Genomic DNA, 57,671 nt, shown 5'->3' on the forward strand with positions numbered 1-57,671 from the left:
ATCATCCGCCTTAAAGATTCGATAGAGACATGAAATTCATTAATTTCCTCTTTAGAAACGGAGCGAGATAGGATAGATATTTAGATTGCTTGATAATTTTTTTTATGCGACCATTACCTTTAAAAATAGTTTACCTTATACTAGTTTTAGTTTGTACAACATTTATCTCATGCAGTAAACTTTGGCTTAAATATTCTGGAATCTTAGAGTCAAAACCTGAATTAAAGACAATTACGAATGGTGAAAAAACTGTTGTTTTTTTGCCATTGCATCATATAGGAAGAAAAATGTAGTACGAAGACATCGAAAAGAAAATCGATTCTTTACAGGCAATTGACTTTGTTGTGTTCTATGAGCTGGTATCGGCCAAAGATACAAATCAAGAAAATATGATCAATACCGCTCGTAAGTTCAGAAAGATTCAAGGTGACTTTCAAGCGAAAAATGGATACTTGGATACTATAAACAATAAAATCTACGGCTCAATATCCTATGATGCGAAATATAATTTGGTGAATCAACCAGAATTTACTGTTATGGGTATAGATACATTAACAGCCGTTAATGCGGATTTGAGTTTAGAAGAGTTGGTAATGGAGTTTGAAAAAAAGCATGGCGAGGTACACCTAGATTCTTGTGACAATAACACCGGTTTTTCGGAGTCTTATGAATGTGAACCTTTAACTAAAAAATTAAAAAAAGATTTTAAAAAGAACTATATCTTAGGCCTTCGGAATAAAAATTTAGCGGATATGATTAACGCTACATCCTCAAAAAATATATTTGTTATTTATGGTGCTAGACATTACAAAGGTATGTTTGAAGAACTTAGAGAGATAGATCACAATTGGAAATTACTTAAAAAATAACCAAACTTTATGTACAGAAACAGTGTATTTATTGCTACAAGTCTAGATGGTTTTATCGCAGATGAAAGAGGGGGAATTGATTGGCTCCATATGGTGCCCAACCCCAATAACGATGATATGGGCTATAATCGATTTATAAGTACGATTGATGCTATAGTTATGGGTAGGAATACCTTTGAAACAGTGCTTGGATTTGATATTGAATGGCCCTACAAGCAACCTGTTTTTGTAGTCACTAATACTTTAAAATCGGTTCCTCAAGAATTAAAAGATAAAGTGTTTCTCGTGTCAGGTAAAGTAGAGGAAATTGTTGATTATATTCAAAAGCAAGGTTATACGCAACTTTATATTGATGGTGGTTCCTTGATTACAAGTTTTCTTCAAGCAGATTTAATAGATGATTTAATTTTGTCAACTATTCCAGTGGTTTTAGGTAAAGGTATCCCTCTTTTTTCGAACCTTCCAAAAAAACGTGAATTCGATTTAATACGAGCTACCACCTATTTGAATCAGATTACCCAACGGCATTATCGACGAAAAGTAGAATGAAATCAACTAAATTAAAGTGGATATTTAGCGTATGTACTTTGTTCTTTTATTGAAGGTTTTATACTAAAATAGATCCCAAAACAGAGTGAAGCAATAATTAGCCAAAGTAAATCGATCGTAACGATTTCTTTTTGGTCTTGAAATATTGTGATCCAAATCCAGTTTCCTGTAACAACTCCGTTTACTATTGGAACAAATAGGCCAAAAATTCCTCCTAATAATAAACTCATTTTATTGGTGAAATAATTGTCTTTTTTTAATCTGAATATTAAAATAAAAGCCATCCATGTCAAAAAATAAAAAGCATAAATTGCCGATTGTTTAATTTGAAAATGCCCATGAGAGAATTTTACGAAAATAAATGCTAATGCTGTAACTGGCAACATGGATAGACAAATGGATAAATAAGTTCGACCAACACCAGCAGTGTAAAGTCTTTGTCTTATAGTCATGTTTCTTCTATTTCTAGCTTCAATCCAAATTAAAACGCCAGAAATAATTACAAAACAGGTCAGTAGTGCTAAAAGGAAATAGATGATTTTTAATGAAATACCACCAAAATCACCATAGTGTAATCGGTGCGTAATTTCCTGAACGCTTTCAATATAATTACTGTTTGTAGGGTGTTTTTCTTCAATTATTTCTCCTGAATAAGCATTTTTGGTGATGCGTCCAGTTCCCGTTATTTGATGATGGTCGGGAAGTTTACCCTTAATTATATAGTGCATATTGACACCACCATAATTTTTTATCATTGCGCCATTGAGTTCAAAATTCTTCCATTTTGGACTTTGTTTGATAAAATCATTATAGCTAGGCATCTTTTCTTGAGAAGCTTTTATCCAATCCTCTTCTTCTGGACCAGGACGTAGGTCGGCCATCAGTTTTTTACGATCATTCTTATAAATAATATTTGCCGGTGCAAGAACGAAAATACTCAAACAAAAATATGCACCTGTAACGGCAAAAAGTAATTGAAAAGGTAAACCTATTGTTCCGAGTGCGGTGTGCGCATCAGTCCAGACTCTTTTTAAAGTTGATTTGGGGTTGAAATTGAATAAATTACTGATTATTTTTTTCCAATGAACGATTACTCCAGTTACAATTGCGAATAGAAATAAGAGAGAAACAATACCGGCGATATAAATACCATAACCAGGTAACTGTTGAAAGAAATGTAGTCGGTATAAGAATTCCCCTAAACTGTAGTTTTCAGCGTATGTTTCAGTTTCGTAGGTATGAATATTAGTAATAAAATAATGCGATTCTTTAGCTTTTTCACTCGCGAGAGAGTCCTTGGATCCGCTCATAAATAAACTAACATGGTCCTCAGCAAGGCCAAATCTAAACTGCAAATCTCGTCCCAACAAATTGTATTCATTATCGAGCTTCGTCAGCATTCCATCAAAGTCTATGTCACTTTTAGCCGTCCGGTTGATACGCTCACCTTCTTCCCAGACTGTTATTTCGTCTTTAAAAAGGGCAAATGCACCAGCAAAGAATATAACATACAATAAAAATGAAATGATTATACCACTGACCGTGTGGGCATTAAAAAAAACGTTGTAATTCCTTTTACTCATTTAGAAAATAGGTTTATATGCATCACCAAGATAGAAACAAACAAATAGTATAATAATTCCTACAAAATAGTATCCCCATGCTCTCCATCCATTTTTAAAAAGAAAAGGTAAAATAGCAAAGAGGCACCATAATAAAAAAAGTGTAATTGTAGATGTGACAAGAATTTCTTTAGAAAAAGGTAACCAAACCACCAACGACATGTGCAAAAGCGCTGCTAATAGATACCCTCCAATAACTCCTGCCGAAATTTTCGCGAATTGTTGGGAAAAACTTTTGGTTAAGTGTTTAGGATTAGCAGGCATTTATTGAAATTTCTATGATTAGTAAAACAAGGAAGAAGGGAACTAGATATTTGAAATTGAACCCATATAATGGAAGAATAAGTATAATTAGGCTAAATATCAGTAGGAGTCCTGTCAACCAAAATAAAATTCCAGCAGTCATCCCAAATAGCAGAATTATTGGAGCTAACGTAGCGAAATTTAATACCCAACCTAAAAATTTTGTGTAATTAGCTTTTTTCTTCAACCATAAGTATGCCTTATACTCAGAATTATTTTTAGTTTTTTCGGAACTAATGAATAATAGACTAGTACCAACAAAAAACAATACTAAAACTAGGGTAATCATCTCAGTGGGTTTTTTAATTCAAATACATATAGGTTGCACAATGCCATATAAATTGATAATCTTCGCCATTGTATTCTCCAGGAACTTCTTCTTTTTTGGTCACTTCTAGAAAGTAGTTGAAATTTTTCCAAGGTAAACGAAGTGTAGCAACGCCATTTTCGTCGGTCGTAATTGATTTTGTCCAATTCTCAGCAATAGCAACTTCGATTTCAGCATCCTTGAGCTCCTTTCCTTTGTAATAAACACGAAAGCTTAGAGTTTCTCCTTCTGAACTAGTTATATCTTGAATTTGTAAACCATTATATTCAAGTTTTTTAGAAGTTGATAATTCTTCTCCTACAGTAAATTTAGTCATTGAATGATAATGTGTTTTAAATATGCCAAAATCGTATTTTGTATAATCAATGACATCAATTTCGTTGTTTATTAACTCTACAGTGTATACTCCATTTTCTTGTGGAATGTAAGTGGCCGAATAGTAATTCTTAAATTCTTTAGTTTCTAGAATTGTTTTTTCGCCCGAAGGGTTGACGAGAGAAAGTTGAAATTTTTTAACGTTTTTAAACGCCTTTCCATTCACCTCTTCAATGACATTATAACTATATTCTCCGAAAAACACCTTGATTTCTTGTTCTTTATTTAACTCTCCTTTTGTGTTAGTTTCTAACCATAAAGCATGCGAGTGGCCAACATTTATACCAATAAAAATAAAGCTTAAAATAGCGTAAAAAAGTTTCATATTTTTTATTAAAATACCTGCCTCTAATCATAGCAAATTAGAAGCAGGTTGAATTATTAATTGATTTTGGGTATTAAGCGTTTCCTTTAAAAAGACCTTGGAATTGGTTACCAATCAGTTTTGCACCACGTGTTGCGGTACCACTTTGTGCATTTACTTTATACACATAAGCATCAGTTCCATCGTTTACAGAAATATATACGTCATTTCCTTCAACTAAAAATGGAGTGGCATATTGCCCGCCATGCAAAGGAACGTCATTTACAATTGTAACCGTTTGCGAATATAAATCGATTATGGCAGTATTAAGTAGAGGAGTAACCTCACTAAATAAAGCCCATTGGTTAACTGCAGCAGCCGCTTCATCAGTTGCTATATCAATCACATTCGCTACAGCTAAGCCATCCCCAACGTATGTTGCAGATGTTACTCGGTATCCTGAAGCTTCAATGTCGAAATAATAATCTGCATCAAATTCTTCAGCACCAGCGTTAATTTTAAGAATAGCAGAAGGTTTGGTTGCTTGTGTAAATCCGGCAGACATCGAACCAGACGAAAGCGTATAATGATCACCAGTCTCCGTTTCTAAAATACAAGGTTGACCACCGTAATAACCAATAGGTCCTGTACGCGAATCTTTAATCGTCTTTATGTACTCTAAATCTGGATAGCTGTAAATACTTACGAAAGCAGTATCTGTATTCGGTGTTTCCCATGTTGCTCCATTTAGAGGATAGAATGATACATAAAGTCTATTGCCTTGAACGTAAGAACTCGTAGGCCATGCATTTAATTGCTCTCCTTCGTGAAAGGATTCGTAGATAGGGTGTTTTTTATTTCTATGAATAGCAACGTCCTCAATGTTCACTTGTTGCAATTGACAATCGTAAGAACCTCCACCCCAAGGAGCTCCAATAGCCATAAAATACTCATCATCAATAGCATTCATGACATCAAATCTTTCAAATACAAACTTTCCAGTTTGATGCAGTTGCCCTTGTTGAATTTTATAACCCACACATTCGTTTAAGTCATAACCGAATGCAAAATACGTATCACCGAAATGTCCGTTATAGTTCCATCCGACCAGCTCTTCTCCTTGACCTACAGCTGAAATTTCACCAGACATTAAGTCGTTTACAGTAAGATAATAGTCGGCACTTTCTTCACTAGCATCTAAAGAACGTAAAGACATGACATAGTTAACTTTTGTTTCTCCAACTGGAGTTGGTTCTTCATCTTTTTTACAAGAAGATGTAACCGTTAATACTCCTGTTGCTAAAATGGCTAAGTTTAAGTGTATTCTTTTCATTTTGTTGATTTTTGATTATTTTTTTTTGCTTCTAAAAAGCATCTCAGTTTAACGTTAAAAGCTCTCCCTGGTTTTTGTAACATAAAATTATCAAAGAGGGCTTTATCAAAGAGGTTTGTGCATGATGCAGATAGGTTATATTTTCCATTTTTTAAACTATATGCTACTCCAATATTATGAGAAATCTGACGAGGGATGTCGTACTTGCTGTTGATATTACCTTGACTTGGCCATTTAAGATAGAAGGCTTCTACAAAAGCCGTGGTCCAATTAAATGATAATGCACTTTCTTTCAGACCGACATTTTTAAAACTAATACCTGTAGTTAAGGTTCCGAACAAAAATGGTTGATTTGGAATCCGATCACCATACAAATAATTTTCACCACCACTTTCAGTCGTTTTTGCATTGTTTACAATGTCCTGATAAGTTGCGTTGACTTCTATATGGAACAGCCTATTGTACCTATATTTTAATCCTCCCTCAAATACATTCGCTTTTGCAGAGCTTAGATTTTCATAGTTGCTGGTAACACCAACTGCTCTTAAACGAATGAGGTTTTCAGGTAATCTATAGAGATAAGTTCCTTCTATTAATACTTCATGTTTCTTTTTTCTAAAGTTTCCTAAAAACCCTACGTTAAAGTTTTTACTACGTTCAGGGGTTAAAGTTAGGTTCGGTAAAAGTAGAAGGCCATTTCCAAACATTTCGTAGGCATCTGGCAATCGATAAGCATTTTCGAAAGAGCCTTTCAATTGAAATTCCTCGGTGATATGATAAGTTGATGCAATTCCGTACCCCCAATTTTGATCGGTTAAATAAACATCTTCAAGTTCACCAGAAAGGTCGTTTTCTTGTCGCGTTTTGGTATCAATCATATAGGATTTTCCAAAAATTAGAGTTTTCCATCTTCTTAGAAGATTGATGTGATAAGATAGTCCGGTAATATTTTTACTAAGAACATTGGGCTGTTCAAAGGGAGTTTCACCAATTGTTATTGGATCTTCACCAACGCGGGTATAATGACTGTAAGTGTTATTTAAAGAAATTGAATGCACCTCGTTTATAGCATAGGATAAGTTGGCTGTATTTAAAAAGGATCTGTCATTAAATCTAAATTGTGTTTTATACCAAGTTAATTCACCAGAAGTACTTAAAACTTCTCTTTCTTTAAATTCCCCTCTCCAATTGTAAATTTTGCTACTCGTGTCAACAGTTAAGGCTTCGCGTAAATTGTAATTCGCATAAACATTTAAGTCGAGACCTTTAATGAATAAATCTTTTTTTAAGTATTTGAATGTTGGCATAAAGACTTTGTCTTCTGTGAAAATTTCACCAGCAACCTGATTCATATTAGAACCGTTCTGTATCTCTTTGAAATTTCCAGAAGCGATCAATCCTATTAAAATACGATCAGCAAATTTCTTATTCATAAATCCAAGTTCAATTTGACCCATTTGAGATTGGTAGGCATCGTGAAATCTTTTTACTTTCTCCGGATCTCCATACTTACCTGTTTCTAAGTCTGCAATTTGAACTTCAATTTCATAATCATTATCCGAGTAATTATAAAAAGCATTTGCATTGACTACAAACCCCGTTGCATCATCAACAAATCGACCTAAAATCGACCCGCGATGAGTATTGAAAGAACCAACAGAATAAGAAACATCAAGGAAACTTTTAGCGTTTTTATTTGTAATTATATTAATCGCTCCACCTAATGCGTCCGACCCTAAATGAACTGGAACAACACCTTTATAAACTTCTATTCTTGAAATAAGGTTTACCGGTATATTGTTCAAGCCTAATGAAGAACCGAAATTATCCATAGGTACACCATCCGTAAAAAATCGAACTTGGCGACCGGAAAACCCATTTAAAGAAAAATTGAAATTAGAACCGAGTCCTCCAGATTCTCTAATTCTTACACCTGAAGTACTATTTAAAACCTGGTTAACATCGAGGTTTTGGTTTTTGAGTGGTTCTACATCGACCACCGTGGTTGTAAATGGCTCTTCTTTAATTTCCTGACTAACCGATTTTTCGTTAATGACTACCTGATTAAGAAGTTCGTTGTTTGGAACCAATTGAATTTTTCCAAGAGAAGTTGTTTTCCCACTGACTACTGATACAGAAAAACTTTGTTCTTTATATCCGACAAATGAGGTTTTTAAAGTGTAGGTGTTTGGTTTTAAAGAACTTATATTAAAGTCACCTTCCAAACTCGTTTGAGTTCCAATTTTTGTGTTTTCAAGAAAGATTTTAACAAATGGTATTGGTAGGTTGTTTTCATCAACAACCTTGCCCGAGATAGAACCCATTTGAGCGAATGAATATACCGAAAGAAACAGCAGTAGGACTGTAAATTTAAAATTCATTTTTATTTAGACTAATTTTAAATAAGGTACAAAAGTAGGGGATAGGCTATTCTCAATCAATCACCTAAAAAAGGTATTTTCAATAATTGATGGTAAAACATTTTTGCCTAACTCGTTAACGTGTTATTTGTGAGGGGTTTATGTGTTGGGTTGTTAAGGGGATGATTAACAATTTCTTAATAAAAGGTTAAGGATGGCTAATAGTGAAATATGAAGCAAAAAAAAGCACAAAATTTAGATTTGTGCTTTTGAGCGGGAGACGAGACTCGAACTCGCGACCCTCAGCTTGGAAGGCTGACGCTCTACCAACTGAGCTACTCCCGCTTATAAATTAAAACGAATGATTGATTCTGTTTTAATAATTTCATCCAATCTAAAAATTTTATTTTCGATTGGCGTTGGTATTCCAATATTAATTCAATTGCACAACGTTTAGTGCATCGCAAAGATAGTTTAAAAATTTACTTAAACGCTATGAAATCATTAATTTTGTGATCTATTTTAAGGACTTAAACCGAAATTGTTGATTATGAAAGACTTCAGAAAAGAGCTAATTAGGCGCTATCAAGAATCGAATGAATTTGGCAAGTATGCAGGTCTTGATTTGCAGAAATTTGAGGCTTCAGGAATTCGATATCGTTTAGTCATAAAAAAAGAGCATTTGGCCACCCCAACTACAGCGCATGGAGGTGTAATAGCAGGTTTTATGGATGGAGTTTTAGGATTAGCAGCTTTATATGTGTCTTCTGAAAAGGCTCAGTTGGTATCAACAGTTGAATTTAAGATCAACTATTTATCACCTGCGCGTGTAGGTGATGTACTAATAGGTGAAGGAAAGGTTGTTTCTGCTGGTAAAAGGATTATAATTTCGCAAGGTGAAATTTTTAATGAAGATACAGGTGAAAAAGTAGCGATTGCAACGGGTACTTTTAACGCATATCCCTATGAAAAAAGCGGAATGACCTTTTAATTCAAGTTTCCAGAAAACTAGGCAGTCATCCGGTAAAATATTTTAAATTTGCACTTTATTTAAACTGGTTTAAAAATGATAAAAATTTCGGATAGAGTAAATGGAATGGCAGAATCTGCTACACTGGCAATGGCTTCTAAAAGCAGAGAGCTGAAACTAGCAGGAAAAGATATTATTTCACTTAGTCTTGGTGAACCGGATTTTAATACACCTGAATTTATTAAGGACGCTGCAAAACAAGCCATAGACGACAACTATTCGACTTATATGCCGGTTCCTGGATACATTGACTTAAGAGAGTCAATTTCGGCAAAGTTTAAACGCGATAATGGTTTAGATTATTCGATCGATCAAATTGTTGTTTCCACTGGAGCAAAACAAAGTTTAATCAATGTTATTCTTAGTTTGGTAAATCCTGGTGATGAGGTAATAATTCCTGCTCCATATTGGGTGACTTATATTGAGCAAGTGAGAATGGCTGGAGGTATTCCAGTCGTTATAAAAACATCAATTGAGAATGATTTTAAAATAACCGCATCACAGTTGAAAGAGGCTTTATCGGATAAATCAAAATTAATGCTGTTCAGTAATCCATGTAACCCAACAGGGTCTGCATATACGAAAGTTGAACTCGAAGCACTGGCAGAGGTTGTAGCACAAACAAGTGGATTCTATGTGATTTCAGATGAGATTTATGAGCATATCATGTTTGATCGTAAAAATATAAGTTTTGCTTCCTTACCTGGAGTTTATGATAAAACTATAACTGTAAATGGCGTGTCCAAAGCCTTTGCTATGACAGGGTGGAGAGTTGGTTATATTGGCGCACCTAAAGAAATTGCAGCGGCCTGTACTAAAATTCAAGGACAGTACACGTCCGGAACAGGTTCAATTAGTCAACGAGCAACAAAAGCTGCGGTTGAAGCTGATCCTTCTGAAATTTCCTTTATGGTCGAAGCGTTTAGAAAAAGGAGAGATTTAGTTCTCGAAAAACTCAGCGAAATTGATGGTGTAAAGACCAATACCCCGGAAGGCGCTTTTTATGTATTTCCAGATATTTCAGATTTTTTTGGTAAGTCAAATGGTTCGGTAACCATTAAAAATGCGACAGATTTATCCATGTATTTATTGGATGATGCACTTGTTGCAACGGTGACTGGAGAGGCATTTGGAGACCCTAATTGCATACGACTTTCTTATGCAACTTCAGAAGAAGTGCTAATCGAAGCGATTGGTCGCATTCAAAAATCGCTTGAAAAATTAAATTAATGATTAATCTTAAAAAAACATTCGAAGATTTTTCGAATAAAAAAATTATAGTTGTTGGGGATGTGATGATTGATACCTATTTAAAAGGTAGTGTCAATAGAATTTCGCCTGAAGCACCTGTACCTATCGTACAATTCAAGTCGCGTGAACACCGGTTGGGCGGTGCTGCGAATGTTGCTTTGAATATTCAGGCATTAGGGGCACAGCCGTTTATATGCACTATTATTGGAAAGGATGAAGACGGTGATTTGTTTCAACGACTGATTAATGAGAATAAACTATCTTCACGCGGTATCTTATCGTATGATGATAGAGTAACAACCGTTAAAACTCGTGTTTTAGGTAATAATCAACAATTATTAAGAGTAGATAGAGAAGATAAAACTGCAATTAATTCTTTAACCGAATTTGCTTTAATTGAACGAATTAAGGAAATCGTAACAAAAGAAGGTATTGATGCCATTATTTTTCAAGATTACAATAAAGGGGTTTTAACAGAGAATTTGATTAAATCTGTTGTTGATTTTGCAAATGAAAACAATGTTATTACAACAGTTGACCCTAAGAAGGAAAACTTTTTTACCTATTCAAATGTTACTTTGTTTAAACCGAATTTGAAAGAGTTGCAAGAAGGGGTTGATCAATTTTTTGACATGCCGAATAAGCCTTTATTCCTTGAAGCGGTTTCGGAATTGAAAGATAGATTGGCTCCAAAATATACGTTTATCACACTATCCGAGCATGGCGTATATATGAATTTCAATGAAGAAGATCATTTTATTCCAGCTCACTTGAGGGTTATTGCGGATGTTTCGGGTGCTGGAGATACTGTTATTAGTGTCGCAACATTGTGCTTGACATGCGGATTACCCGCTAAGCAAATAGCGGAAATTGCGAATCTTGCAGGAGGTTTGGTTTGTGAGAAAATTGGTGTCAGCACCATAGATAAAGAACAATTGATGAGCGAAGTAATTGCGCTGTAATATTTAAAACTACGAGTTTGGGGACAAAAGTAAAACCTTATAACAAGGCAAAATCTAGCAAAAAAGAGGAAGTGGAAGAAATGTTCGATAACATTTCAAGTAAATATGATTTTCTGAATCATTTTTTATCACTTGGTATTGATAAAATATGGCGTAAGAAAGCGGTTAATCTTTTAAAACAATTTCAGCCAAAAATAATTTTGGACATGGCTACAGGTACAGGAGACTTTGCTATTGAGGCCTTGCGTTTAAACCCTGAGAAAATCGTCGGTGTTGATTTGTCTAATGGTATGTTAGAAGTTGGACGAAAAAAAATGGTAACTAAAAAAGTTAACCATATTATTGATATGGTCCAAGGTGATTCGGAAAACTTGTCATTCGAATCAAATACATTTGATGCATACACGGTAGGTTTTGGGGTCAGGAACTTTCAGAATTTAGATGCTGGTTTAACCGAATTATTGCGGGTTTTAAAACCGGGTGGAGTAGGGATGATACTAGAATTTTCCAAACCAAAAAAATTCCCAGTAAAACAATACTATAAATTTCATTCGAAATATATCATTCCTACTATCGGCAAGGCTATTTCAAAAGATAAGGCGGCTTACACTTATCTGCCGGAGTCTGTGGCAGCCTTTCCCGAGGGGAAAGATTTTGAAGATATTATGACGAAGATTGGGTATAAAGATGTCAAATCTAAGATAGTCGGTGGAGGAATTGCGACCATTTATTATGGACAAAAGTAATTTGAATTCATGTAACTTTTTTAGATGGTCAGAATTATTAATCAAAAGAAAATAATTAACAAAATTCAGCGTTAAAGCTCCTCGTGAATTCTAGTAAAATCATATTGACCTTAGTTTTGATTTTTGGATTGAGTCCCATCATTTTTGCCCAGAAATACGGTAAAAATTATCCAAACTTTGAATATAAGAAGTTCCATTTTGGTGCAATGCTTGGTGTTACAAGCACAAGTTATCGATACGATTTGAAGCCAAATTACAATGGGAGTGATTCAGTTTTTCAAATTGGAGTGAATTCTGGACCTGGATTCGCTATTCATATTCCTGTGGTCTCATGGAATATTACTTCTGTAGTTCATTTAAGAACTGTCCCATCGATTACATTTCACGATACTGAATTTTCATACAGTTATTGGAAAGATGGTGAACAAGAAATTCGCACGACAAGAACACAACCGACGCTATTAAATTTTCCGCTTTTATTAAAGGTGAATACAAAACGGATTAATAATTTTGGAGCTTATGCCTTAGGAGGATTTGGTTTTAGTTTGGATTTAGCGAGTCAAGAAGACGTTGACCAATCATTAAGCGATCCTATAGTTAAATTAAAAAGGACCGATTTTGCGTACCATGTTGGTGGTGGATTTGATTTCTTTTTACCTTATTTCAAGTTTGGATTAGAGATAAAATTGACCAACGGAATAAAGAACCTTTTAATACAAGATGAAACTTTTTACACAAGGCCATTAGAAAGTTTAAAGTCTCAAATCTGGTGGTTTTCCATTACCTTTGAGGGATAATGATTAAGACGGTTGATTTAAGAATAGCAGCGAATTTCATCAATAATGATGATTATATACATGCACGAATTATCGATGAGGTCGGTGGAAGAATCGATGACATTCAGCATATTGAATTAGTTAAACGTTCAATTGATGCACGTAAGAAACCCGTTAAATATAACCTTCGTTTTGAACTGTATTACGATGAAGTTTTTCAACCAAAAACAGCGTTTTTTAATGCTCAATCTGTACATAATTCGGAGGAAATTACGATTGTGGGAGCTGGTCCAGCTGGTATATATGCGGCTTTAAATGCAATTGAAAACGGATTTAAACCTGTTGTGTACGAACGAGGAAAAGACGTTCGTGCTAGAAGACGTGATTTAGCTAAAATTCACAAAAATCACTTAGTTGACAATGATTCTAATTATTGCTTTGGTGAAGGTGGGGCAGGAACATATTCGGATGGAAAGCTCTACACGCGCTCAAAAAAGAGAGGGAATTTAAAGAAAGTACTCGAGTGGTTTGTTCATTTTGGAGCTGACCGAACGATTCTAGTTGATGCGCATCCTCACATTGGAACCAATAAATTACCTAAGATTATTCAGTCGATGCGCGAGGAAGTTATTCGTTGCGGTGGAGAATTTCATTTTGAAACGAAGTTAACCGATTTAAAAATCGATTCTGGTAAAATAGTGGCATTAGAACTCAATAATGAAAAATGGGTAGATACTAAAGAACTTATTCTTGCTACTGGGCATTCGGCGCGAGATATTTTTTATTTGTTAAACGACAGAGGTGTTAAAGTTGAAGCAAAGCCATTTGCGATTGGAGTAAGAATTGAGCATCCACAAGATTTAATTGATGAAATTCAGTACCATGGAGAGTTAAGTGGTGAGGATTTACCGCCAGCATCATACAGTTTAGTGACTCAGGTTAAAGGTATGGGCGTTTATTCATTTTGTATGTGCCCCGGAGGAATTGTAGCGCCATGTGCAACTAATCAGGAAGAGGTTGTAACTAATGGCTGGTCGCCGTCAAAACGAAATAACCCGTTTGCAAATTCAGGTATTGTTGTTCAGGTCGAACCTAAAGATTTACCCAATTATCAACCCGATGATCCTTTTTCTGCGTTGAATTTTCAAAAAATGGTTGAAAAACAGTGTTGGGAAGCAGGGGGGCGTACCCAAGCTGTTCCAGCTCAAAGATTGGAAGATTTTGTAAAAGGAAAAATCTCAGAAAATTTACCTATGACCTCCTATCAGCCTGGTCTGGTTTCTGTAGATTTAAACAAAGTACTCCCAGAAATTATTAGTGCTAGATTAAAGCAAGCATTTATCGATTTTGGAAAAAAAATGAAAGGATTTATGACGAATGCAGCTGTTTTACACGCTCCTGAGTCTAGAACATCCTCCCCAGTCAAAATTCCTAGAGACGCTAATACATTGGAACATGTTGAAATAAATGGTTTATACCCTTGTGGAGAAGGTGCAGGTTATGCAGGAGGAATTATCTCAGCAGCAATAGACGGAATGCGCTGCGTGGATAAAATCAAGGAAAAAAAATATGCTGAGAATTACTCTAAATAGGCTGCTTCATTACTGCCAAGTTCTACCACTATTTTATTTGCAATCGTAGTAGAAATATTCATACCCACAAAATCTGCTTGAACAGGATAACGACGATGCGTGCGATTGACGAGTGTTGCAACTTTTAACACACTTATTTTGTTTTCTAAGATTCTTCGAACAGCATGAATCATCGTTCTACCCGAATTGATCACATCGTCGATTAAAATGACAGTGCTATTTGATAAATCATTATCGTCGATTGAAAGTTTAATTTTTTCATCCAATGGATCATCTTTTTTTACCGTTATTTCAAATAATCGAATGTCTTGATTAACCGAAATCTCAATCAGTTTTTGAACAATCCTCTCAGCCAATAAAAATCCATTACCAGAAATACCCCCCACAAAAACAGTTGCCTCTTCAAAGGTGTTTTCTTGGATTTGATATGCAATTCGTTCAATTTTTTGATGGATTTGACGCTGATTTAGGACAATTGACTTATTCATATTCTTCAATTTTAAAAAACTTTCTTCAAAGATAAAATTATACCTTAATACGGCGGTCTTAAAACTTAAACTATGACATAAATGTTTGTCTCAACGTTCATCTACAGGGCAATCTACGAGCTTGTGAATAAGAATCAAGATTTGTTTATTAAATTCTAAGATATTCTCCGTAATTTTGACGGCAATTTAACTGGAAAATTCTAATTATGCCAAAAGACAATAGCATTAAATCCATACTTATTATAGGAAGTGGTCCAATTGTAATCGGTCAAGCATGTGAGTTTGATTATTCAGGTTCGCAAGCGGCAAGATCATTAAGAGAAGAAGGTATTGAAGTTACCTTAATCAATAGTAATCCTGCAACCATTATGACTGATCCTGTAATGGCAGATAATGTTTATTTAAAACCGCTAGAAGTAGAGTCAATTGAGGAAATTCTAAAGAAACATGAAATTGACGCCGTGCTGCCTACAATGGGAGGTCAAACAGCCTTAAACTTAGCAATTAAATGTCAAGAACAAGGCGTTTGGGAAAAATACGGAGTCCGAATCATAGGAGTTGATATTGATGCTATTGAAATTACTGAAAACCGTGAAGCTTTCAGGAATTTGATGACAGAAATCGGAATTCCAATGGCTCCTCAGTCAACTGCAAAGTCATTTTTAGAAGGAAAAGGAATTGCACAAGAGTTCGGATTCCCGCTGTGTATTCGAGCATCTTATACCTTAGGTGGAACTGGAGCAGCTATTGTATATGAAGAAGAGGAGTTTGATAAAATGTTAACGAGAGGGTTACATTTATCACCTATTCATGAGGTAATGATTGACAAAGCCTTGATGGGCTGGAAAGAGTACGAGCTTGAGCTTTTAAGAGATGCCAATGATAATGTTGTAATTGTTTGTTCAATTGAAAACTTTGACCCTATGGGGGTTCACACTGGCGATTCAATTACGGTTGCACCTGCTATGACTTTATCAGATAGGACATTCCAAAAGATGAGGGATATGGCCATTAAGATGATGCGTGAGATTGGGAACTTTGCAGGAGGTTGTAACGTTCAGTTTGCTGTGAGTCCAGATGAAAAGGAAGATATCATTGCAATTGAAATTAATCCTCGTGTTTCTCGTTCATCTGCTCTAGCTTCAAAGGCAACTGGTTATCCAATTGCAAAAATCGCTGCGAAACTGGCAATTGGATATCATTTAGATGAGTTAAAAAATCAAATTACTAAAACAACTTCAGCGCTTTTTGAACCAACTTTGGATTACGTTATTGTAAAGATTCCAAGATGGAACTTCTCTAAGTTTGCTGGGGCTGACGATAAATTGGGACTTCAAATGAAGTCTGTAGGAGAAGTAATGGCTATTGGTAGAAGTTTCCAAGAAGCATTACAGAAAGCTTGTCAATCGTTAGAAATTGGAAGAAATGGATTAGGAGCAGATGGAAGAGAGTTGACTGACCAAAAGAAAATTTTAGAAAGTCTTGAGCACCCAAGTTGGGATCGATTGTTCCATATTTATGACGCTATAAAACTAGGAATTCCATTTAAAACGATTCAACAGAAAACAAAAATTGATATTTGGTTCCTTCGACAAATAGAAGACCTTATCCTTTTGGAAAAACAAATTCAAAAATTCACGGTTGACTCAATTCCAAAAGAACTCTTATTTGAAGCGAAGCAAAAAGGATATGCGGACCGTCAAGTGGCTCACTTATTGCGTTGCCTAGAGTCTGAGGTGTATTCTAAGAGAGAAGAATTAGGTATTAGTAGAGTATATAAGTTAGTAGACACTTGTGCTGCTGAATTTGCTGCAGAAACACCTTATTATTATTCGACTTTCGAGTATGAAAACGAATCAGTTGTTTCGGATAAGCCAAAAATTGTAGTATTAGGATCAGGACCAAATCGAATTGGTCAAGGAATTGAGTTCGATTATTCTTGTGTGCATGGTGTACTTGCAGCGCAAGAAGCCGGTTATGAAACAGTGATGATCAATTGTAACCCAGAAACTGTTTCTACAGATTTTGATACTGCAGATAAGCTGTATTTTGAACCAGTTTTCTGGGAGCATATCTACGATATCATTCGTCATGAAAAACCGGTGGGTGTAATCGTACAGCTCGGTGGTCAAACCGCTTTGAAATTAGCGGAAAAAATTGAGCGTTACGGAATCAAAGTAATGGGGACATCTTATGATGCTCTCGATTTAGCTGAAGATAGAGGTCGATTCTCAAATTTATTAAAAGAACATAATATTCCTTACCCTAAATTTGGTGTTGTAGAAAGTGCAGAACAAGCATTAGATCTCTCAGATGATTTAGGATTTCCTTTATTGGTTAGACCATCCTATGTTTTGGGTGGGCAGAAAATGAAAATAGTCATCAATCGGGAAGATTTAGAACATCATGTAGTGGATATTTTAAATGAAATGCCTGAGAATCAGATTTTGTTGGACCACTTTTTAGGTGGCGCTATTGAAGCCGAGGCCGACGCAATTTCTGATGGCGAAAATGTTCATATTATCGGAATCATGCAACATATTGAGCCTGCAGGTATTCATTCAGGTGACTCTTATGCAGTTCTTCCACCTTATAATTTAGGTGATTTAGTTATGCAACAAATAGAAGAGATTACACATAAAATTGCTATCGCTCTTCAAACAGTTGGTTTAATAAATATCCAGTTCGCGATTAAAGATGACAAAGTGTATGTGATTGAGGCCAATCCAAGAGCGTCTCGAACAGTACCATTTATTGCTAAAGCATACCAAGAACCGTATGTCAATTATGCAACTAAGGTAATGTTGGGTGATAAAAAAGTGACTGATTTTGATTTTAAACCGGTAAAAGAAGGGTATGCAATAAAAGTTCCTGTGTTCTCTTTTGATAAATTTCCGAATGTAAATAAAGAATTAGGACCAGAGATGAAGTCAACTGGGGAAGCAATCCGATTTATCGATGACTTAAAAGACCCATACTTCCAAAAGATTTACAGTGAAAGAAACCTTTATTTAAGTAAATAATAATGGTATTGCTCAGTATCACAGGGTTATTTAAAATGCTTCTAATTATTATTGGAATCACTGTGTTATTGCGCTTTATTGGTAGAATTATGATTGCGAAAAGAAGCCTTGATGAACAAAATAAACATCAGGCTTCTGAACGCGATCGTGAAGAGGCTTTTCGACGCTCAAAAGAAAATTTGGGTAAAACTACCATTTCTAAAATCGGAAAGTCAAGAATGAATGATGGTAATTTTGTAGACTTCGAAGAAGTTGAGTAATTATCAATCTGTTAATTCTCTTTAATTATTCGGAATTGGAGCTTCTAGCTTCAAGAAAAAATCCTATTTTTAGCCTCAATAATTTTAGGGTTACCATTCTTAATTTTGGTAATCAATTAACAAGTTGAAACCAATCATTCATGAATTTAAAAGACCGAATTTTAAAGAAGTCAAACTTGTGGCACCTTGGGGCCATAATCTTATTTGTAATCATTTCGTGTGTATATTTCGCGCCTGCACTTAAAGGATATTCACTCAATCAAGCAGATATTGTTAACTTTAAAGGGATGTCACGTGAGGTGGCTGATTTTAGAGAGCACGATGATGTTCAAATTCAATGGACAAATGCAATGTTTAGCGGAATGCCAGCTACTCAAATTTCCATGGTTTATGAAGGTGCTTGGCTGGCTTCAACGGTGACGAAGTTTTTAAAACTAGGCTTGCCTTCCCCAATTTATTACATGTTTGTTTATTTGCTCGGTTTTTACGTGCTCGCCCTTAGTTTAAGAATTAAACCATTAATTGGAATGATTGGCTCCGTTGCTTTTGGTTTATCTTCCTACTTTATTGTAATTCTTGAGGCCGGCCATAATTCCAAAGCGGCAGCAATCGGGTTTGCTACTTTTATGTTGGCAGGATTTATAATGGCGTATCGATTTAAAAATTGGATTTTAGGTGTTGCCTTAGCCGCTGTTTTTATGGCAGTCGAACTAGCAGCGAATCACGTTCAAATCACCTATTACATGGCTTTTGTTATGGTGTTGTTTGGTATAGTGGAGTTAGTTAGACATATTAGAAAAGGTGAAACTGGTCGTTTTTTTAAGATTACTGGAGCATTAGTTGCGGGTTATGTTTTAGCCGCACTTGTAAATTATGGAAACCTTTTTGGAACAATCGATTATGCAAAACAAACGATTCGTGGTGGTACGGAGTTAACAATTACCCCAAATGGTGAATCTAATGAAAACGACGCTACTACAGGTTTGGATAGAAGCTATGTTACGAATTGGAGTTATGGGCATGGTGAAACTTTTACCTTACTTATTCCTAATTTTAAAGGAGGAGAAACTCAGCAAATAGCGAGTAATGAAGCCAATAAAGAGATATTAAAAGACATGCGTCGAGATATGGGGCAGATGGCTGGACAAGTTGCTCAGCAGAATCAATATTGGGGGAATCAACCTTTTACATCGGGTCCAGTTTATGTTGGAATCATTGTTATTTTCCTTGCTTTTTTAGGTCTAATTTATTCGAAAGAAAAGTACAAATGGGCAATATTATCTGTGGCCTTGCTGGCAATAGGATTGAGCTGGGGTAAAAATTATGTTTCGGCAATTATTCTGCTTCCAATATTATTGTATAACCTAAACTTGTTTTTAGATGAGAAAAAGCAGTTGATTTTCACGGGAATTAATACGTTATTCTTTTTTGCCGTGATGGGAATGGGAGAAGCCGGTCCGAGTTTAACAGATTTCTTTCTTGATACGGTGCCAGGGTATAATAAATTAAGAGCCGTTACTATTATTTTAGTTGTTGTGGAGTTATGTATTCCCTTGTTGGCAATTCTCTTTTTACAACGTTTGTTTAAAGCGAGAGAAGAAATTAAGAATAATCCAATAGGTGTTTATGTTATTAGTGGAGTTTTTCTATTGTTTTTACTGATTAATTTTATGGCTCCAGAATCGTTTAATACGTTCTTAAGCGATCAAGAAAATACTATGTTAGCAGGAATTGCCGATCCGAATCAACAAGGGATGTATCTCGAATTTTTTGGCTATTTAGAGGATGTTAGAATGGCAATCTTTAAGCAAGATGTTGGACGTTCTCTTGGATTTTTGGTAGTCGGAATAGCGGTTGTTATTGGTTTCATGCAGTTTGGGTTCAATAAGCTAATTGCAGGTGGAGCCTTACTTGTTTTTATTTTAATTGATTTAGTAAATGTTGACCATCGTTATTTGAATAATGAAAAAAGTGGTAAAAACTATAATCAATGGGTTGAAAATTATGAGAAAGCATACCCATTTTTGGCGACAGAAGGGGAGCAAACAATTCTTGCAATGGAAGTTCAAAGCAATCCAAAAATTCAAGTCGCTATAGACTCTGCTTTACAAACGTTAAACCAATCTTTTAAAGACAATAAGGAGATGTCGGCAAAAGAAAAAGCGGTGAAGCGAGATTATTTAACGTATCGAATGTTAAATAGAATGACAAACTTTAGGGTTTATGAACAAGGTAACCCATTTAATTCATCCTATGCCTCGTATTTCTTTAAATCTATCGGTGGTTATCATGGAGCAAAACTAGGACGTTATCAAGACTTAATTGATTTCCACATTTCTCAAGGTAATCAAGCGGTTTTAAATATGTTAAATACAAAATATATTTTACAACCCATTGCAGGACCAAATAACGGACGAGGTACGAAGTTAAGTCAGGTCAATAGCGGAGCGATGGGGAATGCATGGTTTACCAAAGAGACAAAAATTGTAGACAATGCCGACGAAGAAATTCTGGCAATGAATGCATTTGCTTCAACGAGATTAAGAAAGCTTGGAGAAGTTAAAATTTTTGTGGATGGAAATGAGGTTTCAAATACCGTATTAAAAGGTAGTGAATCTATATCAATTCAACTTCCAGGAGCAGTGGAGCCATACATATTGCAAAATGTGCCTTTTGAAGCGGTAAATCAACAAGCACTTGCTTTAATGTCTGATTCTACAGGACTGAATTGGATTTATGATTCTGCACCAGATTCTTTATTTAATAAATTATTGGTTCTTGAAGCTGATGGTGTAGCGGGTTGGAATCCTGCAAAAACTACCCTTGTTGATAAGAGATATGCTGATGGCCTTAAAAATAATTATTCAGCTAAAGGATCTATTGTTATGACATCATATCATCCTGATAGAATGGAGTATCAAGCTTCATCACCCGATGAACAACTCGCCGTATTTTCTGAAATTTTCTACGAAGATGGTTGGACAGCGTATATAAATGACCAAGAAGTTGATATTATCAGAGTTAATTATGCCTTACGTGGCTTAAAAATTCCTGCCGGAACTAATAATATTAGATTTGAATTTAAAATGAAGGCCTTTGAAGTGTCAAAAACTTATGCTATGATTGGTTCTTCACTATTGTTATTGCTGCTCATAATCGGCTTGTTCATAGAATCAAAACGTGAGGTTGAACTTGATGGCGAAGCTAGCGATGAAAGTAAATAATTCGAAGAAGAAAATTTTAATAATAACGTATTATTGGCCCCCAAGCGGTGGATCTGGAGTACAACGATGGGTTAAATTTGTTAAATATCTTGCTAAAAAAGGGTGGGAACCCATTGTTTATACGCCTGAAAATCCGGAATATCCTTCTATTGATGAGTCCATGCTTAAAGATGTTCCCACCAATTTAGAAGTCTTAAAGACTAAAATATGGGAGCCTTTTGATTTTTATAGAAAGTTTACCGGCAAAAAGAAAAATGAAAAAATCAATGCTGGGTTTTTAAATGAAGGAAAGAAAAAAAATGGACTTACTCAAATCTTATCTGTTTGGATTCGAGGGAATTTTTTTATTCCCGATGCACGTAAGTTCTGGATTAAACCATCCATTAAGTTCTTGAACGCATACTTAGAAAACAATGAAATAGACTATGTGGTGTCAACGGGACCACCACATAGCACACATCTAATTGCGCGTGGTATCAAAAAGAAAAACAATATTCCTTGGATAGCTGATTTTCGAGACCCTTGGACGAATATTGATTTTTATAAAGATTTGAAATTGACAAAATTGGCGGATAAAAAACATCACCGATTAGAATGCGCTGTTTTAAAAGAAGCTGACCTCACCATTACTATTGGTGAAACGATGAAAACAGAATTCGAAGCCCTTGGCGCCAAAAAAGTGATTTGTATTCCTAATGGTTTCGATAAGGAAGATTTGTCGGCAAAATCTATCGAGAAAGATGAGAAATTCAGTATAGCGCATATCGGTACGTTGAATCCTTCCAGAAATCCACAATTATTATGGGAATCGCTTTCTGAATTGGTTGCTGAAAATCAGTTGTTTGCAAGTAAGCTTTCGATTAAGTTGGTAGGGAAAGTCGATTTTATGGTGAAAGAAGCAATTAAAAAGGCTGGACTATTTCAATACTTAGAATTAATACCTTATTTGCCACATGATGAAGCCATTGATGAGCAGCAACGATCTCATGTTTTATTGTTACTTGTCAATAATACCCCAAACGCAAAAGGAATTTTAACCGGGAAAATTTTTGAGTATATGAGTTCAAGAACGCCAATAATTGGTATCGGTCCTGTTGATGGAGATGCAGCTAATATTCTGAATCAAACTAAATCTGGAATAATGGTTGATTACGAAGACAAAGAAGGCTTAAAAGATGGATTGAAGCTCATGTTTAATAATGGTTTTTCAACGGAGACGGCGGATATAAATTCATATTCTCGTGAATCATTGACTGAAAGACTAGTATCGGCGCTTGGAGAACTCTAGTTTTTATTTTGGATTCATTTAGAGTATCAGATAGTCTTATTCTTATATTTGTGGACTTACTTTTCCCATAATAAGCTTTTAGTATGATGAAATACATTAAACAACAATTTGCATTTAATTCTTCTAGAACGAGATTATACCAAGAAAATGAAGCTTTCGCCAAATTGATTCCAGCTGGTTCTTTGGTTTTAGATGCAGGAGCAGGTATTCAACCATATAGACATTTACTTGAACATACTAACTACGAAGCTGCTGATTTTGAAAAGGTTGATAAAGAATATGCTAAGTCAACTTATGTTTGTGATCTGAGAGATATTCCAACAGAAGATAGTCGATTTGATTTTATATTATTTAATCAAGTTATGGAACACCTACCCGAACCTGAGAAAGTTTTAAATGAATTGAATAGAGTGTTGAAACCAAATGGGAAAATGATTTATACTGGACCACTTTTCTATGAAGAGCATGAGATTCCTTACGATTTTTTTAGATATACCCAATACGGTTTAAATGAATTGTTTAAACGCACGAACTTTAATATTGAACGCCTTGATTGGATGGAAGGTTATTTTGGAACGGTGGGTTATCAATTGAATCGTATGGCTATGTATCTACCAACTAAACCAAAAGACATTGGTTCTGGTTTTTCTGGTTATTTATTAGCTCCATTGATGTTTATTACTAAAGTATGGTTCGGTCTACTTTCCATTGGGTTCCATAAAAGAGAAGTCAAGAAAAAATTTACAAAAAAAGGATATCCTAAGAACTATGTTGCAATTTTAGTAAAAAACTAATGCTTCAAGATTTCTAATTTTCCAGCCATGGATAGAGGAGTATCTAAATCAAATTCAACTTCAAATTCATAATATCCTGTGAATTTTGGCGTGAATTCAGTACTAAGAAAGTTTTTACTGGCCATTTTGATTTTTTGATCTTATCTATCTCTTTAGCATGTCGATATAAATTACCGCTCTTTTAGTATTTATTTCTGATAAATATACCGCTTATGGCCGATCGGCATGTCCAAGCACTGTGTCGGCTATGAAATAAATCATAAAAGGTAAAGGTACATCAGACAAATTATATTTAGATAAATTTTTACGAAACAAGCATATCGCGTCAAGTCATTTCGGTAAAGTAGGAATTAAACGATTATTAAAAATATGAATAGTAGTTTTTTCATCTTACCTGAATCCTATACTGTTGAACTCAAGAATGGGGTGCTTTTAATTAGGAGCTTATTTTGCCCAAAAAGTATGCGAAATCCATTTTTACTTCTGAATGGATTTTTGGGATGGTAGTTTTAAGTTGTGTTCGAATCGATTCTTGATTATCAAGGAAGGTGTTAAAACACTTTAAAGCAGACTGATTTGGTTCGTTATAATCAATTGAATATTCTGCTAAATCTAAATAATTATAACATTCTTTACCTTTTATTTCATAACTAATATTTAGCGCTGGGATACCTTTGGTTAGGGCTGTAATACACATGTGTAAACGCGTTCCAACAACCATTTGATATTCTTCTAACTTCTCATAAAACGCATGAAAATTATAATAATCACTCAGTACATTCGATTTTTTCTGATAGGAATGAGGTAATTCATTATAAATTTCTGTAGCAATAATTGCGTCATTTTTGTACGATTCGATACCTTGACATGTGGATAAAAAATCGACTGAATAACCGTTGTCTATTGCAGAAATCACCATTTCTTTAATCATACTTTTAAAAGCAGTAACGTCCCGATTGTCGTCTCGCCATTCACGAACTGAAAAAGCAATTTTCTTTTTATTTGGAATTGGTGTAGCCTCAAAACCTAATAAAAATGCGGCATCTTTCGTTAATTTATATTTCGACTTATTTATTTCTAAGCGCTCCATCGTATCCTTAGAAAATTGATCCCGAACTAAAATGAAGTCAATAGCATTCTTCATGAGGCTGGTAAATAGCAATGAATCCTGCTCATTCAAAGGCCCAACTGATTGTGAGTAAATGGCTGTTTTCTTGTTATTACGCTTGGCGATTTTAAAAATATTTAAACTACTTTTTATTGAATAATATGAATTGATATAACCACCTGGAGCACCTATTATTAAGTCAGCATTTCGATAAGCCTTATTGAATCGAAACGAAAAAGGGAGAATGTATTTTTTTAAAAACGGCAATTTACGGAATAAAAAACCTTGGCACAATTCCGGAAACAAAGGTAAATTTGGATAAGCTTGTTTGGCTTCTCGAATGTGGTATGCAGCAATTTTAACAGTGTATCCTTTTTCAATTAAGGCATAATACAATGATAAAAATAAAGCTACATCTCCATTATTAAGTGGTACAACGTTGTTTATAACAACATTTTTTATTTTTTTAATCTCTCCCATTATTGGTCTAGTTCCTCTCTTAGTATCACTCCAAATATAGAAATAAAAGGGAATCGTTTAAAGCATCGAATATCTTCCCTAAAAATTGATTAGTTTCGCATAGCCAGATTGAAATATTCATAGAAAAGGAATGGGTGCCAAAGAAAAAAAGAGGGAGAAAGTATTAATGACGTTTGTGCGTTACGCAACCTTTGCGAAAAGGGATGTTCAAATTTTGGAAAAGGAATTTGATGTGTCACTTTATCACTTTAATACAGAGAACAAATACCTCTTGCCATGGGCTTTTGTTAAACAGTTTTTTTATCTAATCTTCAATATTACTAAGTTTAAATCAATTGTAACTCAATCGTCGGGTTATTTATCATTTATTCCGGTAGTTCTTGGAAAATTGTTTAAAGTTCCAGTTATTATTATTGCAATAGGTACAGATTGTGCACGGCTTCCTGAAATTAACTATGGTTCGCATGACAAAAAAATAATTGCCTGGTTTACACGTTTTAGCTTTAAGCATGCAAGTCTAATATTACCGGTGCATCGTTCCTTAACCGAACGGCGATACTCATATATTAATGTAAGATACCCTGACCAAGGAATTCGAGCATTTTGTCCAAAAATCACGACTCCAATAGTTGAGATGGTGAATGGATATGATACCGAAAAATGGAAAATTACCAGAGATGTGAGAAAAGAAAATACATTTTTGACAGTTACTTTTGCGATTGATCGAGTTGGTTATTTTCGAAAGGGAATTGATACGATAATAACTGCGGCAAAGGCATTCCCGAATTATAGTTTTACCATAGTTGGTAAAGTAAGGTTGATTGAGGATTGCCCTAAAAACGTAACTTTAATCGACAATGTTCCTCAGGAAGAATTGTTGAAAATATATAATTCTCATACTTATTATCTTCAACTTTCAATGTTTGAAGGATTTCCAAATGCTTTGTGTGAGGCGATGCTTTGTGGATGTATACCAATAGGTAGTGATGTGGCAGCAATTCCCGACATAATTGAAGATAAAGGCTATATCCTTTCACGCAAGAATGATAATAATATCGTCGAACTTTTTGGGAATTTAAATAAGTCAATAAGTCCAGAGGAAGTTCGCGCAAGAATCAATGATAATTTTCCTTTATCAAGACGAACCAATGAGTTTTTAAACCATGTTAAAGAAATTTAATCAATGGGAATTATACAAAAGCAAGCTATTCGAACGACCGCGATAACAATTATTGGGATTGGGGTAGGGGTATTATCTAATATTTTAAAACCGCTATTATTGACCAAAGAGCAGGTTGGGGCAATTGGTCTTTTAGATACCACATCACAACTATTTGCATCAATATTCTGTCTTGGATTCCCTCAAATTTCTTTTCGAATGTTTCCATTATTCCGCAATGAAAAGAATGGACATTCTGGATATCTACTCTTCGGAATTTTTCTTTCGCTTGTAGGAATTGTATTTGCAGAATTAAGCTTTATAATGACCGAGTCATGGGTGTTAGGAGATGATGCCTCCACAGAAGCCGTTCAAATGATATCTCATTTCATAATACCAATTATCTTTTTTAGAATTCTCTTTAAGAATCTAGACATTTATATGAGTATGCTGATGAATTCGGTGATTGGATCATTACTTCAAGATTTTCTATTAAAATTCATCATATTAGTAGGCTTCTTAATTCTTTGGTTAGATTGGATTAATTATGATTACTTCGTTTACATCTATGTTACGGCATTTTCTTTGCCAGGTCTAATAATCGTAATATTTTCATTCGTTAAGACAGAACGAATCTCTCTTCCGAGCAAGTCTATGTTTCGAGAGAAGAGAAAGAAAGAAATGTTACGCTATGGCTCATATGGTATTTTTGCTTCTTTAGCGAGTATTTTGGTGATTTCGATTGATCAGTTAATGATAAATAAAATGATTGGAACTGAGGCGAGTGGGGAATACATCATTATGTATTTTGCGGGGTCCCTAGTAGGAATTCCATCAAGAGGTGTAAAAAGAATTTCTTATCCTATACTGGCAGAATCGTGGAAAAAAAACGATTTCAACAATATTTTAAGTGTATATCGAAAGAGTGTCCAAACCCACACCGTTGTTGGGGTATATTTATTTATAATGGGATGGGCCTTAATTTTACCAGCTTTATCTCTTCACCCAAAATACATGGCCTACGCTAGCGGTATTTATGTGTACTTTTTTATTGGTTTAGCCCAACTTATTGATATGATGTCAGGAGTAAATGCAGAGATTTTAGCAACGTCTGAAAAGTATAAACTTAACGTTTATTTTAACTTAGGGTTAGCTGGTCTTTTAGTTGTTTTTAATTTGATTTTCATAGGTCAATGGGGGATCGAGGGAGCCGCAGGAGCTTCTGCATTAGCTATGTTTATAATTAATGCTGTAAGGTGGTTCTACCTTTATAAACAATTTAATCTACAACCGTTTACAACTGATTTTGTAAAAGTGCTGGTTATTGGAGCAACGCTTCTCATACTCCTTGAGGTAATCCCCCTTAGTTTGTCACCAATTTTAACAATATTAATTTACTTGCTTGTTTTAACAGGAGTGTATTGGGGATTAATTCTCGCATTCAATTTGTCCGAAGATATTAAAACCTGGCTCCTTAAAATGGTAAGGAAATTGAAGTGATTTTTATTTTTTCTTCTTCTTTTTCTTCTTTGAATTTTCTTCTTCAAGTTCCTCTTCTTTAGGGATTTCAGCTCCTTTTTCCGCGTTCGCTGCTGCTTCAGCTTCTTTCGCCTTTTTTATTTCGGCAATTCTTTCTGGAGACATTACTTCACCACCAAATTCATCATAGTACATTTCATATGTACGCTCTGATTTATCATAAGTAGCTTTATATTTAATGGTGTTTTTTTCATTGTCGTAGAACTCTTCGAATTGACCATGCCTTCTGTCTTTCTTGTAATTTTCTATGGTCCACATTCTGCCTGTTGCATAAAAACGCTTAAATGTTCCTTCACGCGACCCCATGTCATGGTTTTCAGTATAAAATAATTCACCATTTTGGTAATAATAAGCAGACGGCCCATCTTTGAGTCCTTTCACATATTGTTGTTCTGATTCAACTCGACCATCTTTAAAATAAGTGATGTATTTTCCATCCCATTGCCCATTTTTATAGTCAATCTCTTTTTTTAATGTTTGATTTTGGTAGTATTCCTGTTTTTTACCATGAAGTTGATTGTTTTTATACACCTCAATTTTCCAAATGGTCGAATCCGGAAAATAATAACGATGCTCACCTTGCGCCAAGCCCATTTCATACTTTTTTTCCCATTTTAAACTCCCATCTTCCCGATAGTATTTCCATGTTCCATCCTCTTTCCCCATTCCCTCTGTGTCATGGCTTGTGATTAGATTGATTTTACCATTTTCATAATAAACGGTGTCTTGGCCATATAAACGTCCGTTCATATAGTTTAAATGCATTTTTAAATAACCATTTTGATAACAAACTTTACATTCTCCAGTAAATGGTTTTCCAGACTTTCCATGCATTATAACTTCAACCTCACGTCCATCAACATTGAAAAACTCTGAATAAACAAATCCGCTACAGTCCTTTACCATCATTAATTCGCGACATTGTGGTGCAGCAGGTTTAGCCTGTACATTATTATCATTGATTTCATGCCGTAATTGAGAAAATCCTATGAAACCAATTGATATTAATAAGAAAGAGAAAAGACACTTCATTTGAATCTAATATTTAAAGTTTGAACAGTTTAAATATAGTCAAATATTATGCCTTAATAATAAAATATTGAATTAACGATCGAGTAATATTTTCTCAGAACCAATAATTTCATTGAAAGAATTTACAATATTAAAAATGTACATTCCATTAGCAATATTAATATCTTTGAGATTAATTTCAACGAGCGATGTTGTTGCTTTTTCAACGTGAATCAACCTTCCTAATGGGTCAATTATTTGAATGTTATAGTCAACAATATCTTTTTCATTTGTGCTTAATTGGACATTTAAAATATCATTAACCGGATTAGGGAATATCGAAATAAGCTTGTCTTCACGCTCACTTTCAATTTCCATATTTTGGCTATTGGGTCTCTCATTGCAAATTGATGCGATTTCTTCAGCAGTTAATGCGTCACTATAAATACGTAAATCGTCAAGTTTTCCCGTAAAGTTTCTCCAATCATAACGACCAATTTTAGAGTCTTCACCTAAATAGGACATTGATGCTGCTGTCCCAGAATATGATCCTGGATCGAGTACGCAATTAATATAAAGATCGATATCGTTTAGTCCATTAAATACACCAACTACATGATGCCATTCACCAATGGAAAGTGGGTCTGTCGATTTTTTACTCACTCGAGCTCCAACACCAAATCCAGCACCATTTCCGTATGCCGCTACAACTTGTCCTGATGCAGCCATATTTATCCAATAACCACTATAAGTTAAATCGTTAGCGTCCGATTTAAATAACATTTGGATATCATCTGCCTCTATATTTCTATAGAACCAAATGGATACGGAGAATGGGAATTCAAGATCCAACAAAGGTGAATATGGTATTGTAACCACGTCATCAATACCATCAAAGTCCATAGCTGAATTTGTATTTCCCCCTCGGTCTTCAGTTAGTATTGGACCAGAAGCGGTTCCATTTAATGAGTTTCCACTAGCATCATTAGCATTTCCGTTAAAAGGAATATAAAGCAAAAGATTATCTGTAGGAATTTGACTATGTCCAACTACAAAATAAGAAAAAAGTGCAATAAAAAAAGATGTTTTCATATGTCGATTTTTTAATCCCATTTTTGCTCACACTTGAATTATTTATTTAGGACAAATTTTTGTGCTTTCTGAACGTAACTGTTCCCATCCAAAATTTGGAAATAATAGGTTCCGTTTGAGAGACCTAAAGATAATAAATCCACAAAGTGCTTTTCATGAATAATTTTATTGTTGTAAACCTCACGACCTAATTCATCAATAATTGTAAAAGTATAATCTTCTAAATAGGAATAATTTTCTCCAAACTCAATCGTAAGAATGTCACTTGTTGGATTCGGGTAAAGTTTTATTGGAATAGTTTCTAGTTGAGATTCATTTATGCCCGTCATTTGGACGTAGACAGTATCATAATAGGTAATAGTATCAACATGGACAATTGTATCATAATAGATTTGAATGTCATAATAAGTCAATGTATCGTAATGAATAAGTGTATCCACATAAGTGATTGTGTCATGATATGTCACTGTATCAATTTTATAAATAGTTTCTACACAAGGCTCTTCTTCACAGAAAGTTAATACCTCTTCAGGTGTGATTGCATCACTATAAACTCTAATATTATCAATTTCACCCTCAAAAATTCGCCAGTCGTATCTACCGATGGAAGAGTTTTCTCCTAAATAGGCCATATTATTTGCTCCTCCTGAATATGACCCAGGGTCTAGAACACAATCAATATAGAGATCGATATCAATAAGACCATGATAAACAGCTAGAACGTGATGCCACTCTCCATTAGCAGGAGCATCGGTCGATTTTTTACTTATTCTATGACCAGCTCCAAACCCATCACCATCACCATAAGCAGCGACAACTTGACCCGTCGCAGCCATGTTTATCCAAAAACCACTGTATGTATGATCATTGGCATCTGATTTAAACAACATTTCAATTCCATCTGGTGTCTCTTCTCGATAATACCAAAGTGAGACAGTAAATGGAAACTCAACATTCATCAATGGATCTTCGGGAATTGAAATGTAATCAGATATTCCATCAAATGAATAGGCTTTGTCTTCCAGTCCAAAACGATCTTCAGTAAGTTCAGCACCTTCAACAATTCCATTTAATTCATTACCGCTTTCATCATCAGCAGATCCTTCGAATGGTAAATACAGAATAAGATTGTCAGTTGGAATTTGAGAATTACTCGAAATAGCAATAAATACAATAGCTAGGGTGAATAGCGTTTTCATAAATTTGAGTTTTGAAAACGCAATGTACTAATTTTAAATCAAATGCGCTTCTAATACATCCCGCATTTTTTTTGATATTTTAGTCGTTTGGTTTAAATTATAATCAAAAGATACAATTACCGATTCTCCAGCTGCTTTTATACGACCTGCGTGATCTATTACTTTATAGGTTAAAGTGAAACTAGTGTTACCAATATGACTGCACCCTACTTCCACTTTAATTTCATCTTCAATGAAAATGGGGATATGATATTCAATTACATTTTTTTTAACTATTAATCCGTCTTTTTTATAATTCCATTTTTTACCTAGGGTAGTTGTAAAAAATCCAACTCTTCCGACTTCAAAATAGTTGAGATACATGGCATTATGTACATGGCCGCCCATGTCAAAATCACTAAATCTTAATTGTACTGGTGTGGTAATCATTGATTGTCTAGTTTTTCGTAAATTGAATTGTTGCTTACGTATTCGGGAACTATATCCTTCATCAATTTGACGATTTGAATATTATTTTGACTGTCAAATAGCTGCGTGAGTTCATTAATTTTTTCTGATACTTCATTAAAATCATAATTTCGTACGCGTGCAATCAAAATTTGAGGATGATGAGTTTCCTGTGTGTTTTCTTCGTTTGTTAAAAGTTCTTCGTATAATTTTTCACCTGGTCGAAGTCCTGTAATTTTAATTTCAATATCTTTTCCGAGTTCTAATCCACTCAATTTAATCATTTTTTTTGCGAGGTCATAAATGCAAACAGATTCGCCCATATCAAAGACGAAAATTTCTCCACCATTTCCCATAGATTCGGCCTCGAGAACTAATTGACAGGCCTCAGGAATTGTCATAAAAAAACGCGTAATTCTTTTGTCAGTAACCGTTACAGGACCTCCGTTTGCAATTTGTTTTTTGAATAAAGGAATTACAGAACCGTTCGAACCTAATACATTACCAAATCGTGTAGTAATGAATTTTGTTTTATTTAACTGGTTGGCAGATTGCGCATAAATTTCCGCAATTCGTTTAGAGCAACCCATGACATTTGTTGGGTTCACAGCCTTATCTGTTGATATTAATACAAATTTTTCAACTTCATATTCTAAAGCTAAATCAACTAAGTTTTTACTCCCTAGAACATTCGTTATAATGGCCTCAGAAGGATTGTTTTCCATTAAAGGAACATGTTTATAGGCAGCAGCGTGAAAAACAAGGTCGGGTTGTAAGGTCTTAAAAACATTTCTCAATCGTTCAACGTTTCTAATGTCCGCAATTACAGATTCAGTCATTTCTAAAAGTCCTTTCTCTTTTAGCTCCATTTCCAATTCGTAAAGCGGTGATTCAGCTTGATCCAAAATGATAATCTTTTCCGGCGTATAAGCTGTTAGTTGTCGGACAATTTCAGATCCAATACTACCTGCTGCACCGGTAACTAATATTGTTTTATAGTTATATTCATTCGCTAATCGATCGGGTGCTAGTTCAATTGAATCACGTCCCAATAAGTCTTCAATATGAACTTTTTTTATTTGATTTAATGTAAATTCACCATTAATCCATTTTGTCGGAGAAGGTACATTTAGAACTTCAACATCATTGGCTAAACAAATATCAATTACCGCTCTTTTTTTACTTTTATCGGGATTTTTAATGGCGACAATTAATTTTTTTGCATTAGACTTTTTTATAAAATCATCCAATTGAGAGCTGTGAATAATTTTTATACCTTCAAGTGTTTTTGCCGCTTTCTTTTTGTTATCATCTACAAAACAAATTACACGACCGGCAAGGTTCGCTTCTTTTTCAATAGTATGTTTTGTAATTACGCCATAAATTCCTGATCCATAAATAATGGTTGGAACTAAGTCTTTCTCTTTTTTTAGGTCTTCCGTATACATGAGCTTAACTATGAATCGAAAAACGAGAAGAAAGAACGTACATACAAAGAACTCAACCATAATAATCGAGCTAGGAAAGAGATAGTGACTATCCCACCACTCATGTTTAATAAACGAGATGATGACAATGACGATCGTTCCGAATGTCACGGACAAGGCTATTTTTTTGATGTCCTCTGCGCTCGTGTGTCGTATGATACCTTTGTAGGATCTAAAAAGGAAAAAAGAAGCTCCTCGAATTAGGAGGTAGATGGGCAAGCCTTTTTTAAAAATATCAAATTCTTGATCAAAGGGTAGGTCAGTTGAATCGAATCGAATAAAATAGGCAACCAATAAAGCGATTACACAAATAGTAAGGTCAAGTAAAAAGATGACCCAGCGAGGCATATTTTGTTTAGGTAGTAATATCACAAATGTACGCTTAAACGTTACTAGCTTTAAATACGATAAAATCCATAAAAAGATTGGATATCCTTAATTTTTAGGAGAAAATTAAAGCGTTTTTAAGGTATCAATTGTCTTTTTAGGATCTGATGATTTGAATACAAAACTACCCGCGACAAGAGCGTCAGCACCCGCATCAACTAATAGTTTCCCAGTTTCATCATTTACGCCTCCATCAATTTCAATAAGTGTATTTGCATTTTTACGAACGATTAAATCTTTTAATTTACGCGTTTTTTCAACCGCTTCTGTTATAAACTTTTGCCCTCCAAACCCAGGGTTTACTGACATAATTAAAACCAAGTCTAAATCTTGAATGATATCTTCAAGTAAATGTACCGGGGTATGTGGATTTAAAGCAACTCCTGCTTTCATTCCTTCTGCTTTAATAGCTTGTATAGTTCTGTGTAAATGTGTACAAGCTTCATAATGCACTGTTAAAAATGCTGCCCCAGCGTCTTTAAACGCTTTTATATATTGATCAGGATTATTAATCATTAAATGAACATCCAAAGGCTTTTGAGCATGTTTCGCAACAGCTTTTACAGAGGGTAAACCAAATGAAATATTTGGAACAAAATTACCATCCATCACATCAACGTGAAACCAATCGGCATTTGACGAATTTATCATTTCGACTTCAGATTGTAAGTTGGCAAAATCGCTCGCCAAAAGAGAAGGGGATACAATGGTCATAATTATTATTTAAGGTATTTAATGATTTGTTCAGCCAATTCTAAGCCAATTCTATCTTGTGCTTCAACAGTCGCTGCACCTATATGTGGCGTTGAAGCAATTTTGTTATGTTTTAATAAAACTGAATTTGGAGTAGGTTCATTTTCAAAGACATCCAACGCGGCTCCTGCAATTTGGCCAGAATCTAACCCTTTAAGTAATGCGTTTTCATCGATAACACCACCTCGCGCAGCATTCACTACTATTACACCTGGTTTCATTCTTGAAATTAAGTCTTCATCGATGACAGCTGCTCCATTTTTTTGTTTGGGTATATGTACTGAAATATAATCCAGTTCACCAATAACTTCAATAAGGTTGTTTAATGGCGTTAATTTTGCTTTTAGTGTCCCAACACCATAAATGTTAACGGGTACTTCAACCGTATTTGACTGTACATCCACTGGAATTACTTTCATTCCTATACCAAGGGCATAAGAAGCTAGCGATTGGCCAATTCTTCCAAATCCTACAATTCCAATCGTTTTTCCTCTTAATTCTTGCCCTTTACTGTAGGCCTTTTTTAGTGATTTAAAATTTGTACTTCCTTCATCTGGCATATTTCTGTGTGCATCGTACAATGATCGCGACAAAGAGAAAAGTTCACCCATTACTAGTTCAGCAACAGATTGAGATGAAGCTGCAGGAGTGTTAATTACATGAATATTTTTTGATCTTGCATATTCTACGTCGATATTATCCATCCCCACACCACCACGTCCAATTAACTTAAGCCCAGGGCAAGCATCGATTAAATCTTGTCTCACTTTGGTTGCACTGCGAACTAAAAGGGCAGAATAGTTTTCTGAGTTTATCGCAGAAACCAGTTGATCTTGAGGAACATTTACGGTTGAAACTTCAAAACCAGCATCATTCAATTTTTTAATTGCAGCATCTGCAATTCCATCATTTGCTAAGATCTTCATATTTTTATTTAAAGTTATGCATCACATCAACAAGTCTTTCAACTGCGTCAATAGTTAAAGCATTATACATTGACGCACGATATCCACCGACACTGCGATGTCCTTTTAAACCTACAATATTTGCAGATTTCCAAGCATTATCAAATGCTTCAGCGTCTTTATCATCTTTCAAAGTAAACGTCACATTCATCGTTGAGCGATCGTTCTTGTTGGCCGTTCCTTCAAAACTTGGATTATTGTCTATTTCCGAATAGAGTAGTGCCGCCTTTTTATTGTTTAGTTTCTCAATTTCTTTAATGCCTCCATTTTGCTTTAAATATCTCAAGTTTAACATTGCAGTATAAATAGCAAAAACCGGTGGAGTGTTAAACATAGAATCTTTTTTAGCATGGGTTTCTAAATCTAAATAGGTCGGAATAGATTTAAAGGAAGATTTCCCCAAGGCTGTATTTTTAACAATATATAAGGTTGATCCAGCAGGTCCAATATTTTTTTGAGCTCCCGCATATATTAAGTCAAACTTTGAAACGTCAATCTCTTTCGAAAAAATATCAGAAGACATATCGCATACTAATGGACAACTTACACTTGGAAACTCTTTAAACTGTGTCCCATAAATGGTGTTGTTTGATGTGAAATGTAAATAATCGACTTTTTCAACTAAATTAAAATCAGGGATATAGTTAAAGTTTTTTTCTTTTGAACTCGCTAAAACTACTGTATCTAGACCTAACTTCTCACTTTCAATAATCGCTTTAGACGCCCATGCTCCAGTATTAATATATCCAGCTTTTTTATGCTCCCTAGCCATGTTCATAGCCGAAATTAAAAAACCTAAACTTGCACCACCTTGTAAGAATAAGATTGTATAGTCTTCTGGAACGTTCAGCAATTCACGTACTAATTGACGTGCTTCCTCCATAACAGCAACAAATTCAGGACTGCGATGCGATATTTCTAAAATCGATAATCCATTAAAATCTACAACTGCTTTTGAAGCTTCTTCAAAAACTGCCTCCGGTAGTATACATGGTCCAGCACCAAAATTTAGTTTCTTCATAAGGTTAAATATAAGTTTCCTTTTCTACAAAGTTCTATTTTTTTATGTAAAGACAGCATTAAGTTTATGGTTAATCTTTCACGCTTTTTCAACAATTGAAATTTGTCTCTAGATTATCATTAATTTAGACCAAAATTTTGAATTGTGAATTTATTAGAGATTGTTTGGAACTTTGAGCCGCGTGTAATTCCTTCTTTTAAATTGCCAGCATGGTACGGGCTAATGTGGGCGGCAGGCTTTTTGGTGGGTTATCGAATTATGGACAGGATGCTTAAGCGTGAAAATGCACCAGAAGGTTGGATGGACAAGATTTTGATTTACAGTTTACTCGGTGGGATTCTTGGTGCGCGGTTTGGGCATGTGTTCTTTTATGATTGGGAGTCTTACAGCGATAATCCGATTAGTATGCTTAAAATTTGGGAAGGTGGCCTAGCGAGTCACGGTGGCGCTATAGGAATTATTATTGCTACTTTTTTACTTTCGAAGTATGTTATAAAACGACCAATGGTTTATATTTTAGATCGATTAGTCGTTCCGACAGCATTTGCGGCTTTTTTAATTCGATTAGGAAACTTATTCAATCATGAAATTGTAGGAAAAGCTACAAATTCTGATTTTGGATTTAAATTTTTAAGGCATGATATTAATCAATGGGAAGCCATTCGTTTGACCGGAAGAGAATATTTACACGATGCGTATAGCATGATAGCGAATGATCCTAAGTTTGCATACGTGTTAGAGCAAGTGCCAAATCGTTACCCGGCTCAATTATATGAAGCTATTTGTTATTTAGTAATTTTTGGATTGTTAATGTGGCTGTACTGGAAAACAAATGCAGCAAAATTAAGCGGCTTTTTACTTGGAGTCTTCTTTACTTTACTCTTTAGTGCTCGCTTTTTTATTGAGTTTATAAAAGAGAGCCAGGGTGGAACAGATGATGCAGGTTTAATCGAATCGTTTGGGATAAACATGGGGCAAATTTTAAGTTTACCGCTTGTTTTGTTTGGGTTAATTTTGATTTTCAGAAAAATTGGTAAATTAAAACGGTCTACTGGAGAGGAGGCTTAGTCAATGTCGATATCCCAATCTTCATCGTCCGAGTTTATTATTTCATTCAGATAATCATTGTCTTCAAGCCTTGAATTATTGTTGGCTTTCGAAAGGATTAAGAATACCACACCGATACACCAGGCTGAAATGGCTAATATTGTTGGGTAAAACAGGATACTTAGGTTATGCAAAATTCCTTGAAATTGAAACAAACTTAGGATTATAGTTAAGATCGCTACTATCAACCCAATTATAAAGAAATCCTTCTTTTGATGTTGAAAGCAGATGGCTCCAAATAATAAGGTGCAAACCGCCAAAATCAAACTAAATATTTGTAGAAAAAACATGACTTAAAGAATTGATAAACTCAAAGGTTTGATTTTTATTTTCGCTGGCTCTCTGAGTGTTATTGGCTCACCATCAATATGACATAGTAGGTTTTCTTCGTTTTCTGTTTTTAGGTGAATAGGAGCATCAAAATTAATAAGGGTATGGTGTTGGGATCGATCAATTTTTCCTTTGAAAAATTTTATCGCCAGTTCAGGGCTTTTATACCATGGAAACTTTTCTAAAAATACGAGTTCAAATCTACCATCTTGCATGGACGATTTTGGAGAAATTTCAAAACCATTTCCAAATTGTGCAGAGTTTGCTATACTGCACATAAGCGCTTCTTTTTTTATTGAAAAACTATCGTTATTGGCAATGAATAAAGGTGGTTTATATGTTTTTAATTCGCGTAACACAAGTCTAGCATAAGACAGAAATCCTCGTTTTCCAAACTTATCAAATTGATGGGCGATATGCGCGTCAAATCCAAAACCGCAAGTACCAATAAAAGCATGTTCATTTACAATTCCTGTATCAATTTTTTGAGGCTTAAAAGCTGAAATTTGTTGAATCGCCTGTTTTAGTTTTAAAGGAATACCGAGGTGTCTAGCAGCACCGTTTCCCGAACCACAAGGTAAAATACCTAAGGCACATTTACTATCAATTAGTGCACTACCAATTTCATTTACTGAACCATCCCCACCTACGGCAACGATAGCATCAAATTTTGATTTCTGTTTTTCACTTATCTCTCTACCATGAAAACGATATTGAGTGTATTGGAACTTCCACTCAAAATGTCGGTTATCCAATATTTCATCCACCAGTTGAGGAATGATGTTTTTACGCCCTACACCAGAAATAGGGTTAATAATGAACAATATTCTTTTTTTAGAATTCAAATTAATCGACGGTCATTTGGTTATTGATTAATGCTTTGTTATAGGTTTGAATCATCACTTTTAGTTGATTTTCAAGATAAGCAGATAAGGCTACATTACCACCAAGGTTTTTTGTTTGTAATTGATCTTTTAAATTATAAACGCCTAGTATTTCTTCATTTTGATAAACGAGCAAATAGTTCTTATTCTGATAAGTTCCATAATACAAAAATTTATCTCCTATACAACTCACACTTTGCCCTGGTTTATCTTGAAATATTGATTGACCAAAAGCAAAAAACGGTTCATTGTGGCCAATTAAATTAAGGATGGACGGCATGATATCGACCTGACTCACAACTTTATCTTTTCTCCCTTTGAAATAAGGGTTTGTTGGATGATAAAATAGGAGAGGGATATGCATATTTCCCATATCTTTAAAATAAATAGGCGTACCAGAAGCAGGTGTATGATCTGCTACTAAAACAAACAAAGTTTCGTCGTACCAATCTTTAGTCTGGGCGTATTTAAAGAATTGATTGAGTGCATAATCGGCATAAGCAACGGCATCATGCATTTCTGTTGGACCGGTATTAAACTTGTTTTTATAGGGAGTGGGAATAGTGTAGGGGGGATGCGAAGAAATGGTGAAAATTGTAGAGAAAAAAGGACGTTTCATGTGATCAAATTGATCGGCAGACCATTTTAAAAAAGGCTCATCAAAAATTCCCCATGTACCATCAAAATCTTTATCATTAGCATATTCTGTTCTCCCATAATAGTGGTCAAAACCTGTTACATCTGAAAAAACATTAAAGTTCATTGAACCATTTGTTGCTCCATGAAAAAATCCTGATTCATAACCTTTTTGCCGTAAAATTTTTGGTAGCGATTCGATTTTGTTAGCAGCATATGATGAGGTTAAATACTCTTTCTCCATAAGTTTAGGAATTGAAGAAATCACAGAAGGCATTGCGTCCATAGATTTTTTCCCGTTCGAATAACAATTGGTATACACTAAAGATTGCTGAATTAATGAATCTAAAAATGGAGTATAAACGTTTTTCGTGCCGTTGATACTTGCAATATATTCTACAGAAAAGCTTTCTAATAAAATAATTACAATGTTAGGGTTGTTTAAGATCGGCTTGTCGGCGTAGGATTGAATCGGATTGAATCGTTCGATTAAAACTTCATCCGAGAAATAGTTTTTTTCTTTGAGTTCTATGTTTCCCCAGGTTTTTATAATTGAAAAGGCAGAATTTAAGACAAGAGGTATATTTTGGTCAATGGTATATGAAGCTGCATTTGGTGTAGAAATTGGTCTTAATCCAACACCTCCACGACCGATAATAACAAATAAACCAGCAATTATGGGGAAAATTATGGATTGTTTCAACCACGTTGTCGATTGACTGTCTTCCTTTAATCTATTAATTCTTTCGTATAAAATTCCCCCGAGTATCTGTAAGCAAATTAATGCTATTAACAAATACCAAAAGTCGCGTAGAAAGCTCGGCATTTGTTGTTGCAAATCATTTCCAAAACCTAACATATCAACCAGAGAGGCGGTGGATCTGGTTGAGGTGTGTTGAAAGTACTCAATATCAATTAGGTTCATCAACACTGTTAAAAATAAAATGAGGTGGAATCCAATTCTTAGAACCCATTGGAAGAACCTTAAACCTCGCCATTTATTCGGAATTAATTCTAGGGCCAATAAAGGTAGAAATACGATGGCTGTTGTGACAATGTCAAACCATAATCCAGCTAAAAAATCGCTAAAATATACGACAGGAAAAAGCTGGTTGTTGAATACTAAAAAGAGTAAACGACAAATCGTAAAAATTAAAACAAAAACTGCTGCTTTGAGCAGAAATCGTTTTAAGTAGTTTGGAAATATTTTTTGTGATACTTTCAATTTAGAATTCATCAACTCTTAACCAGTAGTCAAATAATTTTTCTTGATTTCCGTCAAAATTCCGGTTGTAATCATAATGCATATTGAACGATTCTTTTATGGTTATCGTATACGATAATAAAATTCCATCTCTAGCGATTAATAAATCAATTTTTTCCCCCACTGATAGTTCATCAATATGGTCCATTGTAACCGCCTCGGTTAATCGATATCCGTTAAACCCAATAATTTCATCATTAACACTTAAACCTTGCTCTTCTGCAACCGAACCACTGTATACCGTAGTAATTTTTATTTTTCCATTTTCAGTTTTTGTACGAATTCCAAGTTTTGAGTTGGGAATGGTTTTTTGACCGGTTACAGCCAATCCTATGCCTTTGAAAAATTTTTCGTAATCAATTACTTGAGTGCCATAAATGTAGTTATCGAAAAACCAATCCATATCTTCACCTAAAAAATCCTCTAATGCAGCATGAAATTCCTCTTCAGTGAACCCTATATCTTTCTTTTTGTAAAACTCTTGATAGAGAGCTTGCATAAAGTTATCCAATGATTTCTTGCCTTTGAACTTGGTAATGATGTATATGTCTAACATTGCAGCCAATATTTGCCCTTTAGAATAATAAGAAATCGTTGTGTTTACGCTGTTTTCATTTGAGCGATAAGCCTTAATCCAAGCATCGAAACTTGCGTGCGCAACGGGCTGAACAAGGTTACCAGGTTGATTTTCAACATAATTTATTGTTCCAAATAATTTTCCCAAATATTGATCCTGGGTATAAAGTCCAGCACGTCTTAAGGCCAATTCGTCGTAATAAGATGTAAACCCTTCCATTACCCAAAGTAAGTCAGTGTAATTCTCTTCGTCGTAATTAAATGGTCCGAGTTCTTTTGGACGTAATCGTTTAACATTCCACAAATGAAAGTACTCATGAGCAACTAAACTGATAAACCCGAAATAGCTATTGCCTTCATATGTCCAGCGTGAAACTTGTAAAGTGGTAGAATTTTTATGTTCCAATCCTCCTGAGGGATTCGTAAGATTATGGATAATGAATAAATATTCTTTATTCGGATTCTCCCCAAAAATTTTCGTTTCTGACTTAACAATTTTAGCCATGTCCGTTTTTAGTTTTTCAATGTCGTAATTCCCTTTTCCATACATCGCTACTTTATGGTGAACGCCTGCAGCTTCAAAAGAAAACTCTTGATGATTACCAATTTCAATAGGACAATCGACTAAATGATCATAATCTTTAAATGTATAAGTCGTACCTGATTCTAACGGTAAAGCGGTTGCAATTTTCTTAAAACTAGGATGAGGTTTGATTGTCAATTTTCCATTAATACCTTTTTTATCTTTAATGTACATAAACATGCTAGTACCATTAATATATCCATGAGAATCATCTAAAAAACTCGTTCTTACCGATAATTCAAAAGCGTATACCTCGTATTTTACTTTAATGGTGGAATGACCTTTCGTGTTAATTAACCAACTGTTTTTATTGATTTTTTCGATTGGAATTTTTACACCTTTATTATCGAATACCTTTACGAGGTTCACAGACTTGGCAAATTCACGTACGAGGTATGATCCAGGCGCCCATACGGGCATTTTTAAAATGGTTTCATTCGATTTAAGGTCAGAAATATCCATTGTAACCTCAAAATAATGAGAGTTTGGATTAGGCATTTCTAATTGATAATGTACTTCGGTTGCTAGCGCATTCATCGAAAAATAGATGAACCCTAACAATAAAAAGAATGATTTCTGCATTTTGTCTGATTTTAGCCCAAAAATAAGCATTTGAATTAAATAATAATTAGTTTTGTTCTAACACAAATTGTACCTAAAATGAAGTATATAATCACATCACTCTTATTTTCATCACTCTTAATTTCTTGTAACGCTTCAAGCGATGATGCTACTGATTCAAATTCAGGTGAAAGCGAGGAATTAGCAAGGTTAAGAAGCGAAAACAGAGAACTTTCCAATCAACTGGTAGAAAAAGATTCAGTTTTAAATGAATCAATTATGCTCTTTAATGAAATTGAAGAAAATTTAGCGATGATTAATCTGAAAGAGGATGAAATTCGATACCGATCAAATGATATAGAATTAGCTGAAGACGGAAAGCAATGGATTTTACAAGAAATTCAAAATATTAATTACCTAAGGGAAGCAAATCAAAAAAAGGTTAGCGAATTGAATAAACAGTTGGCGAATAAAAATCTTGAGATTGATCAATTTAAGGCAATGGTTTCAAATTTGATGAACAAAATTGAAGTTCAGGAAGAAGAAATTGAGATGTTAAGAACTGAGCTTGCAGAACTGGATAAAGAATACGTTGAATTATTAGAGGCATATCAAGAACAGTCTCAAATTGCAGCTGAAACAATTCAAGAACTCAACACCGTTTATTATGCTTATGGTTCGGAGGAAGAATTAATTAACAACGGAGTAATTGTTAAAGAAGGAGGATTTATTGGGATGGGTAAAAAGACTTCAATTAAAGGAGATTTAAACGATGATTACTTTACTAAAATTGACTTAACAAAAGTGGATAAAATTGATGTGGTAGGAAAGAAGGTTAAATTCATTACTGATCACCCATCGAGTTCATATAGCATTCAAACTAATGGTCAAAATCACAGTATTAAAATTAACGACCCCAAGTCATTTTGGAAAGTATCAAAATACTTAGTAGTTGTCGTAGACTAAAAGACTAAAAAAATATCGATTAAAGGTAGAAAAGGATTGCAATTTTGTAATCCTTTTTTATTGGATACTCATGACTAAAATTGATATATAAGTAACGTATGAACTTAAAAGTAAGAGACCTTTAAAGCGACCAACTTTTTTACCAAAAATAAGCATTGGGAATAAAGCTAAAGCAATACCAATCATCCACCAATAATCAACTTGAATTGATTTTTCTGAGACCGCTATTGGAGTTACAATAGAAGTTAATCCAACCACTGCCATAATATTAAAGATATTAGACCCAATTAAGTTACCAATTGATATATCTGTTTCGCCTTTGTAAGCTGCAACAGCAGATGTTATTAATTCTGGTACTGAAGTGCCAAATGCAACGACAGTAACGCCAATAACGCGTTCTTCCATGCCAAAACTCATTGCAATTTCTGTCGCACCATATACAAGCCATTCTGCGCCAAAATATAATCCTACTAAGCCAATGGCCAAGAAAAAAATAGATAAAAGGGGCTTGTCTTTGACTTGACTAATTTCAGCGTTTTCAGCGACATTTTCTTCGTTTGATTTTTTTGTAGCTTTTCGTGAATTTCGAATGAGTAGATATGTGAAAATGGCTAAAATTGTGAATAAAATGATTCCTTCGTAGCGTTGTATTTCTCCATCTAACGAGAATAAAAGAAAAAGTAAGGTGGCAAACATCATCATAGGCCAATCTATTCGCTTAGAATTTCGGTCTACGACTATTGGGAGAATGAGAACTGAAATTCCAAGGACTAAAGCAATATTTGCGATGTTGGATCCAACAACATTCCCTATCGCTATTTCAGGATGCCCTCCCATGGCAGCATCAATACATACTAATAATTCTGGGGCAGACGTACCAAAAGAAATTACTGTCATACCTATAACTAGGGTTGAAATTTGGAATTTCTTAGCAATTCCTACTGCACCACGAACTAAAAAGTCACCTGCGAATACCAGTGTAACTAAGCCTAAAATGAGCCAAAAATACATCATGATTCAGTCGGTTTGTTTGATTTGTTTTGTATGGGTTGAGAATCCTCTGGAGCCTTTAGACTGGTATCAGGATTATCTTGTTTAAAATCTTGAGGTTCGTTTTGCTGTGGTTCCTCCTCTATCATTTTTTTTATATCGGTAAGTGGATTATTTTCGCGAATTCCGTTACGAAAGTCAGCCGTAGAGTCTTGTATGTCTCGTTTAATCTCGTCTGTTGCAGTTCGAATTTCACGCATTCCTTTGCCAAGAGTTTTAGCGATACTTGGAAGGCTTTTCGCACCAAAAAGCATTAGGACAGCGAGAAGGATGAAAATAAGTTCAAATCCACCGATACTATTTAAAAAGAGTAATGTCATATAACTAAAAAAGCCCTCCAAAGTTAAGGAAGGCTTTTCAAATTTTGTGTGTAAATCTTATTTTTTTTCTTCTTCGTTTGTAAGGTCTATTACTGCAGGAGTTGCAATAAACAATGAAGAGTATGTTCCAACAACAACACCTACCATTAATGCAAATACAAATCCTTGAATTGCAGCACCTCCAAACAAGAAGATGACAAATAGTACTATGAAAGTAGAAACAGAAGTATTAACCGTTCGACCTAAAGTTGAATTCAGTGCCATGTTAATCACTTCTTTTCTGTTTTTCTTAGTATGTAAACCTAAGTACTCTCTAATTCTATCAAATACAACTACCGTATCGTTAATTGAATAACCAACAACAGTAAGTATTGCTGCTATAAAGGCTTGATCAATTTCCATTGAGAATCCAATCCATCCGTGGAAAATTGAGAAAATTGATAAAACGATAATAACGTCATGCGCCATTGCAATTAGAGCACCCAATCCATATTGCCATTTTCTAAAACGGAACAGGATATATAAGAAAATTACAAGTAGAGAGAAACCAATTGCATAAAACGAGTTTGCTTTCAAGTCCTTAGAAATCGTTGGAGCGATTTTCTTTGACTCAGTGGTTTCAAATGCGCCAAAAGAAGTTAAACCAGCACGAAGCTTAGATTCTACTAAACTGTCTGTAGCTCCTGTTGCGTCTTCAATTTTATACTTGGTGGTAATTAGAGCTGTTGAAGTATTGTCTACCATCTTTACATTTGGTTCATCTCCTTCGAACTCAACTTTTAAAGCTTCTCTAATCCCTTCATAGTCTGCGTTTTGATCATTGAAAACAACTTTATATTGTCTTCCTCCCGCAAAATCTACCCCATAATCTAGACCTCTTGTCGCCAATGAAATAGCACCGGCAATGATTACAGCTCCTGATACCAAGTAGAACATTTTACGTTTTTTAACGAAGGCCACATTATTTTTTGTGAACCAGTTCTCTGTGATTTTTGTAGAGAATTGGACTTTGCGGTCTTTTTCAACAAAAGCCATCACAATCAATCGAGTGATAACTACTGCTGCGAAGAAAGAGGTGAAGATACCAATGATTAAAGTTGTTGCAAATCCTTTTATTGGTCCTGTACCAAAAGTTGCGAGAACGATACCGGTTAATAGTGTAGTAATATTTGCATCCAAAATTGCAGATAATGCTTTTGAATATCCTTCTTTAATGGCTCCTTTAACATTTTTACCGTTACGTAATTCTTCTCGAATTCTCTCAAAGATTAGAACGTTTGCATCTACGGACATACCAATAGTTAAAACAATACCTGCAATTCCAGGTAAAGTTAAAATCGCCTTCAGTGAAGCTAGTGCACCAATTAGTAGGAAAATGTTGATTACTAATGCAGCGTCAGCAATTAAACCTGCCTTATTGTAGTAAAATACCATATAAATTAATACAATACATAACGCTAAAAGGAAAGACCAAATTCCCGCTGAGATATTTTCTTGCCCTAAAGAAGCTCCTACTACAGATTCATCAACAATTTTAACTGGTGCTGGAAGAGCTCCTGCATTTAATAGTCCTGCCAAGTCATTTGCTTCAGCTAAAGTAAAGCTTCCTGTAATTGAAGAGTTATAAGTCATAACACCGTTAACCACTGGTGCAGAGAAAACCAAACCATCCATGGTGATTGCTACTTGTTGGTTTAGATTATCAGTAGTCATGTCCTCCCATTTCGAAGCACCAATTTTATTCATGACCATTCTAACACCATAACTTCCAATTTGTGAATCATCTAAAGCTGCATAGTCAATGTCTTCTCCATTCACTCGAGGACCATTTTTAGGTACTTTAATGGCGTGCAAGCCAACAACACCAGTAGGAAGTTTGTTTTCGTCTTCAATTTCTTTAGAATCCCACATGAAAACTAAGTCTTGTGGCAAAGAAGTCCGCATTACCTGATGACGCAGACGAGCGTTCAATGCAGCCGTATCTTTAACGTTTGCATAACCAATAACAGATCCTGAACGGAATCCAACAGGTTGTCCTTCCTCATTGTATTCGTAAGCCATTGAAAGAACAGATGAAATTGGATATTTTTTCTCTAATTCAGCACGTGTTTTAGCAGAATCAGGTACTTCGTCCTCTTCTAATAAATCATCTTCGATTAAATCTTCACCGAGTAAATCATCGATTGGATTGTTTGTAGAGTCAGGCGTCTCATTCGCAGTCAAAGTTGAATCTGTGTTCACCGTGTCAACTGCTTCTTCCTCAACTTCAATACCTGCTAATGCTTTTCTTAATTCCTCTTCTTTACTTAATAAGATGTTCGAAATACCACTAGCATTATCATAAACTTCATAAAACTCTAAGTTGGCTGTTGCTTGTAGTTTTCTACGAACAGATACTTTATCACTAACACCTGGTAATTCAACAAATATTCTGTTCGAACCAGCTTGTTTTTGGATTGTTGGTTGGGCAACCCCAAATTGATTCACCCTTTTTTCGATGATAATTTCAACTCCGTCTAAAGCATTGTTGGCTTGTTCTTTCAAAAACGCATTTACCTCCTCATTAGTAGCTTCTGCCGCTAACTGATCAGGGTTGTGCATGTGAAAGATTTTAGCTAATGGTGTTTCAGGATTTGCTGTTTCGAATTCAGAAACGAATAAATCGATGAAATCACCTTCTCCAGCATTTGTTTTCTCATTAGCCGCATCATAAGCTGTTTTAAACTGTAAGTTGCGGGTATTACCAGCTAGTGAAGCAACAAGTTCCGGAACAGAAATTTCGAGTGTAGCACTCATCCCTCCCTTAAGGTCTAGTCCTAAGTTAATCTCGTTTTCTTTACATTCGGCGTAAGTAAAACCAGCAAAATGAATTTCTTCATTCATTTGACTTTTTAAATATTCACCTTTGTATAAATTGATCAATTCACTACTATCAGCAGGCGTTGACAAATCATACTCCGTTTCTCCAATTTGAAGAACGCTAGTATTCGCTCCTACCAAAGAGTCAATTTTATTCTCTGCGTATTCTTCAGCGTCGTTTTCAACTCGGTTAGTCGCAAACGTGAAAGAAAGCTGATAAATACAAGCCAATGCTAATGCGATAGTTATTGACCAAAAAAATCCTTTATTTCTCATTTAAAGTGATAGTTTATCTAATGTACAATTTTCAAGCCTGCAAATATAGAATTTCAAATGTAAATAACCAATTCAAAAGCAGGTAAATAATGAAAGGGTATGTTTTTTAGTTAAGTTCCTGTTAGTTAGTTAGGTTACTTGTTTTTTTAACTGAAAAAACCGTTTAAACAAAAGCTTAAACGGTTAAAATTTTATCATTTTTGTGTTTTAAGCTTTGTAAAATGGAGCTTTTTTAACAATAGCTTTTAATTGCTTGTTTCTTACTTCTATAAAGATTTCAGAATCAACGGTTGAGTTTTCGACTGTAACGTACCCAAGACCAATAGCTTTATTTAATGAAGGCGCCATGGTTCCTGAAGTTACTTCTCCAATTTTTTCACCGTTAACATTGTTAATTGTATATCCATTTCTTGGGACACCCCTATCAACTAGTTCGAAACCAACTAATTTTCTCTTTACACCTTCTTCTTTTTGAGATTTCAAATTTTCAGAGTTTACAAAGTCTTTGGTGAATTTAGTCACCCAACCTAATCCTGCTTCTAAAGGTGAAGTTGTATCATTAATGTCGTTACCATAAAGACAATACCCCATTTCTAATCTCAAGGTATCGCGGGCAGCTAATCCTATAGGTTTAATGCCCCAATCTTTACCTGCTTCAAATACCGCATCCCAAATCTTTTGAACTTCATCATTTTTGCAATAAATTTCGAAGCCACCTGAACCTGTGTATCCCGTAGCAGAGATGATGACATGCTCGATTCCAGCGAAAGGCCCAACTTTAAAATTATAAAAAGGTATTCCCGCCAAGTCAATTGAAGTAAGGCTTTGCATAGCTTCGGCTGCTTTAGGTCCTTGAATAGCCAGTAAAGAATAATCGTCAGAGAGGTTTCTCATTTCTGCACCCATGGTATTATGAGAGCTTATCCAGTTCCAGTCCTTTTCAATATTTGAAGCATTTACCACCAAGAGGTATTGTTCTTCCTTGATCTGGTAAATAATTAAATCATCTACAATTCCGCCATTATCGTTTGGAAGACAACTGTATTGTGCTTTACCAATTTCTAATTTGCTCGCGTCATTTGAAGATACGCGTTGAATCAATTCTAGTGCTTTTTCTCCACTGATTAAAAATTCTCCCATGTGCGAAACGTCGAAAACTCCAACGCCTTGTCGTACTGTTTCGTGTTCAGCTTTTACTCCTTCATATTGAACAGGCATATTGAATCCTGCGAATGGGACCATTTTAGCTCCTAATTCAATGTGTGTATTTGTTAAAGCGGTATTTTTCATTGTATATATCTTTGTTTGATTAAATTCAATTTAAATTGAGGCAAATATAAAGTATTTAAACTTGCGGGATATAGAAGGCCAAAAAAAAGCAGCCTCTGTGGACTGCTTTTTACATATCTTAAGAAAATTGTTAATGTTTTACAACCTTTTTTACTGCTTTTAATGAATTTTGATCGTCATAAAATTCAACAAAGTAAGTACCTCTAGCGTTATACTGATTTAGATCGATAATAGTGGATGCACTGCTGATGTCAATTCTCAGAATGGTTTTACCGATAATATCTTTAATCAAAATAGACCCTCCGATGTACTTTGTATCAATAATCAGGTTTCCTTTTGTGGGGTTAGGGTATATTTTAATATTATTGGCTTCCTCATCTCCAACGTTCAAACAATCCACAACATTAACAGTTAAAGTGTTGCCAGATAAACATTCTTCGTCTTCCATAGAGTAGGTGACAACCCAAGAACCCTCTCCCGACAACGCAGGGTTAAATTCGCCAGTTTCTTCATCAATACAATCACCGCATGTTGAGGACCAGGTTCCGCCTGTTTCGCTTGCGTTTAAAATAATTGAGCTCGATTGAATACAAATGGTTTGGTTATCATCTACGACTATTTCATAGGCGTCAGAAACATTTGCCACGGCTTCTACACGGTCACTAACACATTCGTAGGTGTGGATTTCCCAGTCATAGAAGAAATAATAGAAATTATCTCCGGCACTACTGTTAATGATTTCAACAGAACCATCGAGTATATATGGGTAGGTCGTTCCTCCATCGTTATTTCTGTACAAATTCGGAGTACTACCTAAGGCCGTTCCTAATTGTAAATTTGAACCAACAGGAAGAGCTAAATCTAAGGTTACAACACTTTCTCCGTCTGGGATATAGATGACCTTTGATTCAATGATGCTTCCGTCATTATCTCTTAACTCTATCGTTCTATTTCCAGCACCATTTGCGTAAACTTTTACAGATTTTAAAGTAACTGGGGTAGGGTTGTTGAAAATCATGTGTTGGTCGCCGGCAAAATTTCCTCCTCCGGCAAAAGAATTATTGGGAGGTCCAACGAATTGAGGGTCATCAAAAACATCGTCTTCAACCCAGTAAGATGTTGTTGTGGCGAGTGCAGGGGTAATAAAACTAGGACCTATATGCAGCGGAGTTTCATCCATTTCGTCTTCGTACCATTTTATTGTACCTGCACCAGCAGCAACTAAGGTGGCAGGTTCATCCTCACAAATTTCAGCACCTGAAACAATCGGGTTTTCAGGACTATTTACAACGATATAATCTGTTTTAACTTCGACATCTTCCCCAGCAATATTTGTTGCTGTTAAACTAACTGTGTATGTTCCATCACCAGCATAAGTATGCTCTGGGTTCTGATCAGTTGAAGTTGATCCATCTCCGAATTCCCATAACCACTCTATTGGAGCATTGGTCGTTAAGTCGGTAAAATAAACCAGGCCAGAACAACTTTCTTCCGAATTTACTGTGAATTCTGCATCTGGTAATTCAACAGGAATTTCGCACGACCATTCTATTTCAAAACCATTTTCTTGTAAATAATTGTCTGAATGAAAAACTAAGGTTATTGCTCCACCTGTAGAAGTAATGTCGGAAGGCGGTACAGTGTTACAATAGCGACCGATTAACGGTGATAAATCACTCGGACCGTCATAAATTTCAAGATAGTCGTAATCACATATATCATCAGAGCCTTCTTCAATGTCAAACATTACAAAAGATAGATTAACAGAAGACGCCCCAAAAGGAGCAATTGTAATCCATGAATCTTCAGCGGCACCATATTGTGCATCAGGACCACCACTATCAAATAAAGTACCTTCGCAGCTTGTTTGTGTTGAGCCTCCACCTGATTCTGGCATAATTATGACACAATCCATGGTCGGATCAACCACGATATAAGCCGTCTTAGTAATGGCATCTGTCCCACATTCTCCACCATCCGCAGTAAGCGTTACAGTATAAGTTCCTTCTTCCGTGTACGTGTGAGAAGGTGATTCATCAGTACTCGTACCGCCATCGCCAAAGTCCCAAGTATACGTCATCGCGTTTAAACTTAGGTTTGTAAAGTTTGCGGTGTAAGGCAGGGTACAACCAACTGTATCACTTGTTACGAAATCTGCAGTAGTTTCAGCACTGAAGATTTCACCAACACCTACTGCGTACCACGCGTTTCCTGTTTGTTGCACTTCAAATGAACAACCTCCGAATAAATCTTCTGCAGCAACTAAAGAATAAAAACGAGCATCGTTAAACTGTGAGCTGGTCGTTAAGTACACTGTGAGATTTCTAAACGCAATTGCACTAGCTGATTCAATACCTATCGACTCAACATCATAAGCATCTCCATTATCATTTGTGCCTGTTCCACCAACAGATAGCAAATAGTACCAGAAATTTTGCACACCACTATTAGTATGTACTCCGCCGCTATCGCCACCACCAAGAGGAGCCCAATAATCTCCAAAATAGGTGTCTGGGTCCCCTTCTGAATTTGGGTTGGACATAGACCTAAGCGGTCCAGTTAATCCGATATCTAATCCAATTAACCAATCCCAATCCTCTGGTCGCCCAAAATGTTCAATTGCTGTTCCAAAAATATCACTGAACGATTCGTTTAGAGCACCAGATTCATCAGCATAAACGAGGTTAGCCGTAAAAGTTGTTAATCCATGTGTTACTTCGTGACCACATACATCAAGACCAGTCAAGGGAGTGAAGTAGATATTACCATCTCCGTAAGTCATACGTTCTCCATCCCAGAAAGCATTATCAAAATCTACAGAATAATGGACGTAGCTGTTTAATTGAAATCCGGCGTTGTCAATACTATTTCGATCATGGTCACTTAAGAAATAATCGTAAGTCATTTCTGCTCCCCAATGTGCATCAGTAGCATATTCATCTTTTTCCGGGTTTACATTGTTCCAATCATTATCGTCGTCAATAAAATCCACAGCATCTCCGTAAAAAGTCCCTTCATTCATGTCAAAAGTACGAACGCCATCACCACGTGAGGCATCTCTCAATCGATATTCTCCCTCATGGCTGTCTGCGATAATTTCTCGAGCACCACTATAGGCTGTATGAGCAGTGCCTTCTTCGTCGGCATGATAAATTAATTTGTTTTCACGAATAACCTCACCCGTGATTGCATCAACATAAACATATGCTCTATATAAGGGGGCATGCGCGTATATGTTAAATTTATACGCAAGTCGATAATCATTCAATAGAAATGAGCAGTTTTTAGAAACCATAACTTGTTCTCCCGTTGGGAAAAAGGTTGCTTCCGGATTGTTTTGTTCCCATTTAATATGTTGTTCCTCAATCGGCAATTCCCATTTATAAACAGAAGCACCAACAAAATCCTTAGCTTTATTGAGGGCCTCATCTTCTGATAAAACGGGAGTACTTTCCGCTGGAATTTTGTCATAAATTAGGCCGTTTAACGAGTATACTTTATCTGCTTTTGTATGTGCAATCCATATAGCATCCTCTATGGGCTTTCCGTTGTACGTTTGTTGGAATCGATAATGAGTATGTCCTAAAATATCAACGTCTTCACGGAGAAGTTTAAAGCTGATATTTGGGTCAAATCTGAAATTGTTGTTCATCCATTTTGCAAGATCGTCTATATCAATTTGGCCCTCATCTTTAAATTTGATATAAGACGGCAAAGAGCTGAATTTGCTTTCACGAACAAGTTCAGTGTTTTTATGTCGTTTTAAGGCTTCGAGTCCTGTGTAAACTTTTTGTGCAGATAGATAATTAAGACTTACGAATAGTACGGCCGTAATAATCCAATGTAACTTCGAAATTTTCATGGTAGTTTTTTTTCTAATGACGCAATATAGCGAAAAAAAACATAAGAAAATTTAAAAACGATTTGAATTAAGCAGTTGAAAGTTAAAAAAGTACAACTGATATTGAATAGAGGGGATATCGATTGCGACTAAAATTCTTCAACCTCGACAAGGTTGAAGTTTAATTTATGAAAAAGAAGTTTGAACTCTTCCCCAGCTTCTTTCATATCATCATCATATTGTTCGTAATACCACTTTACTTCCAGCTCTGTATTGACAGTACTTTCAGAAAGGTCTCGGATTAAATTTCGTATGACAAGTGTCGAGCTCGTATTAAAGTACTCTAACTTAAATTCTAGCGTCGTTTTCTTATTTGGATTTTGTAAGTATTCATTGATCTTCTCATTTATCGGGGAATAAAATGAGTAGGGATCTTCGGGTATTGAAATCCCAGCGAGTAATATTTGTCCATTTTCTGGATTAACAATTACCTTCGGGGTTTTTAATGTAGCTTTAATTTCTAGAGACATGTTTATCGTCAATTGCTGTTTGGTATAATTGTAATAACGAGTAAAACTAGTAAAAGTTCAATTTAGAACCTAAAATTATCGAGATAAAATTTAAGTATTTAAAAAAAGTGTGATTCAATTTTTAAATAAATCACACTTTTGAATATCGAAAATATTGAATTATTATAATTTCAAAACTTGTCCGAAATAACGATCCGTTGTGCCATTTGAATTTTTCAAATACACGATCCAAGTATACATTTCACCAGAAGGAGCCATGTCATTCATACGAGAGTCTATACCTCTCCACGGTTCGTTCACATTCTTGGTTTGATAAATTTGATTCCCGGCTTTGTTAAAGATTACCATCTCAAATTCTTTATTCATCACTTCTAGGGCCGACGGCATAAAGTAATTATTCGTAGCACTCTCGGTAGAAAAAGCGGTTGGGGCGTACAAATTAAAATCTTCTTTTACTTCTATGGACTTTTCTATAATTGATGAGCAATTATTCGAATTTGTAGTTTTGAGTTGTACACTATAGTCCCCTTTTTGTTTAAAAGTATATTCGAATAAATCTTTATCCGCGAAGAGCTGATTATTTATTTTCCAAGTTACATGCTCCTTTTCTTCCGTTAAACATTCGAATTGAAATGCAGGAAGATGTTCTGTGGGCTGATGTATTGTAAAATCTGCAGCAGGACTTTCCTTGATGTGAATTGCTTCAGTGTGTGTGGCTAATAATGTTGAATGACCTTGATCATAAACATTTAGACTTATTGTATAAGATCCTGCATGAATATAACTATGTTGTGCATTCAGGGCTGTTTTCCGGTTTCCATCTCCGAATAACCACTCGTATATCAAGTTATTTTCAGATGATTCAGGACTTACATGAACTACCTCACCTGTACAAATAGTAGAAGACTCAATACTGAAAAGCGCTAAAAACTCATTATTTTTAAGATTGTGCTCTGAAAAATCTTCGTTAGCGTTTTTATGCGTCTTAACCTCTTCTCCATATTTTGGAGATTCAGTATAAGAAGGAGTCATATCAGGGATTACGAATTCTGTAGAAGAATCGATTGGAGCTAAAGATGAACTAGAAATTGGAGTAATAAAATCCGCATTATTCGTTCTCGCTATATTTTTTTCGGTTGTTTCACTTGTTGAGCGAATTTCTTCGGTTTCAGCAAGGCTTTTTTCTTCAAGAATATTCTCAGACTCAGTTTTTTGTTTATCAGTATTAATTTCGATTGAGCTAATTGGAGCATGTTTATAGGAAGGTGTAGCATTAACAATTACATCCAGATCATCGTTAGGGGTAAACACAAATATGCCCATTGCAATCAAGCCTAATGCAGCAGCAGTACCACTCACCCAATGCAGAATTGAAGGCGTAGAATGTACACGCCCTTTTATTGCTTTCCATGCTTTGGGGTTGTAGGGCGCCTCGTGCCCTTCTAAAGCATTTCTGACAGCATCCTCCATGGGATTATCCAATTGTTTGTTTAGTTTGTCCCATGCACCCGCGTCAAAAGGCATTTCATGCCCTTCAATTGCTGATTTAAATATTTTACCAATATCACTCATGTTCGTTCAAATTCGCGAACTTTATCGTTAGTTGCGCTCGCAGTTTTTGTTTCGCTTTTGCTAAGTTGGATTTAGAAGTACCTTCACTTATCCCTAAATATTCAGCGATTTCTTTGTGAGTAAATCCTTCTATTACGTACATGTTAAAAACCATTCTGTACGCAGGGGATAACTCACTAATCGCCTCTATGGCAGTTTCTGCTTTTAATTTCGCGTAATATTCATCCTCTTCAACGGAGAATGGTGGATCCTCTTCGAAATCCTGCACCCGTTCTTCATCGTCAATCAAGAAAGGGTCTCTTTTGTTTTTTCGAATTTGATCGATAGCAGTGTTCACCATAATTCTTCTTATCCAACCTTCCAAAGAACCTTCAAAATTGTAAACATCCAGTTTTTTGAATACTTTAATGAAACCGTTTTGCACCATATCTTGCGCTTCGTCCGCATCTTTAGCGTAACGATAGCAAACAGACATCATCTTACCGTAAAACATTTCAAATAATTGCTTTTGAAACTTGCGCTTACCTCGGATGCAACCGTCTACGATTTCTTTTAATTCTTCTTTTTTTTCCACGGTGTTTACATTCAATTAAACGTTGGCTGAATTATAGGGTTGCCATCATTTCCAGAAAAGTTTAGCTAAAGTCAAAATTCATAAAAAAATGCGAGTATAAATTTCGTTTAGGTTTAAAAAAACTTTTAATTTCGCAATTGATCAAACAAATAACTAATTAATTATAATCTAAAAAGATGAAAGTTACCGTTGTAGGAGCTGGAAATGTTGGTTCAACCTGTGCTAATGTGCTTGCTCATAATGAAATTGCAAATGAAATCGTATTGTTGGATATCAAAGAAGGTGTTGCTGAAGGCAAGGCTTTAGATATGTGGGAGACTTCTCCAGTTAACTTATATGATTCAAGAATCACAGGTTCAACTAATGATTATGCAAAAACTGCGGGATCTGAAGTAGTTGTAATTACCTCTGGAATTCCTAGAAAACCGGGAATGTCAAGAGATGATTTGATAGCAACTAATGCGGGAATTGTAAAATCGGTAACTGAAAACATTATTAAGCACTCACCAGATGCCAAAATAATCATTGTATCTAACCCTTTGGATGTAATGTGTTATACAGCTTATTTGTCTGCAAAGGTTGATAAAAGTAAAGTGATGGGAATGGCAGGAGTATTAGATACTGCACGTTATCGTTCATTTTTAGCGATGGAATTAAACGTTTCTCCTAAAGACATTCAAGCTTTATTGATGGGTGGACATGGTGATACTATGGTGCCGCTTCCGAGATACACAACAGTTGGAGGAATTCCAGTAACTGAATTAATTGAAAAAGAAAAATTAGATGCGATTATCGAGAGAACTAAATTTGGCGGAGGCGAAATCGTTAAGTTGTTAGGTACGTCTGCATGGTATGCGCCAGGTGCGGCGGCTGCTCAAATGGTTGAAGCGATAGTGAAAGATCAAAAAAGAGTTCTTCCTGTATGTTCATGGTTAGAAGGTGAGTACGGACAAGACAAAATCTATTTAGGAGTTCCTGTGGTTTTAGGTAAAAACGGAATTGAAAAAATTATTGAAGTAGATTTAAATGAAGATGAACAAGCATTATTAAATGACTCTGCAAAAGCAGTGAGAAATGTGATGGATGTACTTGAAGGAATGGACGTTCTTTAAGCATCAAGAAGTAATTTGTCAAGCGGGTTTCAATTTATTTTGGAACCCGTTTTTTTGTTTTTGACAGTTATTTTTATCGAATTATATAGATTTGCCTTGTCGATACCAACCAATGAAATAAAAGCATCGTAAATTGATTAGCAAATAACTAAAGCTGAAAGAAGGAGAAGGAATTAATATGAAAACAAAAATCATCGTCGCATTAATTGCGGTTGTAGGAATAGGTTTATCCTGTAAAAAACAAGTTGATAATTGTCGATACGAACAATTGACACCAGCTTTTATTTATAACTATCCAGATACGGTAACAGTCAATGAAATATTTGATGTTGGATTAAACTATGTTGTAGATAATTCATGTGGCAATCAAGTGGAATTTGAAGTCGAACGAAATTCTAACATCTTGACTGTTTGGATGACGACTGTTTATGAGGGCTGTAATTGTATCGATGAGTTTATAGAGAAATCGTATAATTACCCAATTAGCTTTGATCTACCTGGCGTATACGAATTAAGATTTTACGTTTCTGTAAATGAATTTGAATCTTATTATATTACAGTGGAAGAATAAAAAAGTAGTTGTTGAAAGAATTTTATAGTCTGTTTAATCTCTATTGATGTGATTTGTAAATTTGAACATGTCCTTACTAAGTGTTCAAAACCTCACAATTAAATATGATAAGAAGGAAGTCGTTAGAAACTGTTCTTTTAAATTAGAAAAGAAAGAAATCATTGTAATTCTCGGTGCAAGTGGAGAAGGAAAGACGACACTACTAAAAGGAATTGCTGGATTGCTTCCGCATAGCCAGGGAGATGTGCAGTTGAAAAACGAACTTGTTTTAGATGCTTCAGAAAAATTAGTACCCGGTCATGAGTTAATTAAACTCGTGAATCAGGATTTTGATTTAAACGATTTTCATACGGTTGAAGAAAATATTCGGCTACGACTACTAGCTTTTGATGTAGATTACCAGCGCAAAAGAATAGAGTTATTATTGGATATTACAAATTTAACGCAGTACCGTGATGTTTCCACAAAACAATTATCTGGAGGCCAAAAACAACGATTGGCCATGGCAAGAGCTTTGGCTGATGAGCCTGAATTGTTATTGCTCGATGAACCTTTTAATCAGCTTGATTTTCAAACCAAAAATGTGATTGAATCGCATATTAAATCTTATGTCAAAGAAAGAGGGCTTGGCGTAATTATGGTTA

The 57,671-nt window shown here is 35.1% G+C and carries 48 protein-coding genes and 1 tRNA gene (1 of these 49 running past the window's edge); 20 read left to right on the forward strand and 29 right to left on the reverse strand.

The features are described from left to right. Positions 1–389 precede the first annotated feature (389 nt). Positions 390–869 (forward strand): hypothetical protein, encoded by a 480-nt coding sequence (locus A8143_RS06775; RefSeq protein ID WP_139134291.1) that lies wholly within the window; start codon positions 390–392, stop codon positions 867–869. Between the two features lie 9 nt (positions 870–878). Further along, a complete protein-coding gene (locus tag A8143_RS06780) occupies positions 879–1,418 on the forward strand; it encodes a dihydrofolate reductase family protein (protein ID WP_066757498.1) in 540 nt (179 codons plus the stop codon). An 11-nt stretch (positions 1,419–1,429) separates the two neighbouring features. Here the strand turns inward: A8143_RS06780 and A8143_RS06785 are convergent, their stop codons facing one another. From A8143_RS06785 to A8143_RS06815, 6 genes are all read right to left on the reverse strand, one after another. Then, positions 1,430–3,001 carry a PepSY-associated TM helix domain-containing protein gene (locus A8143_RS06785; RefSeq protein WP_066757501.1) on the reverse strand — a complete coding sequence of 524 codons (1,572 nt, stop codon included), beginning with the start codon at positions 2,999–3,001 and terminating at the stop codon, positions 1,430–1,432. Continuing rightward, a complete protein-coding gene (locus A8143_RS06790; RefSeq protein ID WP_066757503.1) occupies positions 3,002–3,304 on the reverse strand; it encodes a hypothetical protein in 303 nt (100 codons plus the stop codon). A gap of 341 nt (positions 3,305–3,645) precedes the next feature. Continuing rightward, positions 3,646–4,371 (reverse strand): DUF4198 domain-containing protein, encoded by a 726-nt coding sequence (locus A8143_RS06800; protein WP_066757508.1) that lies wholly within the window; start codon positions 4,369–4,371, stop codon positions 3,646–3,648. A 73-nt stretch (positions 4,372–4,444) separates the two neighbouring features. Beyond that, positions 4,445–5,683, reverse strand: coding sequence for a DUF4374 domain-containing protein (locus A8143_RS06805; protein ID WP_066757511.1), 1,239 nt, complete (start codon positions 5,681–5,683; stop codon positions 4,445–4,447). Continuing rightward, a complete protein-coding gene (locus A8143_RS06810; RefSeq protein ID WP_066757514.1) occupies positions 5,680–8,064 on the reverse strand; it encodes a TonB-dependent receptor in 2,385 nt (794 codons plus the stop codon). The genes A8143_RS06805 and A8143_RS06810 overlap by 4 nt, the downstream gene beginning before the upstream one ends. 251 nt (positions 8,065–8,315) lie before the next feature. Then, positions 8,316–8,388 (reverse strand) — tRNA-Gly (locus A8143_RS06815). 205 nt (positions 8,389–8,593) lie between these two features. On the opposite strand from A8143_RS06815, the gene A8143_RS06820 reads away from it, so the two are divergent. From A8143_RS06820 to A8143_RS06845, 6 genes are all read left to right on the forward strand, one after another. Then, positions 8,594–9,034, forward strand: coding sequence for a PaaI family thioesterase (locus A8143_RS06820; RefSeq protein ID WP_066757518.1), 441 nt, complete (start codon positions 8,594–8,596; stop codon positions 9,032–9,034). Positions 9,035–9,109: 75 nt separating this feature from the next. After that, positions 9,110–10,303 (forward strand): pyridoxal phosphate-dependent aminotransferase, encoded by a 1,194-nt coding sequence (locus A8143_RS06825; protein ID WP_066757521.1) that lies wholly within the window; start codon positions 9,110–9,112, stop codon positions 10,301–10,303. Next, positions 10,303–11,286 carry a bifunctional heptose 7-phosphate kinase/heptose 1-phosphate adenyltransferase gene (locus tag A8143_RS06830; protein WP_066757524.1) on the forward strand — a complete coding sequence of 328 codons (984 nt, stop codon included), beginning with the start codon at positions 10,303–10,305 and terminating at the stop codon, positions 11,284–11,286. The genes A8143_RS06825 and A8143_RS06830 overlap by 1 nt, the downstream gene beginning before the upstream one ends. 17 nt (positions 11,287–11,303) lie before the next feature. Continuing rightward, positions 11,304–12,032, forward strand: a complete 729-nt coding sequence (gene ubiE, locus A8143_RS06835) for a bifunctional demethylmenaquinone methyltransferase/2-methoxy-6-polyprenyl-1,4-benzoquinol methylase UbiE (protein ID WP_217494790.1) — start codon at positions 11,304–11,306, stop codon at positions 12,030–12,032. A gap of 83 nt (positions 12,033–12,115) precedes the next feature. Further along, positions 12,116–12,829: a type IX secretion/gliding motility protein PorT/SprT gene (gene porT / locus A8143_RS06840; RefSeq protein ID WP_083261261.1), complete on the forward strand. Its 714-nt coding sequence runs from the start codon at positions 12,116–12,118 to the stop codon at positions 12,827–12,829. Next, positions 12,829–14,400, forward strand: a complete 1,572-nt coding sequence (locus A8143_RS06845) for an NAD(P)/FAD-dependent oxidoreductase (protein WP_066757531.1) — start codon at positions 12,829–12,831, stop codon at positions 14,398–14,400. Before porT ends, A8143_RS06845 begins: the two co-directional genes overlap by 1 nt. On the opposite strand, the gene A8143_RS06850 is transcribed toward A8143_RS06845, so the two are convergent. Continuing rightward, positions 14,388–14,888, reverse strand: a complete 501-nt coding sequence (locus tag A8143_RS06850; protein ID WP_066757534.1) for a phosphoribosyltransferase family protein — start codon at positions 14,886–14,888, stop codon at positions 14,388–14,390. The two genes, A8143_RS06845 and A8143_RS06850, sit on opposite strands and share 13 nt — an antisense overlap. 206 nt (positions 14,889–15,094) lie before the next feature. On the opposite strand from A8143_RS06850, the gene carB reads away from it, so the two are divergent. From carB to A8143_RS06875, 5 genes are all read left to right on the forward strand, one after another. Beyond that, positions 15,095–17,911 (forward strand): carbamoyl-phosphate synthase large subunit, encoded by a 2,817-nt coding sequence (carB, locus tag A8143_RS06855; protein WP_066757536.1) that lies wholly within the window; start codon positions 15,095–15,097, stop codon positions 17,909–17,911. Between the two features lie 2 nt (positions 17,912–17,913). Next, on the forward strand, positions 17,914–18,171 hold the full coding sequence (locus A8143_RS06860) for a hypothetical protein (protein WP_066757539.1): 258 nt from the start codon (positions 17,914–17,916) through the stop codon (positions 18,169–18,171). Between the two features lie 140 nt (positions 18,172–18,311). Further along, entirely contained in the window at positions 18,312–21,395 is a 3,084-nt protein-coding gene (locus A8143_RS06865; RefSeq protein WP_066757541.1) for a YfhO family protein, read from the forward strand. Then, positions 21,352–22,683 (forward strand): glycosyltransferase family 4 protein, encoded by a 1,332-nt coding sequence (locus A8143_RS06870; protein WP_245676484.1) that lies wholly within the window; start codon positions 21,352–21,354, stop codon positions 22,681–22,683. Before A8143_RS06865 ends, A8143_RS06870 begins: the two co-directional genes overlap by 44 nt. An 83-nt stretch (positions 22,684–22,766) precedes the next feature. Beyond that, entirely contained in the window at positions 22,767–23,477 is a 711-nt protein-coding gene (locus A8143_RS06875; protein WP_217494791.1) for a class I SAM-dependent methyltransferase, read from the forward strand. Here the strand turns inward: A8143_RS06875 and A8143_RS17295 are convergent. Next, positions 23,474–23,602: a hypothetical protein gene (locus A8143_RS17295; protein ID WP_262485617.1), complete on the reverse strand. Its 129-nt coding sequence runs from the start codon at positions 23,600–23,602 to the stop codon at positions 23,474–23,476. The genes A8143_RS06875 and A8143_RS17295 overlap by 4 nt on opposite strands. Before the next feature lie 311 nt (positions 23,603–23,913). Next, complete coding sequence (locus tag A8143_RS06880) at positions 23,914–25,065, reverse strand: polysaccharide pyruvyl transferase family protein (protein ID WP_066757550.1); 1,152 nt, start codon at positions 25,063–25,065, stop codon at positions 23,914–23,916. Positions 25,066–25,195: 130 nt separating this feature from the next. Between A8143_RS06880 and A8143_RS06885 the strand changes: the two genes are divergently transcribed. Both A8143_RS06885 and A8143_RS06890 read left to right on the forward strand, forming a co-directional pair. Further along, complete coding sequence (locus tag A8143_RS06885; RefSeq protein WP_083261262.1) at positions 25,196–26,245, forward strand: glycosyltransferase family 4 protein; 1,050 nt, start codon at positions 25,196–25,198, stop codon at positions 26,243–26,245. A 3-nt stretch (positions 26,246–26,248) separates the two neighbouring features. Next, positions 26,249–27,724 (forward strand): oligosaccharide flippase family protein, encoded by a 1,476-nt coding sequence (locus A8143_RS06890; RefSeq protein WP_066757553.1) that lies wholly within the window; start codon positions 26,249–26,251, stop codon positions 27,722–27,724. 3 nt (positions 27,725–27,727) lie between these two features. Here the strand turns inward: A8143_RS06890 and A8143_RS06895 are convergent, their stop codons facing one another. The 8 genes from A8143_RS06895 to serC all read right to left on the reverse strand — a co-directional run bounded on the left by A8143_RS06895 (position 27,728) and on the right by serC (position 36,125). After that, positions 27,728–28,795 (reverse strand): toxin-antitoxin system YwqK family antitoxin, encoded by a 1,068-nt coding sequence (locus A8143_RS06895; protein ID WP_066757556.1) that lies wholly within the window; start codon positions 28,793–28,795, stop codon positions 27,728–27,730. 72 nt (positions 28,796–28,867) lie between these two features. Further along, positions 28,868–29,866 (reverse strand): LamG-like jellyroll fold domain-containing protein, encoded by a 999-nt coding sequence (locus tag A8143_RS06900; RefSeq protein WP_175437502.1) that lies wholly within the window; start codon positions 29,864–29,866, stop codon positions 28,868–28,870. Between the two features lie 38 nt (positions 29,867–29,904). Further along, on the reverse strand, positions 29,905–31,065 hold the full coding sequence (locus A8143_RS06905) for a LamG-like jellyroll fold domain-containing protein (protein WP_066757561.1): 1,161 nt from the start codon (positions 31,063–31,065) through the stop codon (positions 29,905–29,907). Between the two features lie 33 nt (positions 31,066–31,098). Beyond that, positions 31,099–31,494: an acyl-CoA thioesterase gene (locus tag A8143_RS06910; RefSeq protein ID WP_066757564.1), complete on the reverse strand. Its 396-nt coding sequence runs from the start codon at positions 31,492–31,494 to the stop codon at positions 31,099–31,101. Continuing rightward, positions 31,491–33,347 (reverse strand): polysaccharide biosynthesis protein, encoded by a 1,857-nt coding sequence (locus A8143_RS06915; RefSeq protein WP_066757567.1) that lies wholly within the window; start codon positions 33,345–33,347, stop codon positions 31,491–31,493. The genes A8143_RS06910 and A8143_RS06915 overlap by 4 nt, the downstream gene beginning before the upstream one ends. A gap of 105 nt (positions 33,348–33,452) precedes the next feature. Then, on the reverse strand, positions 33,453–34,100 hold the full coding sequence (gene rpe, locus A8143_RS06920) for a ribulose-phosphate 3-epimerase (RefSeq protein ID WP_066757570.1): 648 nt from the start codon (positions 34,098–34,100) through the stop codon (positions 33,453–33,455). Positions 34,101–34,105: 5 nt separating this feature from the next. Continuing rightward, complete coding sequence (locus A8143_RS06925) at positions 34,106–35,065, reverse strand: D-2-hydroxyacid dehydrogenase (protein ID WP_066757572.1); 960 nt, start codon at positions 35,063–35,065, stop codon at positions 34,106–34,108. 4 nt (positions 35,066–35,069) lie between these two features. Continuing rightward, entirely contained in the window at positions 35,070–36,125 is a 1,056-nt protein-coding gene (serC, locus tag A8143_RS06930) for a 3-phosphoserine/phosphohydroxythreonine transaminase (protein WP_066757575.1), read from the reverse strand. 144 nt (positions 36,126–36,269) lie between these two features. On the opposite strand from serC, the gene lgt reads away from it, so the two are divergent. Next, positions 36,270–37,193 carry a prolipoprotein diacylglyceryl transferase gene (gene lgt, locus A8143_RS06935; RefSeq protein WP_217494792.1) on the forward strand — a complete coding sequence of 308 codons (924 nt, stop codon included), beginning with the start codon at positions 36,270–36,272 and terminating at the stop codon, positions 37,191–37,193. Here lgt and A8143_RS06940 read toward each other — a convergent pair. The 4 genes from A8143_RS06940 to A8143_RS06955 are packed head-to-tail and all read right to left on the reverse strand — an operon-like array spanning position 37,190 to position 42,087. Next, on the reverse strand, positions 37,190–37,522 hold the full coding sequence (locus A8143_RS06940) for a hypothetical protein (RefSeq protein ID WP_066757581.1): 333 nt from the start codon (positions 37,520–37,522) through the stop codon (positions 37,190–37,192). The two genes, lgt and A8143_RS06940, sit on opposite strands and share 4 nt — an antisense overlap. Positions 37,523–37,525: 3 nt before the next feature. Then, positions 37,526–38,386: a diacylglycerol/lipid kinase family protein gene (locus A8143_RS06945; RefSeq protein WP_066757584.1), complete on the reverse strand. Its 861-nt coding sequence runs from the start codon at positions 38,384–38,386 to the stop codon at positions 37,526–37,528. Positions 38,387–38,408: 22 nt separating this feature from the next. Further along, on the reverse strand, positions 38,409–40,307 hold the full coding sequence (locus tag A8143_RS06950; protein ID WP_175437503.1) for an LTA synthase family protein: 1,899 nt from the start codon (positions 40,305–40,307) through the stop codon (positions 38,409–38,411). 1 nt (position 40,308) lies between these two features. Then, positions 40,309–42,087 (reverse strand): M61 family metallopeptidase, encoded by a 1,779-nt coding sequence (locus A8143_RS06955; RefSeq protein ID WP_066758147.1) that lies wholly within the window; start codon positions 42,085–42,087, stop codon positions 40,309–40,311. Between the two features lie 78 nt (positions 42,088–42,165). Between A8143_RS06955 and A8143_RS06960 the strand changes: the two genes are divergently transcribed. Next, positions 42,166–43,032 (forward strand): Cbp1 family collagen-binding glycoprotein adhesin, encoded by an 867-nt coding sequence (locus A8143_RS06960; protein WP_066757596.1) that lies wholly within the window; start codon positions 42,166–42,168, stop codon positions 43,030–43,032. A 57-nt stretch (positions 43,033–43,089) separates the two neighbouring features. Here the strand turns inward: A8143_RS06960 and A8143_RS06965 are convergent, their stop codons facing one another. The 8 genes from A8143_RS06965 to A8143_RS07000 form a co-directional block, all read right to left on the reverse strand. Beyond that, the gene (locus A8143_RS06965) at positions 43,090–44,046 is read right to left on the reverse strand and encodes a calcium/sodium antiporter (protein WP_066757598.1); all 957 of its coding nucleotides are present in this window, start codon (positions 44,044–44,046) and stop codon (positions 43,090–43,092) included. Next, positions 44,043–44,402: a Sec-independent protein translocase subunit TatA/TatB gene (locus A8143_RS06970; protein ID WP_066757600.1), complete on the reverse strand. Its 360-nt coding sequence runs from the start codon at positions 44,400–44,402 to the stop codon at positions 44,043–44,045. Before A8143_RS06970 ends, A8143_RS06965 begins: the two co-directional genes overlap by 4 nt. 57 nt (positions 44,403–44,459) lie before the next feature. Continuing rightward, positions 44,460–47,537: a protein translocase subunit SecDF gene (gene secDF, locus A8143_RS06975; protein ID WP_066757602.1), complete on the reverse strand. Its 3,078-nt coding sequence runs from the start codon at positions 47,535–47,537 to the stop codon at positions 44,460–44,462. Between the two features lie 207 nt (positions 47,538–47,744). Continuing rightward, positions 47,745–48,827, reverse strand: coding sequence for a glycine cleavage system aminomethyltransferase GcvT (gcvT, locus tag A8143_RS06980; protein WP_066757603.1), 1,083 nt, complete (start codon positions 48,825–48,827; stop codon positions 47,745–47,747). Positions 48,828–48,957: 130 nt separating this feature from the next. Next, positions 48,958–52,689, reverse strand: a complete 3,732-nt coding sequence (locus A8143_RS17350) for a M4 family metallopeptidase (protein WP_066757606.1) — start codon at positions 52,687–52,689, stop codon at positions 48,958–48,960. Positions 52,690–52,817: 128 nt separating this feature from the next. Further along, positions 52,818–53,198, reverse strand: a complete 381-nt coding sequence (locus tag A8143_RS06990; RefSeq protein ID WP_066757609.1) for a DUF1987 domain-containing protein — start codon at positions 53,196–53,198, stop codon at positions 52,818–52,820. Positions 53,199–53,360: 162 nt separating this feature from the next. Further along, on the reverse strand, positions 53,361–54,770 hold the full coding sequence (locus tag A8143_RS06995) for a PKD domain-containing protein (RefSeq protein ID WP_066757612.1): 1,410 nt from the start codon (positions 54,768–54,770) through the stop codon (positions 53,361–53,363). After that, positions 54,763–55,344 carry an RNA polymerase sigma factor gene (locus A8143_RS07000; protein WP_066757615.1) on the reverse strand — a complete coding sequence of 194 codons (582 nt, stop codon included), beginning with the start codon at positions 55,342–55,344 and terminating at the stop codon, positions 54,763–54,765. Before A8143_RS07000 ends, A8143_RS06995 begins: the two co-directional genes overlap by 8 nt. A 176-nt stretch (positions 55,345–55,520) precedes the next feature. Here A8143_RS07000 and mdh point away from each other — a divergent pair, with 176 nt between their 5' ends. The 3 genes from mdh to A8143_RS07015 form a co-directional block, all read left to right on the forward strand. After that, positions 55,521–56,456, forward strand: coding sequence for a malate dehydrogenase (mdh, locus tag A8143_RS07005; protein WP_066757616.1), 936 nt, complete (start codon positions 55,521–55,523; stop codon positions 56,454–56,456). Positions 56,457–56,634: 178 nt separating this feature from the next. Beyond that, complete coding sequence (locus tag A8143_RS07010; protein ID WP_066757620.1) at positions 56,635–57,027, forward strand: hypothetical protein; 393 nt, start codon at positions 56,635–56,637, stop codon at positions 57,025–57,027. A 67-nt stretch (positions 57,028–57,094) separates the two neighbouring features. After that, positions 57,095–57,671: the 5' portion of an ABC transporter ATP-binding protein gene (locus A8143_RS07015; RefSeq protein ID WP_066757624.1), read on the forward strand. It continues 371 nt past the right edge of the window; 577 of the gene's 948 nt are visible here — the first part of the coding sequence; its start codon is at positions 57,095–57,097; its stop codon lies off the right edge, out of view.

It is taken from the genome of Crocinitomix algicola (genome assembly GCF_001661595.2).
In the GTDB taxonomy this organism is placed as follows: domain Bacteria; phylum Bacteroidota; class Bacteroidia; order Flavobacteriales_D; family Crocinitomicaceae; genus Crocinitomix; species Crocinitomix algicola.

What these genes read in the sequence shown, in the direction of transcription:
- A8143_RS06775 (WP_139134291.1), top strand. Translation starts at nt 390, where the DNA reads ATGATCAATACCGCTCGTAAGTTCAGAAAGATTCAAGGTGACTTTCAA.
- A8143_RS06780 (WP_066757498.1), top strand. Translation starts at nt 879, where the DNA reads ATGTACAGAAACAGTGTATTTATTGCTACAAGTCTAGATGGTTTTATC.
- A8143_RS06785 (WP_066757501.1), bottom strand. Translation starts at nt 3,001, where the DNA reads ATGAGTAAAAGGAATTACAACGTTTTTTTTAATGCCCACACGGTCAGT.
- A8143_RS06790 (WP_066757503.1), bottom strand. Translation starts at nt 3,304, where the DNA reads ATGCCTGCTAATCCTAAACACTTAACCAAAAGTTTTTCCCAACAATTC.
- A8143_RS06800 (WP_066757508.1), bottom strand. Translation starts at nt 4,371, where the DNA reads ATGAAACTTTTTTACGCTATTTTAAGCTTTATTTTTATTGGTATAAAT.
- A8143_RS06805 (WP_066757511.1), bottom strand. Translation starts at nt 5,683, where the DNA reads ATGAAAAGAATACACTTAAACTTAGCCATTTTAGCAACAGGAGTATTA.
- A8143_RS06810 (WP_066757514.1), bottom strand. Translation starts at nt 8,064, where the DNA reads ATGAATTTTAAATTTACAGTCCTACTGCTGTTTCTTTCGGTATATTCA.
- A8143_RS06820 (WP_066757518.1), top strand. Translation starts at nt 8,594, where the DNA reads ATGAAAGACTTCAGAAAAGAGCTAATTAGGCGCTATCAAGAATCGAAT.
- A8143_RS06825 (WP_066757521.1), top strand. Translation starts at nt 9,110, where the DNA reads ATGATAAAAATTTCGGATAGAGTAAATGGAATGGCAGAATCTGCTACA.
- A8143_RS06830 (WP_066757524.1), top strand. Translation starts at nt 10,303, where the DNA reads ATGATTAATCTTAAAAAAACATTCGAAGATTTTTCGAATAAAAAAATT.
- A8143_RS06845 (WP_066757531.1), top strand. Translation starts at nt 12,829, where the DNA reads ATGATTAAGACGGTTGATTTAAGAATAGCAGCGAATTTCATCAATAAT.
- A8143_RS06850 (WP_066757534.1), bottom strand. Translation starts at nt 14,888, where the DNA reads ATGAATAAGTCAATTGTCCTAAATCAGCGTCAAATCCATCAAAAAATT.
- carB (WP_066757536.1), top strand. Translation starts at nt 15,095, where the DNA reads ATGCCAAAAGACAATAGCATTAAATCCATACTTATTATAGGAAGTGGT.
- A8143_RS06860 (WP_066757539.1), top strand. Translation starts at nt 17,914, where the DNA reads ATGGTATTGCTCAGTATCACAGGGTTATTTAAAATGCTTCTAATTATT.
- A8143_RS06865 (WP_066757541.1), top strand. Translation starts at nt 18,312, where the DNA reads ATGAATTTAAAAGACCGAATTTTAAAGAAGTCAAACTTGTGGCACCTT.
- A8143_RS06875 (WP_217494791.1), top strand. Translation starts at nt 22,767, where the DNA reads ATGATGAAATACATTAAACAACAATTTGCATTTAATTCTTCTAGAACG.
- A8143_RS17295 (WP_262485617.1), bottom strand. Translation starts at nt 23,602, where the DNA reads ATGGCCAGTAAAAACTTTCTTAGTACTGAATTCACGCCAAAATTCACA.
- A8143_RS06880 (WP_066757550.1), bottom strand. Translation starts at nt 25,065, where the DNA reads ATGGGAGAGATTAAAAAAATAAAAAATGTTGTTATAAACAACGTTGTA.
- A8143_RS06885 (WP_083261262.1), top strand. Translation starts at nt 25,196, where the DNA reads ATGGGTGCCAAAGAAAAAAAGAGGGAGAAAGTATTAATGACGTTTGTG.
- A8143_RS06890 (WP_066757553.1), top strand. Translation starts at nt 26,249, where the DNA reads ATGGGAATTATACAAAAGCAAGCTATTCGAACGACCGCGATAACAATT.
- A8143_RS06895 (WP_066757556.1), bottom strand. Translation starts at nt 28,795, where the DNA reads ATGAAGTGTCTTTTCTCTTTCTTATTAATATCAATTGGTTTCATAGGA.
- A8143_RS06900 (WP_175437502.1), bottom strand. Translation starts at nt 29,866, where the DNA reads ATGAAAACATCTTTTTTTATTGCACTTTTTTCTTATTTTGTAGTTGGA.
- A8143_RS06905 (WP_066757561.1), bottom strand. Translation starts at nt 31,065, where the DNA reads ATGAAAACGCTATTCACCCTAGCTATTGTATTTATTGCTATTTCGAGT.
- A8143_RS06910 (WP_066757564.1), bottom strand. Translation starts at nt 31,494, where the DNA reads ATGATTACCACACCAGTACAATTAAGATTTAGTGATTTTGACATGGGC.
- A8143_RS06915 (WP_066757567.1), bottom strand. Translation starts at nt 33,347, where the DNA reads ATGCCTCGCTGGGTCATCTTTTTACTTGACCTTACTATTTGTGTAATC.
- rpe (WP_066757570.1), bottom strand. Translation starts at nt 34,100, where the DNA reads ATGACCATTGTATCCCCTTCTCTTTTGGCGAGCGATTTTGCCAACTTA.
- A8143_RS06925 (WP_066757572.1), bottom strand. Translation starts at nt 35,065, where the DNA reads ATGAAGATCTTAGCAAATGATGGAATTGCAGATGCTGCAATTAAAAAA.
- serC (WP_066757575.1), bottom strand. Translation starts at nt 36,125, where the DNA reads ATGAAGAAACTAAATTTTGGTGCTGGACCATGTATACTACCGGAGGCA.
- A8143_RS06940 (WP_066757581.1), bottom strand. Translation starts at nt 37,522, where the DNA reads ATGTTTTTTCTACAAATATTTAGTTTGATTTTGGCGGTTTGCACCTTA.
- A8143_RS06955 (WP_066758147.1), bottom strand. Translation starts at nt 42,087, where the DNA reads ATGCAGAAATCATTCTTTTTATTGTTAGGGTTCATCTATTTTTCGATG.
- A8143_RS06960 (WP_066757596.1), top strand. Translation starts at nt 42,166, where the DNA reads ATGAAGTATATAATCACATCACTCTTATTTTCATCACTCTTAATTTCT.
- A8143_RS06965 (WP_066757598.1), bottom strand. Translation starts at nt 44,046, where the DNA reads ATGATGTATTTTTGGCTCATTTTAGGCTTAGTTACACTGGTATTCGCA.
- A8143_RS06970 (WP_066757600.1), bottom strand. Translation starts at nt 44,402, where the DNA reads ATGACATTACTCTTTTTAAATAGTATCGGTGGATTTGAACTTATTTTC.
- secDF (WP_066757602.1), bottom strand. Translation starts at nt 47,537, where the DNA reads ATGAGAAATAAAGGATTTTTTTGGTCAATAACTATCGCATTAGCATTG.
- gcvT (WP_066757603.1), bottom strand. Translation starts at nt 48,827, where the DNA reads ATGAAAAATACCGCTTTAACAAATACACACATTGAATTAGGAGCTAAA.
- A8143_RS17350 (WP_066757606.1), bottom strand. Translation starts at nt 52,689, where the DNA reads ATGAAAATTTCGAAGTTACATTGGATTATTACGGCCGTACTATTCGTA.
- A8143_RS06990 (WP_066757609.1), bottom strand. Translation starts at nt 53,198, where the DNA reads ATGTCTCTAGAAATTAAAGCTACATTAAAAACCCCGAAGGTAATTGTT.
- A8143_RS06995 (WP_066757612.1), bottom strand. Translation starts at nt 54,770, where the DNA reads ATGAGTGATATTGGTAAAATATTTAAATCAGCAATTGAAGGGCATGAA.
- mdh (WP_066757616.1), top strand. Translation starts at nt 55,521, where the DNA reads ATGAAAGTTACCGTTGTAGGAGCTGGAAATGTTGGTTCAACCTGTGCT.
- A8143_RS07010 (WP_066757620.1), top strand. Translation starts at nt 56,635, where the DNA reads ATGAAAACAAAAATCATCGTCGCATTAATTGCGGTTGTAGGAATAGGT.